Consider the following 57,671-nt stretch of genomic DNA (forward strand, 5'->3'; position numbering starts at 1 on the left):
AAGCTGCTGGCCGCGCCCTCGTCGCTCGAGCGCGCGCGCCACACGGTGGTGTTGAGGGACGCGCCGCTCGCCTCGTACGACGGTTCGCTCAACGGCTATCCGACGCTGCCGCGCAACGAATCGGGCGCGAACCAGGGCCGCGTCGACGTGAACTCGTCCGCGGCGCGCGCGTACCTGAACCTGCTCGAGCAGAAGCAGAACGCGTTTCTCGCCGCGGCCGGCACGCAGGTCGGCCGCGCGCTCACCGCCGACGTCACGCTGCGCCACGCGGTCAACGCGGTGATCCTCGACCTCTCCGACGCCGAAGCGCAGGCCCTGCGCGAGCGCGGCGACGTGATGCTGGTCGAACGCGAACGCCAGCTCGAACTGCTGACCGACCGCGGCCCGGCGTTCATCGGCGCGCCGTCGATCTGGGACGGCAGCGCCACCGGCGGTGTCGCGACCAAGGGCGAAGGCATCGTCGCGGCCGTGCTCGACAGCGGCATCAACTGGCAGAGCCCCGCGTTCGCGGGTACCGGCCCGATCGACGGCTACGTGCACGTCAATCCGCTCGGCGCCGGCAACTATCTGGGCCTGTGCGGCCCGACGCCGCCGAACGCCGATCTGGGCCGCTGCAACGGCAAGCTGATCGGCATGTACAACTTCACCTCGACCTCGCCCACGCGCAGCGCGACCGACGACGACGGCCACGGTTCGCACACCGCGAGCACGGTCGGCGGCAACACCTGGGACGCGCCGTTCGGCGGCGGCACGTTCCGCATCTCCGGCGTCGCGCCGCACGCGAACATCATCGCGTACAAGGTCTGCGTCGGCAGCTGCCCGAGCTCGGCGATCACGCAGGCGGCCAACCAGGCCGTCGCCGACGGCATCGTCGACGTCATGAACTTCTCGATCTCCGGCGGCGGCTCGCCGTGGACCGACGCCAACTCCGTGGCGTTCCTCGGCGCGCACAACGCCGGCATCTTCGTCGCCGCCTCGGCCGGCAACAGCGGTCCGGCGGCCGGCACGTCCGACCACCAGGAACCGTGGGTGCAGACGGTCGCGGCCTCCACGCACGACCGCGTGCTCGGCTTCAACCTCGACGCCACCGGCCCCGGCACGCCGCCGGCGAACACGCAGAACATTCCGCTGCGTCCCGGCGCGCCGCCGATCCAGACCGGCGATTTCATCGCCGCGCCGATCGTCAGGAGCCCCGGCTTCGCCGACGGCACCACCGACGGCTGCACCGCGTTCCCGGCCGGCACGTTCACGCGGCCGTACGCGCCGCCGGCCGACCGCGTCTTCGCCGACGGCTTCGACCCGCCGGTGGCCAATCCGCCGCCGGTCGGCGCCATCGCGGTGCTGAACCTCAACCAGAACAACTCCGGCTGCGGCAGCGGCGTGCGCCAGACCAACGCGGTCGCGGCGGGCGCCATCGGCGTGATCTTCGTCGACGCGTTCTACATCAACCTCGGCGCGGCCGGTAACGCCTGGTCGATGCTGCGCTCGAACTGGGACAACCTCGCGCTGCTCGACCCGGCCACCGTCACCGTGTCGATCACGCTGCCGGCGCGCGCCTATCCGGGCACCGGCGACGTCGTGGCCGACTTCAGCTCGCGCGGTCCGCGCGCCCTGGCCGGCAACCAGTTCCTGGTCAAGCCCGACATCGCCGCGCCCGGCGTGGACATCCTCGCCGCGTACCAGGCCAACGTGGGCGCCACGCCGAACGCGAACGAGACGGCGCTGGAGAACGGCACGTCGATGGCCAGTCCGCACATGGCCGGCGGCGCGGTGCTGCTGCGCGCGCTGCATCCCACGTGGACGCCGATGCAGATCAAGTCGGCGCTGATGCTCACGTCCAAGACCGCCGGGCTCGTCAAGCAGAGCGGCCAGCCGAGCGATGCGTGGGATCGCGGCGCGGGCCGCGTCGATCTCGCCGCCGCCGCCAAGGCCGGCCTCGTGCTCGACGAAACCGGCGCGAACTTCCTCGCCGCGAACCCGGCGACCGGCGGCAACGTGGCGAACCTCAACCTGCCGAGCCTCGCCACCGCCAGCTGCGTGGGCACCTGCACGTTCACGCGCACGGTGCGCCGCGCGCTGACCGGCGCGCAGACCTACACCGTGTCGACGGCCGGCTTCCCCGGCTCGGCCGTCGCGGTCACGCCGGCGAGCTTCACGATCGGCAGTTCCGGCACGCGCGCGCTGACCATCACGGTGCAGAGCCAGCTGCTGCCCGAAGCGGCCTGGGCGCTCGGCGAAATCGTGCTGACGCCGGCCAGCCCGGCCGAGCCGCCGATGCACATGCCGGTGGCGATCCGTCCGGGCGGCCCGGTCATCGCGACGACGCCGACGGCGCTCAATGCCACCAGCGACCTGACCAGCGTCCAGACCCTGACGATCAAGAACCTCGGCAATCCGACGCTGAACTGGACCATCGGCACGAGCGGCACCGCGCAGGTGACCCCACTCAACACCGTCACCACCGGCAACGGCCAGCAGGGCGGCTTCTACAACGGCAGTTCGCGCGGCTACTACTGGGCGCAGAACTTCGACGTCACCGCCCAGACGCACGTGACCACGCTGCGCGCCAACGGCTTCACCCTGCCCAACACGACGCTGACCACGAGCAACACGCCGTCGGTGACCTTCAGCATCTACGCCGACGCCTCGGGCGTGCCCGCCGGCGCGCCGCAGGGCTTCGGCGCCGCCCCGCTGTGGACGTACTCGAACACGATCGGCACGCCCAACGGCATCACCACCACGAGCGGCAACCTGCAGCTGAACCTCACCGCCGCGAACGTCGCCGGCACGCCGCTGGATCTCGCCCCGGGCCGCTACTGGCTGATGGTGTGGCCCACGATCAACGGCCAGGGCAACGCCACCGCCGGCAATCCGCTGTGGGCGTGGCGCGTGAGCTCCGACCCGCAGATCGGCGCGCAGCCGCAGCTGTACGCGCCGTGGGACGACCCGCTCAACTGGCAGTTCGACGTCGACACCAAGACGATGTCCGCGTTCGTGCAGGGCACGGTCGACTGCACGCAGCCGGCGTGGATCGGCTACAGCAACACCGGCGGCGCGCTCGGCTTCGCGGGACAAACCACCACCGACGCCACGTTCAACGCCGCCGGCCTCGCCGCCGGCACCTACCGCGCCACGCTGTGCCTCAACAGCAACGCCACGAACGCGGCGACGCTGCCGGTGCCGTTGGAATTCACGGTAATCCGTCAACCGCCGACGCTCGCCAACGCGTTCGCGCCGGCGGCGGTCACGACCGGCACGACGAGCGTGTCGACGGTGACGCTGACGAATCCGAACGCCGTCGACGCGGTGCTGACGCACGACTTCGTCGACCGACTGCCGCCGGGCGTGTTCGCCGCGCCGAACGCGACCGCGGCCACGACCTGCGTCGGCGGCACCGTGACGGCGAACGGCGAGGGCACGGCGGTGACGCTGTCGAGCGGGGCGCAGATTCCGGCGAACGGTAGCTGCACCGTGACGGTCGACGTACGCTCGCGCTACCCGCAGATGTATACGCAGACGATCGCGCCGGGCGCGCTGCGCACGAACGCGGGCGACAACGCGGCATCGTCGAGTGCGACGCTCGCGGTGGCCTCGATCGGCATCGGCGGCTTTCCGCCGGCCGAAAACTTCGACGGCGTCGTGCCGCCGGCCTTGCCGGCCGGCTGGACCACTTCTGCGATCGGCAGCGGCGTGCCGTTCGTGACGCAGGCGAGCCTGTCGCACACGGCCCCCAACGCCTTGTTCGTGCCCGAGCAGGAAACGCAGGGCCAGTCTTTTCTGACGAGCCCAACCGTCGCGGTCGCGGCGGGCGCGCGACTGACATTCCGCCATCGCGTGCGGACCGAGGAATACCTCGACGGCGGCACGCTGGAAATTTCGGTCGACGGCGGCGTGTTCGTCAACGCCGAAGACGTCGGCGCGCTGTTCGTCAGCGGCGGGTTCGGCGGTTCGATCGCGCGCGTGACCGACTGCGACGCCGAGCCGCTTGCGCCTTACGGCTGGGTGCTCAACACCGGCAGCGGCAGCACCGGCACGTCGGCGGTCAATATCGTGCTGCCGAATGCGATGGCCGGGCACGACGTCGCGTTCCGCTGGCGCCACGGATCGGACTGCAGCGTCAAGGAAGAAGGCGGCGGCTGGTGGATCGACTCGATCAACCTCGACACCGGCAACGGCATCACGCTCGCGAACGCGTTCGAACCGACGAACACGATCACCGGCACGGTCGCCTCGGAAGTGATCACGCTAGGCAGCACGCGCGCCGATCCCGTGACGCTGACGGCCGCACTGACGACGAATCTGCCGAACGGTCTCGTGTTCGCCGATCCGCCGAACGCGTCGACGACCTGCGCGAACGGCGCGATCACGGCCATCGCCGGCACGCGCGCGCTGACGTTCGCGGCCGGCGCGGTCATTCCCGCATTTGGTACTTGTACCGTTCGCTACGATGTCGTCACGCAGAACATGGGCATGTACAAGCACACGCTCGCGGCGAGCGCGCTCAAGACGAGCGGCGGCAACAATCTGCAGCCGACGAGCGCGATCTACCAGGCGGTGACGCCGGGCGTGCCGACGATGACGACGAGCTTCGAGCCGCCGCAGTTCGCGATCGGCGGCCTGCCGCAGCTCGCCTGGCTCGGCGTCAACGGCATCTTCAACGCGAATCCCGCGACCGGCGTGCAGCATGCGCGCGTGCTGTCGAACGGCGGCAACTACCCGATCCAGAACGCGTCGGCGCTGATCTCGCCGACCTTTCCGCAAGGCGCGACGCAGTACTCAATCGCGACCGCGAAGCTCTCGATCGGCCAGCTGGGTACCGGTTCGACCTGGTTCTTCAAGCCGGTGAACGAAACGCTGACGCCGCCGATCACCTACGTGGTGTTCGAGCGCGACACGCATGCGATCCGCGTGTTCGACGGCGCGACCGGCACCTTCGTCGACACCGGTGCGCTGTGGTCTGACACCGCGTATTTCGAAGTGAAGATCGTCGTCGAGCGCGCGACGAAGGCGCTGCGCGTGTGCCTGAACGGCGCGACGATCTACACCGGCGTCGCGGCCGACGCGCACATGCGCCTGCTCGAATTCGGCGGCGTGATGGAACCGGGCTCGACCGGCAGCACGCTCGACGTCGACGACGTGACGCTCGACAACGTCAACACCGACGGCGGCTGTACGCCCTAGGGCGTGTTACAGGCCACTAGCGACGATCAGTCGATCGCCGGCCGGCCGGCGTCGCCGGCCAGCTGCCGCAGGATCCGCGCGAGCTTGTGCGGATTGCGCTGCACGTACACGCGATGGATGCGTTCGCCGTCGCTCTCGTACGCCTGCGCCGATTCGAGCACGCCGTCGAAATAGCGCAACAGGCCCCAGCCGCCGTTGAGCGGCACGATCTCGACGCGCAGGCTCTCGCTGTTGCGCAACGTCCGCGCGAAGAACAGCCGGGCGATGCGGTCGGCGCCGACGAGCGGTTCGGGCATGCTCGGCACGATGCCGCCGCCGTCGCCGAGGAGCCGGGACGTGCCGGCGAGCAGGGCTTTCATGCCGTCGAGATCGCCGCCCGTCATCGCGGCGACGAAGCGTTCGAGCAGGCGCCGGTGCGCATCCGCGTCGACGCGATAGCGCGGACGATCGTCCTGCAGCTGCGCGCGGGCGCGAAACACGATCTGCCGGCACGCGGCTTCGTTCTTGCCCAGCGCCGCGGCGATGTCGGGATAGTCGACGTCGAACACGTCGCGCAGCAGGAATGCCGCGCGCGCTTCCGGCGACAGGCGTTCGAGCAGCGCGAGCAGGGCGACCGACAGATCGCCGTACCGCGCGTGCGTCTGCTCCGGCGTCGCCGGCGCGTCGGTCGGCACTGAACCGGTGAGGATCGGTTCCGGCAGCCAGATGCCGACGTAGTGCTCGCGCGCGGCGCGCGCCGAGCGCAGGCGGTCGATCGCGCGGCGCGTGGTGGTGGTCACGAGCCACGCCTCGGGGTTGTCGACCGCGCTCTGCTCGGTGTCGTGCCAGCGCAGCCAGACGTCCTGCACGACGTCCTCGGCGTCGGCCACCGAACCGAGCATGCGATAGGCGATGCCGTGCAGCCGGGGCTGCAGGCGGGTGACGATGTCCGTAGCGTCGTGCATGCCACAGCATAGCGCGGCGCACGCCCGCGGGCGCCGCGCCGCGGCCGGTCACTCGACCGGAATCAGCACCGGCGCGTCGCGGTTCTTGATGAGGAATACGAGAAACTTCGCCGGCTGGGTCGCGCTCGCGTTGCGGCCGACCGTGTGCACGTCGGCCGGGCCTTCGTAGAACGTCTGGCCCGCGGTCAGCGTCACTTCCTTGCCGCCCCTGACGCCCATGACGATGCTGCCTTCGAGCACGTAGATGAAGCCGTGCGCGTCGTGGCGATGCACCGGATCGGCGCCGCCGGGGGGATACTCGACGGTGATCATCAGCACTTCCTTGCCGGGATGGTCGGCGAGCGCCTGCGTCATCAGCGGCGCGACGTTCGGGCCCGGCGCGCCGCCGGTCGAATGCGCGAACGCGGGAGCGGCGGCGAGGGCGGCCGTCAACAGCAGTGCGGTTCTGTACATGGCGCTTTATCCCTTTGTGCGGAGAGATCAGGCGAGATTGGCCTTGTCGAGACCGAACGCCTTGTCCTGCGAGCCCGGCACGCTGCGGAACGCGACGCTGGCGCGGTTCCAGCCGTTGATCGCCATGACGATGAAGGTGAGGTTGGCCAGTTCCTTCTCGGAAAACTCGCTGCGCGCGTGCTCGTACACGTCGTCGGGCACGCCGTGCGGCGGCAGCGTCGTCAGCGCCTCGGCCCACGCGAGCGCGGCGCGTTCGCGCGGGCTGAACAGCGGCGATTCGCGCCAGACCGCGACGTGGTGCAGGCGCAGCGGACGCTCGCCGAGGATCGTCGCCTGCTTGGAATGCATGTCGACGCAGAACGCGCAGCCGTTGATCTGCGATACGCGCAGCTCGACGAGGAACAACAGCGGCAGCTCGATCGCGCCGCTCTTGAGCGCGGTGCTGAACGCGAGGAACAGCTTGAACGCTTCGGGCGAAGCGGCGGCGTAGTTGAGGCGTTGGGTCATGACGGTCTCGTGGACTTCGCGGGAGTGCGTTGCCCACAGCGTAGGGTCGGCCGTCGTGACCCGGTAGGTGCGTCGGCGGACGCACGATGTTGCGCGGCGCGCACCAATCGCGCGTGACGGACCGTCACGCGCGCGTGCGCTCGAACGTCTATGCCTGAGCCGTGCTATCGCGCCGGCGGCATGCGTTCGAGAAAGTCGAGGATGTAGTCCGCGGAGAGATCGGGATACTGATGCTGCGGGCCGTGACCCGTTTCCGAGAAGTACACGAACTGCGCGTTGCGCATGCGGCCGATCAGCGCGAACCAGTTCTGGCCGACGGTGCTCGGATCGTTGTCGCCGCAGACGACGAGGATCGGCAGGCGCGTCTGCACGAGCTTGTCGCGCCTGCCCGGCGCGTCGGCGCGAAACGCTTCGCCGGCCTTGAAGTACGTCTGGAACAGCTGCGGCGTCGACGGAATCTTCTCGTCGACGCCCGGTCGCGCGTAGATGCGCGCGCGCGATGCCGCCGCCGCGGCGCGGCTCGCGTCGGATGTCGGTTCGAAGAACAGCACCTCCTCGTCGGCGAGATCGTTGACCGGTTTGATCGCGCGTTCGATGAACACCTGCTTGATCGGGTATTCGACCGGCCCCGGCGGGTTCGTCGCGACGAGCACCGCGTGCGTGATGCGCTCGGGCTTGTCGAGCAGCAGCGCCTGCGCGACGAGGCCGCCCCACGACCATCCGAGAATCGCGTAGCGGTCGAGTTTGATCGCGGTCGCGAAATCGTCGACGAACGCGGCGGCCTTGCCGACGTCGTCGGGCAGCGCGCCGGCCGAGTGGCCGACGCCCGGATAGTCGACGGTGATCACGCGCCGCCGCTGCGCGAGCGCATCGAGAAACCGCGGATCCCACGTGTCGATCGTGCCGCGCATGCGCGTGGTCAGCACGAGCGGCGGACCCGAGCCGATCGAGCGGTAGGCGATGCGGTCGTCGTTGACCTGCACGTACCGCGTTTTCGCGGTCGCGGCGGTTTCCTTGGCGACGGCGGGCAGCGCGACGACGGCGAACAGCAGCGCGGCAAAGAGGGAAAACTTCATCGGTCTCTCCGGATCGTCAGGCGGGAACGGGTTGCGCGACGAGGCCGAGCGCGCGCGCGACGCCGTCGCCGTAGGCCGGATCGGCGCGGTGGCAGTTTTCGACATGGCGCGCCTTGATCTGCGCCGCCGCGTCGCCGAGCGCGCGCGCGGTGTTCGCGAACAGGCGCTCGCGCTCGGCCGGTGTCATCAGCCGGAACAGATCGCCCGGCTGTTCGTAGTGGTCGTCGTCGACGCGATGGTCGTGATGCCTCGCGTCGCCGTCGAGTGCGAGCGGCGGCGCGGCGACGTCGGGGCTGTCGGGCCATTCGTCGACGCTGTTCGGGTAGTAGCTCGCGGTGCGGCCGAGATTGCCGTCGGTGCGCATCGCGCCGTCGCGGTGATAGCTGTGAAAAGGGCACTGCGGCGCGTTGACCGGAATCTGCGGAAAGTTCACGCCGAGCCGGTAGCGCTGCGCGTCGCCGTACGAGAACAGTCGCGCCTGCAGCATGCGGTCGGGCGAAAAGCCGATCCCGGGCACGACGTTCGCCGGCGAAAACGCGGCCTGTTCGACATCGGCGAAAAAATTCTCCGGATTTCGATTGAGCTCCAGCACGCCGACCTCGATCAGCGGAAACTGCGCCTTCGGCCACACCTTCGTCAGGTCGAACGGATTGTGCCGGTGCGCGCGCGCCTGCGCGTCGGTCATCACCTGGATGCACAGGCGCCAGCGCGGAAATTCGCCGCGTTCGATCGCGTCGAACAGATCGCGCTGGTGGCTTTCGCGGTCGGCGCCGATCAGCGCGGCGGCGTCGGCGTCGACGAGGTTTTCGATGCCCTGTTCGCAGCGCAGGTGGAACTTCGTCCAGACGCGCTCGCCGCGTGCGTCGACGAGGCTGAACGTGTGGCTGCCGAAGCCGTGCATGTGGCGGTAGCTCTTCGGAATGCCGCGGTCGCTCATGACGATCGTGACCTGGTGCAGCGCCTCGGGCAGCAAAGTCCAGAAATCCCAGTTGTTCGTCGCGCTGCGCAGACCGGTGCGCGGATCGCGCTTGACCGCGTGGTTGAGATCCGGAAACCGCAGCGGATCGCGGAAGAAGAACACCGGCGTGTTGTTGCCGACGAGATCCCAGTTGCCCTGCGCGGTGTAGAACTTCACCGCGAAGCCGCGGATGTCGCGTTCGGCGTCGGCGGCGCCGCGTTCGCCCGCGACGGTCGAAAAGCGCACGCAGACCGGCGTCGCGCGGCCGACTTCGCCGAACACGTGCGCGCGCGTGTAGCGCGTGATGTCGTGCGTCACCGTGAACGTGCCGAACGCGCCCGCGCCCTTGGCGTGCATGCGGCGCTCGGGTATCACTTCGCGATCGAAATGCGCGAGCTTCTCGATCAGCCAGATGTCGTCGAGCAGCGCCGGGCCGCGCGGGCCGGCCGTACGGATGTTGAGATTGTCGGCGACCGGACAGCCGTTCGCGTGGGTAAGCCGCTGGGTCATGACGCGCTCCCGGGAAGATTGCGCGCCAGCATGCGGGCGCGGCGATCCGGCGTCGTGCGGCAAAGCGCGGTACGCGCGCTCCCCCATGCGGGTGAGGTCAGTCGGCGAAGTCGCCGAGCATGCCGCGGCGCAGTGCGATGTGCACCGCCTGCGTGCGGTTGTGCGCGCCGAGCTTTTCGAAGATGCGCGTCAGGTGCGACTTGACCGTCTCCGACGAGATGTCGAGCTTCGTGCCGATGCGCTTGTTCTCCAGGCCCTCGGCGATCATCGCGAGAATCAGGAGTTCGCGCTCGGTCAGGGGTTCGCTGCCGAGGTACGTCGCGATGTCGGCCGACACGTCGGCGCACAGATAACGCCCGCCCGCATGCACCTTGCGGATGCAGGCGACGAGTTCGCTGCGCAGCGTCGTTTTTAGCAGATAGCCGGCGGCGCCCGCGCCGATCGCCTCGCGCGCGTTCGCGTCGCCGCGAAACGTGGTCAGCACGACGACCTTCGCGCCCGGAAATTCCTCGCGCAGCGCGCGCACGCCCTTGAGTCCGCCCATGCCGGGCATCTTCAGGTCCATCAGCGTCACGTCGGGACGCAGCTTGCGGAACGCGTCGATGCCCGACTCGGCGTCGGCGGCGCCGCCGACCACGGCGAAGTCGGCTTCGGATTCGAGCATGGCCGCGAGGCCTTCGTGCAGCACCGGATGGTCGTCGACGATGAGGATGCGAATCGGCATGGCGAGGCTCGTCGGACGTACGGTCAGTTGGCGCGCGCGCCGGGATAGGCGCGTGCGGCGGGCAGGAACATTTTCACTTCGGTACCGCCTTCGGCGCGGCGCCTGAGGGTCAGGAGCGCCCCGGCGATCTGCGCGCGTTCGCGCATGCCGCGAATGCCCCAGTGGCCGTCGGTGCGGCCGGCGTCGTCGGGCAGGCCGACGCCGTCGTCGATCACCGTCAGCAGCACGCCCTCGTCGGTGTAGGCGAGCGTCGCGCGCACCTCGGTGCCGTGCGAATGCCGGAACGCGTTGGCGATCGCCTCGCGACCCACCTGCAGCAGTTCCTCGTACGCGACCGGTTCGAGCGGCCTCGGCTTGTGCGGTACGGCCACTTCGCACAGAAGCTTTTTCTCGACCGCGAGGTCGCGCGCGTGGCGCTGCAGGCCGTCGGGCAGGTCGAGCGTGCTCGCGAGCGGATCGCGCAGCGCGCTGACGCGGTCGCGGCCTTCGCGCAGCACTTCTTCGGTGCGATCGAGCGCGCGTTCCATGCGCGCGCGCAGCGGATCGCCCGGGGCGAGCTTGGCGGCGATGCCCTGGAAGCTCAGCAGCAGGCCGTGGATGCCTTGCAGCAAGGTGTCGTGCAGGTCGCGCGCGATGCGTTCGCGCTCGCGCAGCCGCGCGCCCATCTCGGTGCGGATGCGCGCGGCGACGCGCCGCACGCGCTGCACGTAAGCGAATGCCAGCACGAGCGCGACGGCAAGGGCCACGAGCGCGTAGAAAGCCGGCGTCTGGTGGAATGCCGGCAGCACGCGGAACGCAAGACGCGTCGGCTCGGCCGACCAGTCGCCGTCGCGGCCCGAGGCGGCGATCTCGAGCATGTAGCGCCCGTGATCGAGGCGGTTGAACGCGATCTGCTGCTGCGTACCGGCGACGAGCCACGGATCCCAGTCGCCGTCCTTGGAAAAACGGTAGCGATAGCGCGTGCGTTCGGGCCGCTGCGCGGTCGGCGCGGCGTAGTCGACGGCGATGCGATACGTGCCCGGCGCGAACGCGAGATCGCCCGTCGCCTCGCGAACGACGTCGTCGACCGTCAGCGTATCGACCACGACGGCCGGCGGGCTCGATGCCGCGGCCAGCGCGTCGGGACGCAGGCGGTACAGCTCGTTGCGCATCGCGAACCACAGCGTGCCGTCGGCGCTCGCGGCGATCGACGGGAACGGTCCCGACAGCGCGGTCGATCGCAGGCCGTCCCAGTGATCGAGCCGCGTGTAGCGCACTTCGCGCGTGCCCGCCGCGAGCGCGCCGCGCCACTCGCTCGCGGGGATGCGCGTGACGCCGTCGGCGCCATTGAGCCACACGTCGCCGTCGGGCCGCACGATGAGGCCGGTCGCGCCGAGAAACGCATCGCCGCCGATGCCGACGAGCGTGACGAAACGCTCGCCGTTGCGTACCGCGATGCCGCGCGTGCCCATGACCCACAGGCTGTCCGGCGCGACGATGATCTGCGCGGGGCTGCCGACGTCGACGCCTTCGTCGATGCCGTAGCGGCGCGCGCCGTTCGCGTCCACCGCGACGACGACGCGGTTGGCGCCCATCCACAGCGTGTCGTCGGCATCGAACGTGAAGCCGTTGAGCAGGAGGTCCTTGGGCACCGGCAGGTTGCCGTTCGGAATCCAGCGCTCGCCGTCGAGCCGGTACAGCGCCACGCCGTTGCGCCCGATGCCGATCCACAGCCGGCCGGCGCGGTCGCGCCGTGCGCCGCGCGGCGCCGCGCCGCGGTCGAGCTCGGGAATCGCGATTACGCGCTCGCGGCCGTCGACGATGCGCGTCAGGCCCGGCGGCGCGATGCGCGAGACGAAGAATCCGCCCTGCGGATCGGCGTCGAGATGCACGGCCGTGCGCGTCGCCTCGATGTGGCGTTCCTGCACGATCGCCTCGTCGGGCGCGAGTGCGCGGTCGAGTGTCGCAAACGTCGCGGTGGCGTCGCCGGCTTTCGCCGCGGCGGTCCACAGCGTGCCGTCCTCGCCCTTGAAGTACGGACCGGGTGCGGCGCCCGCATCGCCGATGTGCATCAGTCCGCGCGTATAGCTAGCAAGCCACACCGAACCGCCGTCGCCGGGCGCGAGGCCGCCGCTCGGCGTGTCGGTGCGTTCGGCGACCGGGCGGCGCAGCCGCGCGATGCCGCTGGCGCCGTACACCCAGATCGCGCCGTCGTCCGACTCGAATATGCCGCTGCCCTTGATCTCGATCGACTCGACGCGGCGCATCAGGTCTTCCGGATCGTTCGGGTCGAGCGCGCCGACGTCGGCGACGCGCATGAGGCGGTCGGGGCGCGACCACCAGAGCATGCCGTCGCGGTCGAACAGCACGGCGGCCATCTCGTCGGCCCGCCAGCACGGGCCTGCCGGCGAAACGCGGCACAGGTTGCTCGCGCCGTTGTGGTTCGCGTACCAGAGGCTGCCGTCGGGTGCCGCGACGAGGCGCGACGCGATCGCGTCGGGCCCGCCCGGCAGCGGCAGCTGCCGCACCGCGCCGTCGGGCTCGACGACGTGGATCGCGGTCGGTGTCTTGATCCACAGGCGCCCGGCGGTGTCGCGCTGGAGATCGTCGATCGGTTTGTCGACGAGCTCCGGCACCGGCGAGAACGGGACGAACACGTCGCCCTTGCGTTTGAACAGGCCGCCGCGCGTCGCCGCGATCACGCGCTCGCCGTCGACGAGCAGCGTCTGGACCGAGCGCTTGGCCGGCGCGTTCGGCAGGCCGGTGGTCGCGCCGAAGATGCGCACGTTCGCGCCGCGGATCGCCGATATGCCGCCGCCGATCGAGCCGACCCACAGCGTGTTGTCGGGCGCCGCCGCGAAGGTGGACGCGCCGTCGGTCGGTGGCGGCTTGCCGTCCGGGCCGCGCCAGCGCGTGAAGCGCATGCCGTCGAACCGGTGCAGCGACGTCGACGACACGACCCAGATGAAGCCGTCGCCCGTCTGCGTCATGAACGCCTGCGTGGTCGGCGCGCCGTCGGTCGCGTCGTAGCGCGTCACCTGGTAGCGGTCGAGCGCGACCGGTCGCGCGGCTTCGGACGCATCGGGCGCGAACGCGCCGGCGAGCAGCAGCACGCAGAGGAATGAACGCTTGCCGGTCACGACGCCCCCAGAACGATCCACGACGACGAACGCTGCGAACGCATCCGGCGTGCGCTAATTGAAACTCCACCGTATGGATTATCAGTTTAGGCAGGCGCCGCGACATCCGTAAAGGCGCGGCCGGTCACCCGAACGGGGGAGCGCGCCGGCGCGTGGATGTCCGATTCGCGCGGCGCGCCCGGCGCCTAACGTGCTGGCTCGGAACAGACGGCCGCGACGCGGCATCGGCGCCACCGACAGGAGGATTCGCGAATGCTCGTGAACGTGCCGCGCCTGGACGCGCTGCTCGAGCGGCATGCCGACGCGCTCGGCGCCGACTACGCCGCGTATCGCAACCACACGTACAGGGTTGCCAATTTCCACTTTCTGCTCGATGCCGACGGCGACCTCGACAAGCTCGCGATCGCCGCGGCGTACCACGACCTCGGCATCTGGACCGCCGGCACGTTCGACTACCTCGCGCCGTCGATCGCGCTCGCGACGGCGTACCTCGACGAAATCGGCAAGGCGGAATGGGGCGGCGAGGTCGCGGCCATGATCGACAACCATCACAAGCTCACGCGCTGCCGCGCCGGCGTGCCGGCGTCGGCCGAAACGTTCCGCCGCGCCGACTGGATCGACGTCTCGCTCGGGCACCTGCGCTTCGGCCTCGCGCGCTGCGCGGTCGTCGACGTGCTGCGCCTGTTTCCGAACGCCGGCTTCCACCGGCTGCTCGCGCGGCTGTCGCTGCGGCGCCTCGTGCGGCATCCGCTGCGGCCATTGCCGATGTTCCGCCGGTGAACCCGATCCCGCCCTCCAAGGATGTAGACCATGAAAAAATCCCGACCGCCGCCGCGATGACGTTCTGAGCCTGCCCGGCAAGCCGAACCGGTAGCTTTTCGCGTCCGCGCGGCGGGGCGGTTCCCTTCGCCGCGACCGTGCCGCCGCGCGGACGACTTTCTTTCGAGGTGAGCCATGCTCGGCATTACGACTTTCGGTTTGTTCCATACCGCGATCAGCCTCGTCTCGCTGTTCGCGGGCCTCTACGGCCTCGCGCGCTACGGCGAGATCCGCTACGCCAATCCCGGTGGCAGGCTGTACGTACTCGTGACGATCGTGACCTGCGCGACCGGCTTCTTCATCGTGCGGCACGGCGGCTTCAGCGAAGCGCATGCGCTCGGCATCGCGACGCTCGTCGTGCTCGCCGGCGCGTGGTTCGCCGATCGCGATGCGCCCGATCGCGGCGCGCGGCGCTGCATCGCGGCGCTCGGCTACACGCTGACGGTATTTTTCCACTTCATCCCGGGATTCAACGAAACGCTGACGCGCATTCCGGTCGGCGCGCCGTTCGTGTCGGGGCCGCGCGATCCGGTGCTGCTCGCGCTGGTCGGCGCGACGTTCGGCGTGTTCGCCGTGATCGGTGCGCTGCAGGCGCGGCGGTTGCTGGCAAAGGCGGCCGTCGGCATCTCCTGAAGCGGTCGCGATTGCTGACAGTTGCGCCCCCCGAAATCCGAAAACCCTATCGAGGGCTCGTCTTTCGGCGGCCCCGCTCAGGGGTTCGTCATGCATTCGGTTGCGCGCACACGCCGGCTACTCGCCGCTCTCTCCGTTCTTCTCATCCACGTCGGCGCGGCTGGCGCCGCGCCGTTCGCATTCGTGCCGAAGGCGGGCGCCGCGAAGGTCGCCAAGGTCGATCTCGCGACCGGCACGACCGTCGCCGACATCGTCGTTACGGGCGGCCCGCTCGCATCGACCGTCAGCCGCAACGGCCGGCGCGTCTACACGGTGCTGCAGTCGGCCGGCAAGGTGGCCGTGATCGATCCGGTCACCAGCACGGTCGTCACGAACGTGACGGTCGGCACGCAGCCGTGGAGCGCGACGCTGTCGCCGGACGACAGCCGCCTGTACGTGATGAACAACACCTCGAACAACATCAGCATCGTCGATACCGCGACCGACACGGTCGTCGCGACGATGCCGGTCGCCTCGCAGCCGCAGCGGCTCGCGGTATCGCCCGACGGCACGCGCGGCTATCTCACGGCGTCGCCGAACACCGTGCAGGTGCTCGATCTCGTCAATCGCACCGTGATCGCGTCGATCGTCACCGGCAACCTGCCGAATGCGATCGCGCTCAACGCGGTCGGCACGCGCGCGTACGTCGCCTACGCCGGCGACAGCACGGTGCGCGTGCTCGACACGACGACGAACACGATGGTCGGCTCCGTCGCGCTCGGCACGAACAAGGCGCCGAACGGCATCGTGCTGTCGCCGAACCAGCAGACGCTGTACGTGAGTCAGTTTCTCGCGAACCAGACCGTCGAGATCGACGTCGCGACGCTCACGCTCGGCACGGCGTATACCGTCGGCGCGCGGCCCTACGGCATCGACATCACGGCCGACGGCTCGCGCGTCTACGTCGCGAACCGCGACGGCGGTTCGCTCAGCGTCATCGACACGGCCGCGCACGCGGTCGTCGATACGATCTCGCTCGGCGCGACTTCGCAGCCGTGGGCGATCGGGCGCTTTCTGCAGCCCGAAGTGCCCGTCGCGATTACGAGTGCGGCACCGGCGGGCGGAAAGTGGCATACGCCGTATTCGTTCGCGATCGCGACGAGCGGCGTACCGGCGCCGGTCGTCAGCGTCAGTGCCGGCACGCTGCCGCCGGGGCTCTCGCTCGGCGCGAACGGCGTCATCGGCGGCACGCCGACGCAGGTCGGCACGTTCAACGGCGTGCTGCAGGCCGTGAGCGGCGCGACGACGGTGACACAGCCGTTTTCCATTGAGATCGTGCCCGACTGGCCCGTGCCGCCGACGATCGACAACGTCGTGCCGGGCGACGGCACGGTGACCGTGTACTTCACGCCGGCGCCGGCCGACGGCAACGCGCCGGCGACGATGTTCAACGCGTTTTGCGGGTTCGCGGGCAGCAGCGCGACGTCGCCGATCGTCATCCAGGGTCTGCCGAACGGCGAACCGGTCACGTGCACGATGAACGCGATCAACAGCGCCGGCGGCGGCGTCGCGTCCGCGCCGTTCGGACCGGTGACGCCGGGCGTCGCGCCAGGCTTCGCCGCGTTCGCGCCGCCGCGCGCAACGTGGAATAGTGCCTATAGCTACATTGTGTCGGCGACGGGTTCGCCCGCGCCGACGCTGAGCGTCGCGAGCGGCGATCTGCCGCCCGGCCTCACGTTCGACGCCGCGAGCGGCACGATCGCCGGCACGCCGACGGCGGCCGGCAGCGCGACGGTGCGCCTGACCGCGACGAACGCGATCGGCACGGTCACGAGCGGCGACCTGACGATCGTCGTCGACGCCGTGGTGCCGGCGGCGCCGGCATCTGTCGTTGCGACGCCGGGCGACGGGCAGGCGAGTCTCGCATTCACGGCGCCGAGCCACTGGGGTGGAGAAGCGGCGGGCAGCTACCGGGCGGCGTGCACGCCGGGCAGCGGCACAGCGACGGGCACCGAGTCGCCGCTGACGATAACGGGACTGGAGAACGGCGTCGCGGTGACGTGTTCGGTCAGCGCGGTCAACAGCGCGGGCACGGGGCCCGCGACCGCAGCCGCTCCGGTGACGCCGGGCGTCGCGCCGACATTCGACGCGTTCGCGCCGCCGCATGCGACGTGGAACGTGGCGTACAGCTACACCGTCACCGCAACGGGTTCGCCGGCGCCGGTGCTGAGCGTGGCGAGCGGCGACCTGCCGCCGGGCCTCGTGTTCGACGCCGCGACGAAAACGATCAGCGGCACGCCGACGACGGCCGGCAGTGCGACGGTGCGACTGACCGCGACCAACGCGTTCGGCAGCGTCACGAGCGGCGATCTCACGATCGTCGTCGACGCGGTGGTGCCGGCCGCGCCGGCGTCGGTGATCGCGACGCCGGGCAACGCGCAGGTGAGTCTCGCGATCGACGCGCCGAGCCATTGGGGCGGCGAAGCGGCCGGCAGCTACCAGGCGACGTGTACGCCGGGCAGCGGCACCGCGACGGGCACGACGTCGCCGCTCGTCGTGACGGGGCTCGCGAACGGCGTCGCGGTTACGTGCTCGGTCAGCGCCGTCAACGGCGCCGGTGCGGGGCCCGCGTCGACGGCCGCGCCGGTGACGCCGCGCGCGCCGGCCGATCTCGGTGTCGACGTCGACAACGCGACCGACTTCGTGGCCGGCGGCGCGACGGTGACGTACCTGATCATCGTGGGCAACGACGGACCGAACGCGGTGACCGGCGCACAACTCGTCGACGTGCCGCCCGACACGCTGACGGCGGTGACGTGGACGTGCACGAGCGCCGTGGGCGCGACGTGTCCCGCCGCGAGCGGCACGGGCGCGATCGACGCGACGGTGAACCTGCCGGCCGGCGGCAGCCTGCACTACACCTTGAGCGGCAATGTGCCGGTGCTGCCGGAGGCGCCGCTTGTGCACAGCGTGAGCGTGCTGGCGCCGAACACGGTGCTCGACGGCAATGCGGCGAATGATTCGGCCGTTGATGGGCCGGATGCGGTGGGGATCTTCAGTGACGGGTTTGATTGAATGTGGCGCAGACATGACGGACGGGCACGGCAAGCGTTCGCATCTGACGAGCCCTATGGTGCGATGAGATCGTGAACGAAGAGAAACCGCTGTCCGAGCCGGCGATTGAATCGGGATTTGGCCGCCGGGATGATCGACGCACCCGCGACACCCGATAAAGGCCATTGCGTATGCGAACGCTCGTCCGATTCGTCGTTGCATACGCCATGATCGCCGCGACGCCTGCGCTGGCGTGTACGTGCAATCCGCTGACAGTGGCCGAAGCCCTCGACGGCTCGGATGTCGTTTTCGCCGGCGTCGTGGAGGCTGTGCACCCCGTGGATTCACTGACGGACCGGGAGCCGCGTGTCGTCGTCGACTTCGCCGTCAAGCGCGTGTGGAAAGGTGAAGTCGGGGAAAAATTCTCACTGCACACCAACATCGAGGCGTCGAGTTGCAGCGGCATGTGGCGCGAGCATGCCAGGACGGGGAAGTCCTGCTGGTCTACGGCTTCAAGCAGAACGGCGAGCGCTGGAAAACCGGCGGCACCTTCACGGTGCGGCCGGAGGATCGAACGACGATCGACGAAAAGCGGCTCAATTCCGTCGACGATGCAGCGCCCGCCTACACGACGAACACTTGCTCACGGACGAAGACAGTGAAAACGGCGGTGGAGGACTTCGCCGAACTCGGCGAGTTTCGTGAGCTGGCGCCGCTTTCCGTCATGCCCGACCCCTAACTGGGTGGCGGCAGCTGGAAAGTAAGCGAAGGCGAGGTGCTCGCCTACTGCAGGTAAGGGCACTGCGGTTCATGGTTGCGGCTTGTCCGACTTCTTGGCGGCGGCGAGATGTCTTGCCTCGGACTGCAACTCCTTCAGATCGTCGTCGGCTTCCCGATCGGCAGCCAGCGTCTCGGCCGAGCGGCGACGGTCATCGAAGGCGGCATAGCGCTCACCGACGATCGCTTCCATCCGCTCGTGCGATACGCGGCCGGAGCCGGCCAGTACCGAGCGCTCGTTGAAGTCGAGGAAGCGGTCGGTCTGGACGATCCAGTCGGCCATACGCGTTTCGAGGCGACGCACGGCACGGTCCTCGGCGAAATCCAGAAACATGGTGACCAACCGATTGAGCTGGTCGAGTTCCTGAGCGTCGAGGTAGTTCTTTGACACGAGTGCGTCGGACTTGCGGACGCGGTCGCCGGTCCAGTTCGTCAGCGCCATGTTGTCGGCGTCGGGATCGGCGCGCTCAACGATCAGCTCGGCGGCGGTGCGACCGGTGATCGCGTACACCAGCTTGTTCTGAATGGTGGCGAAGAAGGTCTTGGCGGTTTGCGCGGTGCCGTCGTAGTCGCTGCTGCTCGTTTTGAACAGGTCGCGCAGCTTCTGGTAGAAGCGCTTCTCCGAACTGCGGATGTCGCGGATACGGTGCAGCAGCTCGTCGAAGTAGTCGGCGCGCTCGGCGTCCTTCAGACGCTGGTCGTTGAGCAGAAAGCCCTTGACCAGATACTCGGACAGGGTAGTGCCGGCCCAGCGGCGGAACTCGGCGCCGCGGGGGGAGCGGACGCGGAAGCCGACGGCGAGGATCAACTCCAGTCGATAGATTTTCACGCTCCGGCGAACCTCGCGCGCGCCTTCGAAACGAACTTGTAAGTAATCCTTACAAGTTGCCTCTTCCGTCAGTTCGCCGTCGTCATAGACCGCGCGGACGTGCTGCGTGATGTTCTGTGACGTGGTCTCGAACAGGTTCGCCATCTCGGCTTGAGTCAGCCAGACGGTACCGTCGGCGGCACGCAGATGAATATCGGTGCGGCCGTCGTCGGTGCGATAGAGAATCAGTTCGCCGTTGCTGTCGCTCATGCGGTTTCCTTGGCCTTGCGGCCTCGCTGGGTTGCGGTGGCGCCGCACGCCTGCGCGGGGCGGGCCGTCGCGCTCTGGCGTGGCGTCGAGGCCAACCGTACTACAAGTCGAAATCGAGGTAGCGCGCGATGATGGAGCCTTCCATCTGCTCGCTGCGGCGGTGCGCGGCGAGCACGGCGTCGAGGTGGTACAGCGTGATCGAACGCCGAGCCTCGCTACCGCCCTCGGTTTGAACTACCGAGGAATCCTCGGTAGTTGCTTCGCGGACGAGTTCGCCGTCCTCTTTATCGACTCGCGAACTGGGGGCGCTCGGTGGCGATGCGTTCCAGGGTGCGAGCGATACGATCGCGCGCGACGCCGAGTACCGCGACGAAGTCGAGTTGCGCGGAGATGTAGCACTCGATCGCGGAAGCCTGCTCGGGCAGAAGACTGGCGGTTTCCTCGGACTTGCCGAAGCGTTCGACGAGTTGCTCGGAATCGTTGGCAAGAACGGCGAGCGCTAAGCGCCGCGGGATATGCGACTCGACATCCTGCAACGACGCTTCGAGATCGTGCATTTGTGCCATCGTGAACATGGCGGGGAAGGTGGCGGGCGCTCGCTTGCGCGAGCTGCGAGACTTGGCGGTGGTCGCGCGAGAACGGGAGTTTCCTTTCGTCGACATGGGCACTTCCTCGTGGCGGGCGGATGGACGGCGATGCACCTGTTTCAGGTGCATTCGAGCATGCCACTATTTTAGTGTCAAGTGCCGAGACCTGCCGCAGTGGCATACTGGCCGCATGGCAGACCAAGAACCCATCAAGACGCAGCTGCGGCTCTCGCCGGAACTCCACCAACGAATGACGGCTGCCGCGAAGGAATCGGGGCGATCGATGAATGCCGAGATCGTTCATCGTCTGGAGGGCAGCCTTGGCGTGGCGCTGGCGAATGAGCCGGGAGCGCCGCGAGCCGTGGCTTTGCTGTCGGCTATCGCAGAACACGCCGAAACGCTTCGGGCACTGGGGCGCGAACTTGGGAAGCTCGACGAGAAAGAGATTGCTGCGGGCTTCGTCGAGAGAGGAGGGGCACCGCCCAGGCGGCGGGCACGCTAGGCTCGATGTCGGCACCGACAATGTCGGCCTGCATCCCAAGAAGACCTACGAGGACGGTGAACCCATCCGGGAAGGGTCTATCGAGAAGTCCTCGGTAGATCCCTCCATAAAGGAAGCAATCTTCAGGACGACAAGGGTATGAGCAAGAAGATCATCGTGATCGCAGGCCCGAACGGCGCGGGCAAGACAACGTTCGCGCGTTCGTTCTTGCCGCAAGAAGCGCATTGCCCGCGCGTCATCAATGCCGACTTGATCTCTACCCGACGCCGAGGTCGCTATCGCTCGCGTCGCCGGGCGCGTGCGGCAAGGTGGGCACGACATTCCTGAAGACGTGATCCGCCGCCGCTTTGCTGCGGGCCTGTACAACTTCGAAAACGCGTACAAACTGCTGGTAAACGCTTGGACCACATACAACAACCAAGGCGAGAGCCCGATCCTGCTGGAGTGGGTAGAAAACCCGTGACTACGAAAGACATCTCCGAAGCAGAAGACCCCGATTTGCGCGCCTCCATCGCGGCGATGCGTCGCGCGGCTGAGCTCGCCCGTGAAACCGCCATTCGCACTGATACGGATCTTGTCGTCGTGAAGGACGGTCGGCTTGTCCGCATCCCGGCGCACGTTTTGCGTGAAACGCGTGCTGCTGTGATGAAGAAGACTACATAACCACCAGCCCGCAACAGCAGGTGGCGATTTCCTGGATAAGCTTGGCGATGGTGTCCTTGAGACCTTGTGCCATCCGGTCACTCCCGAACGTGGAGTCTTTCTGGGTAGCACGCGCGACGGCCATGTTGCCTAGGGCACAGACATTGCTGTTTTGCCCAATTCGAAGCGGCACACGAGCTGCGGCCCTGATGGGTGTCGTTGCACTATGATGGTGCGGACTCCCCCGTTCGCACCATCGTGGAAATCACCGCCCTCTGGAACCAGCTCAGCACGGCCGTCGCGCACATCGACGACGGCCTGCGTCTGCGCGCCCCGAACGCCGCGCTGTGCGAACTGCTCGGCCTCAGCGCCCGTCGCCTCGAGGGCGAATCCTTGGCGCTGCTCGCCCCCGAGCGCGCCGAGCTGCCGGACGCCGCGCGCCGCGCCGCCGCCGAGCAGCGCATCGTGCAGTTGCGCGCGTTTTCGCTCGCGCCGCCGCTCGGCGATCCGGTCACCGTCGACATCGCCTTCAGCCCGCTGCCCGACGGCGGCGTGCTCCTCGAGATTCACGCGCTGCCGCCGGCGTTGCCGGAGTCGACCGTGCGCCTGTCCGAATCGCTGCGCGGTTTCGCGCACGAGGTGAAGAATCCGCTCGCCGGTTTGCGCGGTGCCGCTCAGCTGCTCGGTCGTCGCGTCGCCGAGCCGGAGTTGAAGGAACTTGCCGATCTCATCATCGCCGAGGCCGATCGCCTCGGTGCGCTCGCCAATCGCCTTTTGCAAGGTTCCGGTAAGCCACATCTGGCCGTTGTGAACATTCACGAGGTGCTCGAGCGCGTCGCCGCCTTGCTCGCCGCGCAGGAGCGCGCGCCGATGCTCACGCGCGACTTCGATCCGAGTCTGCCGCCGTTGCGCGGCGACGCCGATCGCCTGACGCAGCTGTTGCTCAACCTTGGCCGCAACGCGATCGAGGCCGGCGCCGATCGCGTCGTGCTGCGCAGCCGTGCCGAGCACGGCGCGCGCATCGGCGAGCGCGTCGTGCGGCTCGCATTGCGCGTCGACGTGCTCGACAACGGCCGAGGCGTGCCGCCCGCGCTTGCCGACACCTTGTTCTTGCCCATGGTCAGCGGTCGCGCCGACGGCAGCGGTCTCGGCCTCGCGGTGTGCCGCGAGATCGCGCGCGAGCACGGCGGCGCGGTGAGCTGCCGCAGCCGGCCCGGCGAAACCGTGTTCACGCTGTTGCTGCCGTTCGGAGATTCGCATGGCTGATCGCGCGCCGCCCGACGCGGCAACCCTCTGGCTCGCCGACGACGATCGCGGCGTGCGCTTCGTGCTGGCCGCCGCGCTGCGCGAAGCCGGCCTCGCGGTGCGCGAATTCGAAAACGGCGATGCGCTGCTCGCCGCGCTCGGCGGCGACGCGCCCGATCTCGTGTTCACCGATGTGCGCATGCCCGGCGTCGGCGGCCTCGCGCTGCTCGAACGCCTGCACGCCGAGCGTCCCGCGCTGCCGGTCATCGTGATGAGCGCGTACACCGATATCGCGACGACGGCCGCGGCGTATCGCCACGGCGCGTTCGACTATCTGCCGAAGCCTTTCGATCTCGACCAGGCGGTGGAAGCCGCGCAGCGCGCGCTGGCGCAGCGGCGCACGTCGGCGCCGCCGCCGGCCGCGCCGGCGCGCGATCCCGATCTCGAGCTGATCGGCCACTCGCCGCGCATGCGCGAAGTGTTTCGCGCGATCGGCCGCGTCGCCGCGAGCGGCCTCAACGTGCTGATCACCGGCGAAACCGGCACCGGCAAGGAGCTCGTCGCGCGCGCGCTGCATCGCCACAGTGCGCGCGCCGATCGCGCGTTCGTGGCGTTGAATACCGCGGCGATTCCGTCGGAACTGCTCGAGTCGGAACTGTTCGGCCACGAGGCCGGCGCGTTCACCGGCGCCACGCGCCGTCATCCCGGCCGCTTCGAGCAGGCCGATCGCGGCATGCTGTTTCTCGACGAAATCGGCGATATGCCGCTTTTGCTGCAAACGCGACTTTTGCGCGTTCTGGCGGAAGGCGAGTTCTACCGCGTCGGCGGTCGCGAGCTGATTCGCGCCGACGTGCGCGTGATTGCGGCGACGCATCAGGATCTGGAGGCGAAGGTCGCGCGCGGCGAGTTTCGCGCCGATCTCCTGCACCGCCTCGACGTCGTGCGCATCCAGCTGCCGGCGCTGCGCGAGCGGCGCGAGGACATCGCGCTGCTCGCCGAACATTTTCTCGCGCGCGCCGCGCACGAGATGCGTCTGGAACCGAAACGCTGGTCGGCCGCGGCGCTCTCGGCGCTCGCGGGTTTCGACTGGCCGGGCAACGTTCGGCAGCTCGAAAACCTGTGCCGGCGGCTCGCCGTGATGGCGCCGGGTCGCGAAATCCGACCCGGCGATCTGCCGTTCGACTCGGTTGTCCCAGCACCGTCCGGCGAAGCGGACTGGACCGTCGCGTTGCGCCTGTGGGCGGAGCGCGAGCTCGCACTCGGGCGGGAGAAGCTGCATACCCGGGCGTCGGGAGAGCTCGAGCGCGTGCTGTTCGACGCCGCGCTCAAGGCGCATGACGGGCATCGCCAGAACGCAGCCAATGCTTTAGGTTTGGGTCGTAACACCTTGACCCGCAAGCTCGGAAGCTCCCGCCCCCGACGCCGCTGAGGCGACCGGCCGCAACGTGGCCGTATTTGCCGAAAACGCTCCGATTGCGCTTCGAATTCGCAGTACTTGTTTCACTAGCCTATACCGTGGAGGATGGTACGGGCCGGGAGTCGTCGCGTGCGTTCGGGGGGTCTGCGGGTGGGCGGACCAAAAGGTACGACGACGGCCAGGTCAATGCAGTTCCTGCTCTGAACCTTGGCTTGGGGGTTTACATGTTTACGTTGAGAACTTTGTTTGCGTCAGCGCTGTTGCTGGCGACCGGCGGCGCCTTTGCCCAGGGGACGATCACCTCGGGCGGCGCGAGCTACGTACACACCGCGTCGCACTGGGACGTCTCGCCCGAAGCGAACTTCACCGGCGTCGGTACCGGCGATCAGCTGTTCGAATCGGGCTGGTGGTTCCGCATCGAAGGCGACACGCAGGAAACCGTGTTCACTGCGCCGACGTCGAGCAACTACACCGGCAACACCGCGACGCTCAACTGGACCGACCTCGCCGGCCGGGGCCTCGGCGTTGCCAAGACGATCGTGCTGACGAGCCCGGGCGCGGGTCAAGGCGAAGCCGGCACGACGATCGCCGTGACGAACAACGGTGCGTCGGCGATCACGCTGCATCTGTTCAACATGGCCGACCTCGACGTGAACGGTAGCGCCGGCACCGACAATGCCGTCGTCGTGGACGCCAACAACCGTTACATTCGCATCAACGATGCGACGGCCGGGCAGTGCGAGTATCGCGGACCGGGTTCCGTCGGTTACCTCGTGCTGCCGTTCGCGGCGGCGACCGACGTTGCCGCGCAGCTGTCGAACACGACGGTGACGAACTTCGCGAACACCGGCCTGCCGTTCGGCCCCGGCGATTTCACCGGCGGCTTCCAGTGGACGCTGCAGCTCGCCCCCGGCGCCACCGGCACGGTGCAGCTGTACATCGCCTGCAACACGACCGCGACGCCGGTCTCGCTGCAGCGCTTCAGCGTCGACTGATCGTTCGCGATCCGGGTATGCGAAAGGGCGGCCGACGGCCGCCCTTTCTTTTGGCGATTGACCCGGCCGCGCGCCGCGGGAAAAGTACGGCCCGTGGCTGCCGCGACGGCGCCGCGAACCGACACGAACGAGACCCGCATGACCGACATCACGATACGCGCCGCGACGCGCGACGACATCGCCTTTCTCGTCGACGCCAACGCGTCGATGGCATGGGAAACCGAACGCAAGACGCTCGATCGCGACGTGCTCGCGCGCGGCGTCGCCGCGGTGTTCGACGAACCGCGGCGCGGCTTCTACCGTATCGCCGAACGCGACGGCGCCGCGGTCGGCTGCCTCCTGATCACGTTCGAATGGAGCGACTGGCGCAACGGCGACTGGTGGTGGATCCAGAGCGTCTACGTGTCGCCGACCGCGCGGCGGGGCGGCGTGTTCGGCGCGCTGTACCGCGACGTCGAGGGTCAGGCGCGCGCGAACGGCGCGGTCGGGCTGCGGCTGTACGTGGAATGGGAGAACGAGCGGGCGCAGCGCACGTACGCCGTGCTCGGCATGCAGCAGGAGCATTACCACATGTATCGAACAGGATTTGTCGCGTTCGATTGATCGGCCGGCGGAGCGCTCAGCGGTAGCGCCCCGGCATCGCGATGAATTGCAGGAACTCGGCGCGCGTGCGCGCGTCTTCGCGGAACGTGCCGAGCATCTGGCTCGTGGTCATCGACACGCCGGTCTTGTGCACGCCGCGCGTCGTCATGCACTGGTGTGCGGCCTCGACGACGACGGCGACGCCGCGGGGATGCAGCACGTCTTCGATGCAGTGCGCGATCTGCGCGGTCATTTTCTCCTGCACCTGGAACCGCCGCGCGAAGCCTTCGACGACGCGCGCGAGCTTGGAGATGCCCACGACCTTGTCGGTCGGCAGGTAGCCCACGTGCGCGCGGCCGATGATCGGCGCCATGTGGTGCTCGCAGTGCGATTCGAATTCGATGTCGCGCAGGACGATCATTTCGTCGTAGCCGGCCACTTCCTCGAACGTGCGGCGCAGGTATTCGGCCGGATCGGATTCGTAGCCGGAGAACCAGTCTCCGTACGCGTCGACAACGCGGCGCGGCGTGTCGATGAGGCCCTCGCGGGTGGGATCGTCGCCGGACCAGCGCAGCAGCGTGCGGATCGCGGCTTCGGCGTCGGCGCGCGCAACGCCGTGCCGGGTGTCGTCGGAACTCATGCGTGCTTCCAGGCAGCAAAAGGATGCCTAGTCTACGCCTCGCGCGTGAGGATCTCGTCGGTCAGGCGGCGCAGGGTTGCGATCACCTCGCTGCCGCTGCGCGGCCTGCCGGACATCGCCACGCGCGCGCGCAGCGCCATCGTCAGCGCCTTGAGCGGCGCGGCGTTCGATTGTTTCGCGGCGGAAAACGCGTGCCGGCCGACGTCGGAGTTGAAGCGGTGCAGGTCGAAGAAGAAGCGTTCCTGGCCGTCGGTCAGAAAGCCGAGCACGGGCAGCGCGGACGCGGCGTCGTCCGGCGACCGGTGGCAGCGCATTTCGCGTTCGAGGCACAGCCGCGTGCCGGTTTCGACGAAGCGCGCGAACGGTTCGGCGACGTTCGCGGTGTCGAGGTCGGCCGCGATCAGCGCCAGGTCGAGCGCATGCGCGATCGCCGGATCGTCCCGCCAGCCCGGCACGTGCTTGTCGAGCTTCGCGTCGAGCTTGGAGGCGAGCGCGCCGCCGGACTGCACGAGGTCGACCGAGTTGTATTCCCAGTCTTTCGCCGGCGGTCGCGCATCGAACGTCGAACCCGCGATGGTGAGTTCGAGCCCGACGTAGAAGCGCGCGTCGCGTTCGCGCGAAAAGCCGACGCGGTCGAGGATGCGGAACGCCTCTTCGATGCTCGCGCGCTCGTTGCTGCCGACGCCGGCGCTGTACTCGGCCGGCTCGCGCTGGCGCAGGTCGTGGCACGCGGCGAACAGGCCCAGCAGCAGCCAGTCGGCGAGGCCGAGCGCGTCGCGCCCGATCTCGTCCATCAGCCGCGCGATGCGGCTGTCGAAGATTTCCAGAATGTGCTGTTCGTTGTGATACGCGTGGAAGTCGTCGCCCCAGCTGCCGTGACGCAGGGCCAGGCGCGCGTAGGCGAGTTCGACCGCGGCGTCGCAGCGATCGAGCAGCGGCGCGTCGGCGCCGGACGCGAGCGGCGCCAGCGCGACGCGTCGGCGCGCGAGCGCATCGGCGAGCCCGGACGGCCGCGCCGCGAGGCGCGCCCGCGCGCGCGCGACGTCCGGCACGGCGTGCTCGGTCGCATCTTCGGCGAATGAATGCGGAAACGGCAGGATCACGTGCGACCGGGCCCTCTCCAAGCCGACCGCAGTATAGGGCCTCGACGGCTTTTCGGTAGCGGTTCTGAGCGGGACGGCGAGCGTCGCGGCGAGGTCGGGTCGCAGATTCATGCCCGCCCCATTGTTCATGGATTCCACAATGCCGCCGTGCGGCGGTTGGCAGATCGATGCCGTGGCGTTCAGAGCCAGCCGCGCTGCGCCATCGACACCGGGGCGCCGGCGCCGATGACGAAATGATCGAGCAGGCGCACGCCGATCAGCCCCACGGCCTGGCGCAGCTCGAGCGTCAGCATGCGGTCGGCTTCGCTCGGCTCGCATTCGCCCGACGGGTGGTTGTGCGCGACGATGATCGCGGCGGCGTTGTGGCGCATGCAGGCGCGCACGACTTCGCGCGCGTGCACCATCGTGCCGTCGACGGTGCCGCGAAACAGCTCTTCGAACGCGATCACGCGGTTGCGCGTGTCGAGAAAGAGGCTCGCGAACACCTCGTACGGGTAGCCGTGCAGCCGCGCGCGCAGATAGGCGGCGGAGTCGAGCGGGTTGGTCAGGCAGTTGTCGCGGCGCAGGTCTTCGGCGAGGCAGCGCCGGGCGAGTTCCAGTCCGGCCATGAGGCGGCTCGCCTTGGCTTTGCCGACGCCGCGCGGCCTCGGCATTCCCGTGCGCAGATCGAGCAGCGAGCGCAGGCTGCCGGCGTTGCGGATCAGGTCGCGGCCGAGATCCACCGCGTTGCGGCCGCGCGTGCCGCTGCCGATCAGGATCGCGACGAGCTCCGCGTCGGACAGCGCGTGCGCGCCCAGCGCGAGCAGTTTTTCGCGCGGCCGTTCGTGCTCCGGCCAGCTGAGTATGTTCATGAGGGGGTTTCCGCGCTGCGATTCCGTGCGCCTAGATTAGTCAGGAGCGTGCAGTGGAGCCGAGCGCCGGACGCCGGCTTTCCCTTAAGCTATCGACGCGTGGTTTCCTAGGAATCTTCCGAATGGGTGTTACAGGGCTGGCGCAGGTGCGCATCCTGCTCGGCGTGTCCGGCGGCATCGCGGCATACAAGGGCGCCGACCTCGTGCGTCGCCTGCGCGACGCGGGCTGCGAGGTGCGCGTGGTGATGACCGAATCGGCCGCGCGCTTCGTCACGCCGCTGACGTTCCAGGCCTTGTCCGGCAATCCGGTGCGGTCGAGCCTGTGGGACGAATCGGCCGAAGCGGCGATGGGGCATATCGAGCTTGCGCGCTGGGCCGACCAGATTCTCGTCGCGCCCGCGTCGGCCGACGTCATCGCGCGGCTGGCGCACGGCATGGCGAACGATCTTCTGACGACGCTGTGCCTGGCGAGCGCCTCGCCGCTCGCCGTCGCGCCGGCGATGAACCAGCAGATGTGGGCCAATCCCGCGACGCAGGAGAACGTGCAGACGCTGCGCAGGCGCGGCGTCGCGATCTTCGGGCCGGCATCCGGTTCGCAGGCCTGCGGCGAGTTCGGTTCGGGCCGGCTGCTCGAGGCGATGGAGATCGTCGCGGAGCTGGCGCGCTCGCGCGGCCCGCACGAACTGGCCGGCGTCAACGTCGTCGTCAGCGCGGGCCCCACCTACGAAGACATCGATCCGGTGCGCTTTCTCGGCAACCGCAGCTCCGGCCGCATGGGCTTCGCGGTCGCCGAAGCCGCGGCCGAGCAGGGCGCGAACGTGACGCTCGTGGCGGGGCCGGTGCACCTTTCGACGCCCCGCGGCGTACGCCGCATCGACGTGCGCAGCGCGCGCGAGATGCATGCCGCGGTGCTGTCGGCCGCGGCCCAGGCCGACATCTATATCGCGGCGGCGGCCGTGGGCGACTTCCGGCCCTCGGAGATCGCCGCGCACAAGATCAAGAAGCAGGGCGACGGCGGCCTGAGCCTCGTCCTGACCCAGAATCCCGACATCCTCGCCGACATCGCGGGTCTCGCGCGCCGGCCGTTCCTGGTCGGCTTCGCCGCCGAGACCGAAAATCTCGAGGCGTACGCGCGCGCCAAGCTCGAGCGCAAGCGGCTCGATCTCGTCGCGGCGAACCGCGTCGGCAACGGCCTGGGTTTCGAAACCGACGAGAACGCGATCACGCTGATTTCGGCCGACGGCGCCGAACAGCTGCCGACTGCGCCAAAGTGCGAGCTGGCGCGCGATCTGGTCGGCCGCATCGCCGCACGCTATCGCGCAAAGCGGGATGCCGCATGATCGACGTCGACGTGAAGATTCTCGATCCGCGCGTCGGATCGGAGATTCCGCTGCCCGCCTACGCGACCGACGGTTCGGCCGGACTCGACCTGCGTGCGGCGCTGACCGCGCCGCTGACGCTGGCGGCGGGCCAGGCCGAGCTGATTCCGACCGGCATCGCGATCCATATCGGCGATCCGGGCTACTGCGCGGTGATCCTGCCGCGTTCGGGACTCGGCCATAAGCAGGGAGTCGTGCTCGGCAATCTCGTCGGCCTGATCGACGCCGACTACCAGGGGCCGCTGATGATTTCGTGCTGGAACCGCTCGGACCGCGCATTTACGATCGCGCCCGGCGACCGCATCGCGCAGATCGTTTTTCTGCCGGTGGCTCACGCGCGTTTTCGGCTGGTCGACGAATTCGTACCGACGGTGCGCGGCACGGGCGGCTTCGGCTCGTCCGGTACTGCCTGACAGGGAGTGGAGCGGATGAAGAAGACGAACGGCGCCGGCAACGGCGGCAAGGCGATCGCCGCGCCGGCTCAGGCGGATTCCGCGCCGAAAGCCGCGCGCAGGCTGCCGTCCGTGAACGTGGACTGGCACCGCTTCCTGCCGGTCGCGGCAGCGACGCTGCTGCTGGTCACGGCGCTGTTCTGCGCCTGGCAGATGGTGCAGGTGTGGCTCGACGCCGATGCGCGCAGCTCGCTCAACGAGCAGCGCGTTCGCGTCGCGCAGGCGCTGTCGGAACGGGTCGCCGAAAGCCACGCGAAAGTGCAGGCGGCGCTCGCGGCGCCGGCGGTTCTCGAGGCGCTGGCCGCGGGCGAGTCCGGCCGCGCGCCGGCGCTCGCCGCGCTGCGCCTGGCATTGCCGGAAATGGCCGACGGCGCGTTCTTTTCGCCGACGCTCACCGAAGTGATGTCGAACGATTTTCGCGAGTTCGGTTACGCGAAGGCCGCGCAGCTGATCAAGGCGCAGGGCGGTTCGGCGCCGGTGCAGTCGATCAAATACGGCAAGGATGCGCGCCTTCTGAGCTTCGCCGAGCCGATCAAGGGCGCCGACGGCCAGCCGCTCGCGGTCGCGTGGGTCGCGCTGCCGAGCGGACCGCTGCTGACGGCGTTCGCGAGCGCCGCGGACGTGGGCCTGGGCCGCCTGGAGCTGCGCCAGGGCGACGGCAGCCGCGGCGATCTCGTGCTGACCGGCGTGGGCTCGGGCACCGAGCGCCGCGCGTACGATTTCGACAACGGCTACCCGGTCGAGGGCAGCGCGTTCCGCGTCGCGTCGCAGCCGCCCGACCTGTATATCGCTGCGCCCGACAATCCGTGGCTGATGCTCGTGCTGACGATCCTGTTCGGCGGCGCGGGCATGATCGCGCTGTGGCTGCGCAAGGTCGGCCTGCAGGCCGGCATGGCCAAGCTGACCGGCAAGCTCGGCGGCGCGAAGGAAGACGCCGGCTCGCAGCTGACGATGGCCGAGACGCTCAAGCAGGAGGCGAAGCCCGCACCGCGCGTCGCCGACCGGCCCGCGGCGGCGAAACCGAGTCCGCCGCCCGCGCCGGCGCAGCCGGCGCTCGCGGTCGACCGCAGCATTTTTCGCGCGTACGACATCCGCGGCGTGGTCGGCAAGACGCTCGACCGCAGCGTCGCGCGCCAGATCGGCCGCGCGATCGGCAGCGAAGGCGTCGAGCGCGGCCTGCGCGAAATCGTGGTCGGCCGCGACGGCCGCCTGTCGGGGCCGGACATGGCCGCGGGTCTGATCGAAGGTCTGCGCCAGGCCGGCATGGACGTGATCGACGTCGGCATGGTGCCGACGCCGCTCGTCTACTACGCGACGTTTCATCTCAATACCGGCTCGGGCGTTTCCGTCACCGGCAGCCACAACCCGCCCGACTACAACGGCTTCAAGATCGTGCTGGGCGGCGAAACGCTGGCCGAGAGCGCGATCCAGTCGCTGTACGCGCGCATCGCCGAAAACCGCTTCACGTCGGGCAGCGGCGGCTTGCAGTCGATGGACGTCAAGGCCGACTACATCGATCGCATCGCCGGCGACGTGCAGGTCGATCAGAAGCTCAAGGTCGTCGTCGACTGCGGCAACGGTGTGCCGGGCCTGATCGTGCCGGCCGTGATCGACGCGATCGGCTGCGAGGCGATGCCGCTGTACTGCGACGTCGACGGCGAGTTCCCGAACCATCACCCCGATCCGTCCGACCTGCACAACCTGCGCGACCTGATACTGACGGTCAAGCAGATGAATGCCGACCTGGGTCTCGCCTTCGACGGCGACGGCGACCGCCTCGGCGTCGTGACGAAGAGCGGCGAGGTGATCTTCCCCGACCGCTTGCTGATGCTGTTCGCCAAGGACGTGCTGACGCGCAATCCGGGCGCGTCGATCATCTACGACGTCAAGTGCACCGGCAAACTGCAGCCGGAAATCCTGAAGCACGGCGGCAGCCCGATCCTGTGGAAAACGGGGCATTCGCTGATCAAGGCGAAAATGCGCGAGACCGACGCCGAACTCGCCGGCGAGATGAGCGGCCACTTCTTCTTCAAGGAACGCTGGTACGGCTTCGACGACGGCATCTACGCCGCCGCGCGCCTGCTGGAAATCCTCGCCGGCGACCTCGAAGGCCGCGATCCGCAGGCCGTGTTCGACAGCCTGCCGAAGGGCGTCTCCACGCCCGAGCTCAAGGTCGAGATGCACGAGGGCGAGCACTATCGCTTCATGGACCGCTTCCGCGAACGCGCAAGCTTCGAGGGCGCGCGCGTGACGACGATCGACGGCGTGCGTGCGGACTGGCCGGACGGATGGGGACTCGTGCGCGCGTCGAACACGACGCCGGTGCTCGTGCTGCGCTTCGACGCCGACAGCGACGCGGCGCTCCTGCGCATCAAGGAGACGTATCGCAAGCAGCTGCTGGCGGTCGACGCGAACCTGCACCTGCCGTTCTGACGTATCGCCCGATCGCGTCGCGGCGGCGCTCTGCCGCCGCGGCGCCGGTTACCGGCCTTTGCGCAGGTCGTCCTGCTTCTGCTTGATCTGCCGGTAGTGCGCGATGCTCGTTTCCATCTGCTTCTGCATCGCCTCGCGATCGTTCGTGCGGCGCGCGAGGAACGCGCGCTGCTCGGCGAGGCCGTCCTTCAACGTCGTGATCTGCTTCTGCACCGGCACCGGCACGGGTTTGCCGATGCGTTCCTGCTCGGCCGCGTGATTGAGGCGTTCGGCGAGGTTTTTTTCCTGGCTCGCGATACCGATCTCGGTGGCCTGGATGTTCTGCGTGATGAGATCGATCTGCGCCTGGATCGAGCGGCGCAGATCGTCTTCGGTCGGATACGCCGCGAGCATCTGCGCGTCGGTGCGCGCCGCGTCGTCGGCTTTCTTCTGCTCGGCCGCGGCTTTTTCCGCAGCGGCCTTGGCCGCCGCGAGTTCGTCCGCCGTCTTGGCGCGTTCGACCCGGCGGACCGTGATGCCCTGTTTGTTGACGACTTCGTAGCCGAACTTCACCGCTTCGGGAGGTATCGCGTCCTCGTAGTGCAGCGCGCCGGTCTCGTCGCGCCACTTGTAGCGAACGCGCTCGGTCTGCGCCTGCGCGGAACCCGCGACCACCGACAGTGCGATGCAGCCGAGCATCAACGAACGTAATGCGACACGCATGCTTTCCTCCTCGCCTGCGCGGCAGTATAGGGACCGATCGATCGGACTCCCGGCCACGCGTCCCAAATTGACAAGCCGTTACACGGTCGCCTGGCAGGCTGTCGAGAAACAGCCTGCCAGTGCGATCCATGGATGGATCGCCCGCTAGACGCCGTACTCGCTGCGATACCTCGCCAGGCGCTCCTGTTGCTGCGCCAGTTCCGGCCTTTCCGCGGTCAGGGTCAGAAGATCGGCGAGCCGCGCGATCGCGACGACCGGAATGCCGAACTCCGCCGTCACTTCCTGCGCCGCCGACAGCGCCCCCTGCCCACGCTCCTGCCTATCCAGTGCAATTAGCACGCCAACCGCGGTCGCGCCGTGCGCTGCGATCAGCTGCAACGATTCCCGGATTGCGGTGCCGGCCGTGATCACGTCGTCGACGATCAGCACGCGTCCGGCGAGCGGCGCGCCGATCAGCTGGCCGCCTTCGCCGTGCGTTTTCGCTTCCTTGCGGTTGAAGGCGAACGGTATGTCGCGGTCGTGATCGGCCGCGAGCGCGATCGCCGTTGCTGCCGCGAGCGCGATGCCCTTGTACGCCGGGCCGAACAGCATGTCGTATTCGATGCCGGCGCCGTTCGCCGCGGCGGCGTAGGCGCTGCCGAGACGGCGCAGCGACGCGCCGCTGTCGATCATGCCCGCATTGAAGAAGTACGGGCTGACGCGGCCGGACTTGAGCGTGAACTCGCCGAAGCGCAACACCCGGCGTGCGAGCGCGAGGTCGAGAAAGTCGCGTTGGTAGTCGAGCATGGCGGTGCCTCGTCGAAAATCGCGAGTGTATCGCGCGCCGCGGACGCGGTCGGCGCACCGCTTCGCGGCATACTGCGACAATCGGTGGGCGAAATACGCCGAATCGAACCCGCAGTTTTTTCGAACGCCCTAGCATGGGCGCCCATGGTGGCTCACGTCGACATGTTCAAACGCTTTCTCACCGCGCCGGCCCGATTGTTCTGGATGCTGCAGCTCGTCGGCTGGTTCGGCTACTTCGCGCTGAACTTCCTCGCGGCCGTCGGCTACGGCAAGCCGCTGCACTACGTCTGGGTGTCGGCGGGCTCCGCGCTGGCCGGCCTCGTCGTTACGAGCGTGCTGCGCTACGGGTTCCGCGCGGTGTGGGAATGGCCGACCGGACGCATGGCGCCGGCCGCGGTCGTGCTGTTGCTGTTGGCGACGGCCGTGTACGCGCGCTTCCACGCCGAGGTCGTGTTTCGCTGGTGCATGGACTGCCGGCCGGCGAGCCTCATGGGCTACATCGGGTACTTCGGCACGACGCTGTACGTGATGATGTCGTGGGCCGGCCTGTATTTCGGCATCAAGTTCGGCCGCGCGATCGCGCACGAACGCGAAACGGCGCTCAAGGCCAACGCGGCCGCGCACGAGGCGCAGCTGCGCATGCTGCGCTACCAGCTGAATCCGCATTTCCTGTTCAACACATTGAACGCGATCTCGACGCTGATCCTCGACCAGCAGAACGCGACCGCGAACCGCATGGTCGGCGGCCTGTCGGCGTTCCTGCGGCATTCGCTCGATTCCGATCCGATGCAGCGCGTGACGCTCAACGACGAACTCGAGGCGCTGCAGCGCTACCTCGGCATCGAGCAACTGCGGTTCGGCGAACGGCTGCGCGTGGACGTCGAGGCCGATACCGAAGCGCGCCGCGCGCTCGTGCCGAGCCTGATCCTGCAGCCGCTGATCGAAAACTGCATCAAGTACGCGATTTCCCGGCGCATCGAAGGCGGCACGATCGCGATCCGCGCGAGCGTCGCGCGCGAATGCCTGACCGTGCGCGTGCAGGACGACGGCCCCGGCATGCCCGAATGCCCCGGCAACGGCGGCGGCAACGGCGTGGGGCTCGCCAACACGCGCGAGCGGCTCAAGGTGCTGTACGGCGACCGGCAGCGCGTCGACGTTCTTAACCGGGCCGCCGGCGGCGTCGAAGTCGTCCTCAATCTTCCCTACGAGCCTGTCGCGTCATGACCGCACCGATCCGCACCCTCATCGTCGACGACGAGCCGCTGGCGCGCCGCGGCCTCGAACTGCGTCTCGCCCAGCATGCCGACGTCGATATCGTCGGCCAGGCCGGCAACGGCCGCGAGGCCGGCTTCGCCATCGCGGCGCTGCGTCCCGACCTCATGTTTCTCGACGTGCAGATGCCCGAGGTCGACGGCTTCGCGTTGCTGCGAGGCCTGCCGGCCGAACAGATGCCGCTCACCGTCTTCGTCACCGCCTACGATCAGTACGCGCTCGACGCCTTCTCCGCGTGCGCGGTCGACTATCTGTTGAAGCCGGTCGAAGACGCGCGCCTGGACCAGGCGCTGGCCACGGTGCGCGCGCGGCTCGCGTCGCGCGAGGCCGAAAACAGCCGCGACCGCCTGCTCAAGCTGCTGGCGCAGGTATCCGGGCGGCCCGAACTGACGCTCGCCGACGCGCTGGAGCCGGCCGCGGTCGCAACGCCCGAACGCCTGACGATCAAGGACGGCAACCGCACGGTGCGGCTCGATCCGGAGACGATCCGCTGGATCGACGCGGCCGGCGACTATCTGTGCATCCACACCGACGTCGAAAATTTCGTCATCCGCGCCACGATGCGCGACATGGAACAGCGCCTCGATCCGCGCCGCTTCCAGCGCATCCATCGCTCGACGATCGTCAATCTCGCCTGCGTGCGCGAGCTGCGCTCGCATCTGAACGGCGAATACTTCGTGACGCTCGAAACGGGCCAGACGCTCAAGCTTTCGCGCAGCTACAAGGACAAGGTGCACCTGCTGCACTGACGCGTCCGGACGTACGACTCCGCCGGTCCGGACGACCGCACCCCGTCGCGACGCCGATTCTCGCGCCATCAACGGCGAGGGAGGCGGTTCATGCACCAAGGTTTTCGGCGGCTGGCGCGCGGCGCGGCGTATCTGATCTTCGCGCTGTTATGCGGCGCGATCGCGCTGTACGCGTTCCGGTTCCTGTACGGCCCGTACCAGCTCGGCAATCCGCTGCATGCACGGTTTGCGCTGGCGGGCTGGAGCATACCGGCGCATTTCTTCTTCGGCGGCGCCGCGCTGCTGGTCGCGCCGCTGCAGATGAACGCGTGGCTGCGCGGACGCTGGCCGCGCGCGCATCGCGTCGGCGGCTGGCTGTATGCCGGCTGCGTACTGGTCGGCGGCGCCGGCGCGCTGGCGATGGCGCCGCAGGCGCAGGGCGGGTTCGTCACCGCCAGTGCGTTCACGCTGCTCGGCATCGCGTGGATCGGCACGACCGCGCTCGGCGTCGGCTACGCGGTAGCCGGCGACACGGCGCGGCACCGGCGCTGGATGTGGCGCAGCGTCGCGCTGACCGCGTCGGCGGTGACGCTGCGGCTGATCCTCGGGTTCGGGCTCGGCGTGCTGCACGCGCCGTTCATGCCGGTCTATATCGTGGCCGCTTGGGGCTGCTGGACGATCAATCTGGCACTGTGCGAATGGCTGCTGTGGCGGCATGCCGCCCGCGGTACGCACTCGGGGTCAGTCCCAGCTGCCGCTTGAACGCGGCGTTGAACGTCGACTTCGACGTGAAGCCGCAGTCGTAGGCGATGTCGAGAATCGTGCGCGCGTCGTTCGCGTCGGCGAGGCGTTCGCGCACGGCCTCGATGCGCAGCCGGTTGATGTATTCCCAGAAATTGCCGTCGCAGCGCCGGTTGATCACGGCCGAGACGAGATATTCGGGATAGCCGCTGCGCCGGGCGAGCTGGCCGATCGTGAGCGCCGGCTCGCGGTACAGCGCCTCCTGCGACATCAGTTGCGCCAGGCGCGACTCGACCGCGGCGCCGCGCGCGTCGTCGAGCGGCGCCTCGTCGAGCGATGCGGCGGGAGGCTGCGGATCGGGCGCCGGCGCGGCCGGTATCACGTTCTGGCGCAGGCTCAGGTAGCCGACGACGAACACCCAGGCGACTACCGCGCCGTAGATCAGCGGATAGTCGATCCATCGCACGCGCACGAGCCAGTGCGCGGTGGCGATGCACCAGATCACGATCTGCGAGGCGGCCATCGCGTCGATCCACCGCAGCGACATGGCGTCCGCATCGGAGCGCCGTGCGAGCAGGCCGCGCCGGTAGCGGCGTACCCGTACCAGGGCCGCGACGATGTACGACAGGCTGTAGGCGTACAGCGCGATGTCGAACCACCAGCGGTCGCCCATCGGTTCGCCGGCGGCGAGCCGCGCGAAATAGGCCTCCGTCTCCGCCTGGCTTTGCAGGAGCATGCCGGCCTTGACGACCAGCGCGAACGCGAAGCCGGCCAGATGCCTGACGTCGTGCCAGCCGACCGGGCGTGCCTGCGTCAGCACGCGCACGTAGACGTAGAAGAACGCGCCGTACAGAAAAGGGAACAGCCCGACGAAGCGATACGGCTTGAACAGCGCCGGTCCCGGCGCGTGGAAATAGGCGGCCTTGACGACGAGGTCGATGCCGATCAGCGCGATCCACACGGCCAATACGCGGTTGGCCTCGGCATTGAGCGGGCGGCGCCACAGCGCGAGCGCCAGCAGCGCGGCCTGCGACGCGCCCACGACGTAGAGGAGGCTCCAGGTATTCATGCGCCGGAGAATAGCCGCAGCGAGGCGGCCCGAGTCGTGCCGGCGCGCGGCCCGACGGCGCCATTTCGGCAACACGGCCGTTCGATTCGTCGCAGGCCGCGACCTGTTTGTCGCTAGCACGGCAACTCTTATGACCTTCGCCGCATCCCAATTCGCATAGGGCGCGCGACTCTGCGTGCCGGGCAACCCGACGCGCAGCTCGCGCGGCATTCGGGGGAGGGTGACATGAAACTGATCGAAACTTCGCTGCGCAATCCGGTGGCCGTCGGCGTAACGGTGCTGCTAGTCTGCGTGTTCGGCCTGATGAGTCTGATGGAACTGCCGCTGCAGCTGTTCCCCGACATTGAGCGGCCGCAGATTTCGATCCAGACGAACTGGCGCGCGGCATCGCCCGAAGAGGTCGAATCCGAACTCCTCGAACCGCAGGAACGCGTGCTGCAGGGCCTCGCGGGCGTCGAGCAGATCGACGGCAACGCCGGCCCCGGCGGCAGCAACATCAACCTCACGTTCGCGATCGGCACCGACATGAAAGCCGCGCTCGTCGACGTGCTGGGGCGCCTGAACCGCATTCCGCCGCTGCCGCGCGACTCCGACCGGCCGATCGTGCAGCTCGGCGCGAACGACGCGAACCAGTCGCTGACGTGGTTCTTCGTGCAGCTCCTGCCCGGCACGCCGGGACCGATCGCCGACTATCGCGACTACATCGACGCGACGGTGCGTCCGCGCATCGAATCGGTCAACGGCGTCGCCGGCGTGATCGTCAATGCCGGGCCGCCGCCTGAAGTGCGCATCACGATCGACCTCGCCAAGGCCGCGGCGATGGGGATTCCCATCACCGACATCGCCGCGCGCGCCGCGAGCGCGACCGACGTCTCGGGCGGCCAGGTCGAAGTCGGCCGGCGCCAGTACACGCTGCGCTTCACCGGCCGCTACACGCCCGAGCAGCTCGGCGAACTCGTGCTGACGTGGCGCGAAGGCCGTCCGATCAAGCTCGGCGACGTCGCGACGGTCGAAGTGCGACCGCCCGATCCGCAGTTCTTCTCGTACCAGAACGGCAACCCGGCGATCGGCCTGCAGATCCTGCGGCAGAGCGGCGCAAACGTGCTCGGCACGTTGAACGACGTGAAGAAGGTGGTCGCCGAACTGCGCGAAGGACCGCTGAAAGCGAAGGGACTCGGCATCGAGCAGTCGTTCGACGCGGGCCTCTTCATCACGCGCGCCGTGAACCTCCTGACCGAAAACCTGATCGTCGGCGCGCTGCTCGCGCTCGTGTGCGTGTGGTGGTTCATGCGCGACGGCCGCGCGACGCTGCTCATCGCCACGTCGATTCCGATCTGCCTGCTCGCCACGTTCATCGTGCTGCAGATGACCGGCCGCAGCCTCAACGTGATCTCGCTCGCCGGCCTCGCGTTCGCCGTCGGCATGGTCGTCGAAGGCGCCATTGTGGTATCCGGTAATATTATCCGTTTGAAAGAATCCGGCATGACGCCGATCGAGGCCGCGCTGGCGGGCGCCAAACAGGTGGTGCCGGCGCTGTTCGCCTCGACCGTCACGACGATCGCCGTGTTCCTGCCGGTGCTGTTCCTGAAAGACGTCGAAGGCCAGATCTTCGCCGACCTCGCGCTGACGATTTCGATCGCCGTGGCGATCTCGATCGTCGTCGCGCTGACCGTGCTGCCGGCTGCCGCGGGCGGCTGGCTGAAGGCGAAGAAGCTGTCGTCCGGCTTCGGCGACGGCTGGCCGTGGCTGACCGAGAAGATCCTGCGCATCACCGATACGCGGCCCAAGCAGCTCGGCTGGATCGCCGCATTGCTCGTGGCGCCCTTGATCCTGTGCTGGATCTTCCTGCCGCGGCTGGACTATCTGCCGCCGGTCAAGCGCGCCGCCATCGACGCGTACTTCAGCTTCCCGCCGGGCATGAGTCCCGAAGCGGTCGATCGCGAGTTCTCGGCCAAGATTCTCGAACGCATGCAGCCGTACATGAAGGGCGAGAAGCAGCCGCAGCTCAAGAACTACTACCTCCTGCTGTGGCCCGGCGGCGGCACGCTCGGCGCGCGCGTCGTCGACGAGTCGCGCATCGGCGAACTCGAAAAAATCGTGCGCGACGAAGTCGTCGTCGGTCTGCCCGACACGCGCGTCTTCACGAACGAGGGCGAGCTGTTCGGCGGCTTCGGCGGTTCGGCGCGCTCGGTGCAGATCCATCTGCAGACCGACGATACGAAGACGCTCGAACGCGTGGCCGAAGAAGGCCGCCAGCTGCTCGAAAAGACGTTCCCGGGCGCGAACGTGCAGGCGTTCCCGAACACCGACGCGACGCAGGCCGAACTGCGTGCCGTGCCGGTCGATCGTCGCATCGCCGAAGCGGGCTGGGACCGCGCGTCGCTTGGCACCGTCGTGCGCGCGGTCGGCGACGGCGCGTGGCTCGGCGAATACTTCAACGGCGAAACCCGCGTGCCGATCATCCTGCGCGCGAACGCGGGGCAGACGCCCGAACAGCTCGCCGAGGCGCCGCTCGTGACGCCGTCGGGACAGGTCGTGCCGCTCGGCGATCTGGTGCGGTTCGAAACGGTGCTCGGACCGACGCAGATCCGCCGCGTCGACCATCGCCGCACGGTGACGCTGACGGTCGATCCGCCGCCGACGCTGTCGCTCGAGGAAGCGCTCTCGACGATCGAGAAGAGCGTCGTGCCGGTGCTGCGCGACAAGCTGCCGGCGAACGGCAGCGTGCGCCTGGCCGGCAGCGCCGACCGCCTCGACCAGATCGTCGCGACGATGACGAAGAACTTCGGTCTCGCCCTGCTCGTGCTGCTGATGATCATGGCCGCGCTGTTCAAGTCGATCCGCGATGCGATGGTCGTGATGCTGACGGTGCCGCTCGCGCTGATCGGCGGCATGGTGGGTCTGCGCGTGCTCGGCCTGTTCGCGTTCCAGCCGCTCGACCTGCTCTCGATGATCGGCTTCGTCATGATGATCGGCGTGATCGTGAATCACGCGATCCTGCTGGTGGACCTCACGCGCGAAGCGCAGAACGACGGCCACACGATCGAGGACGCGATCCGCATCGGCCTGAACCAGCGCCTGCGCGCGATTCTCGCCTCGACCCTGACCGGCGCGCTCGGCGCGCTGCCGATGGCGGTCAATCCCGGCCCGGGCAGCGTGATCTATCGCGGCCTCGCGGCCGTCAACGTCGGCGGCGTCGTGATCAGCCTCGTGTTCTCGCTGGTGCTGCTGCCGAGCCTGATGCGACTGACCGTGCGCCAGAAGAAAACCCCGTCCGTGCCGCAACGCCGGCCCGACGACGCCGACGCGACGTATCCGCGCGCGGCCTGAAGCATTCGAGGACAAAACCATGAAAACGAAACTGCTCGCCCTCGCCGTCGCCGGTCTCGCGGCAACCCCGTTCGCGCTGACGCGCGCGCAGGAACAACCCAAACCGCCGCCGGCACCGCCGGCGACCGTGTCGGTCGCGCAGGCGAACGAAGTGAAGCTTTCGCCGTCGCGCTGGGTGCCCGGCAGCGTCGTCAGCCGCGACGACGCGCGCATCGCGAGCGTGGCGTCCGGCCGCGTCGTCGAGATTGCCGAAGTCGGCACCGTCGTTGCGAAGGGCGAACGCATCGCCAAGCTCGACGACACGAGCCTGCGCCTGCGCCTGGAACAGGTGCGCGCGAGCGCCGGCCGGGCCAAGGCGCAGCGCGATCTGGCGCAGACGCAGTCGACGCGCCTGGCCAAGCTCGCGCCGGGCAACGCGATCGCGCAGACGCAGCTCGACGAGGCGCGCGCGACGCTCGAGGGCGCGCAGCAGGAACTCGCGCGCGCCGACGCCGAGCGGCGCAGCATTGAACACGACGTGTCGGAAACCGAAATCCGCGCGCCGTTCGGCGGCGTCGTCACCGAGCGTTTCGCGCAGCGCGGCGAATACCTCAACACCGGCGCGCCGGTGGCGCATCTCGTCGACACGACGCACCTGGAAGCGCGCGTGCAGGCGCCGCTCGCGCTCGCGACGAAACTCGCGGCCGGCCAGGAAGTGACGCTGCGCCTGCACGGCGCGACGCAGCCGGTCAGCGTGCGCACGGTGGTGCCGGTCGGCGACGAGCGCTCGCGGCAGTTCGAATTGCGCGTGAAGCTGCCCGAAGGCGCCGCGCTCGTCGGCACGGCGATCGAAGTGGCGCTGCCGGAAACCGACGGCGCGTCGGCGCTGACGGTGCCGCGCGACGCGCTCGTGCTGCGCGAATCGCAGACCTACGTCATGCGCGTGAAGGCCGACAACACGGCCGAGCGCGTCGACGTGAAGCCGGGCGCCGCACGCGACACGCTTGTCGAAGTGACCGGTGCGCTGGCGGCCGGCGACCGCGTGGTCGTGCGCGGCGCCGAGCGGCTGAACCCGGGGCAGTCGGTGCGCGTGGTCGAACAGGGATAACGCATACACGAAGGCGCTTGGCGCGGAAGCGGCGCGCGGCTACGCTGCGCGCTTCGCCCGGGGAGTAAGCGGCATGCGCATCGTCAGTTTCAACGCCAACGGCATCCGGTCGGCGGCGAGCAAGGGCTTCTTCGACTGGCTCGCCGGCCACAAGGCCGACGTCGTGTGCCTGCAGGAGACCAAGGCGCAGGAACATCAGCTCACCGAATCGCACTTCCGGCCCGAGGGCTACCACGCGTACTTCCGCGACGCGACGACGAAGAAGGGCTACAGCGGCGTCGCGATCTATTCGCGCAGGAAACCCGACGAAGTGCGCACCGCGCTCGGCTGGGCGCCGTTCGACGAGGAAGGTCGCTACATCGAAGCGCGCTTCGGCAATCTCTCGGTCGTGTCGCTGTACGTGCCGTCGGGCTCGTCGGGCGACGAGCGCCAGGCGTTCAAGTTCGACGTGATGAAATGGATCACGCCGATCTTCGACGAATGGCTCGCGAGCGGTCGCGATTATGTACTTTGCGGCGATTGGAACATCGTACACACGAAGAACGACATCAAGAACTGGACGTCGAACCAGAAGAATTCGGGCTGCCTGCCGCAAGAGCGCGCATGGCTCGACGAGCTGTTTCTGAAGCGCGGCTGGGTCGACAGCTTCCGCTGCATCAAGCCCGAGGCGGTCGAATACACGTGGTGGTCGAACCGCGGCCAGGCGCGCGCGAACGACGTGGGTTGGCGCATCGACTATCAGGTGGTCACGCCGTCGCTCAAGGACAAGCTCAAGAGCTGCGAGATCCTGCGCGATCCGCGCTTCTCCGACCACGCGCCGTACACGGTCGACTACGCGTTGCCGACGAAGTGAACGATCCCGCCGCCGTCAAGGCGCCGAATGCGCTGCGCCGCATCGCCGAGGCGTTCGCGCAGCCGTCGGCGCTCGTCATGTTCGTGTTCGGCTTCGGCTCCGGACTGCCGTTCCTGCTCGTCGGCTACAGCCTGTCGATCTGGCTGCGCGAGGTGGGCCTCGACCTCGGCTCGATCGGCCTCGTCAGCTACATCAGCCTGCTGTACACGCTCAAATTCCTGTGGGCGCCCGCACTCGACCGCTGGGCGCCGCCGCTGCCGCTCGGCCAGCGCCGCGGCTGGCTCGTCGTGTCGCAGGTCGGCGTCGCGGCCGGCCTCTTCGCGATGGGCGCCTACGGGCCGCAGGTCGCCGCGCTCGCGCCGTTCCTGTGCCTGATGGCGCTCGTCGCTTTCGCCGGCGCGACGCAGGACGCGGTCGTCGACGCCTACCGCATCGAAATCACGACGCCCGAAGCGCAAGGCGCGCTCGCCGCGACGTACATGTTCGGCTATCGCATGGGTCTCATCGTCGGCGGCGCCGGCGTGCTGTACGTCGCCGACGGCCTGGGCTGGTCGAACGCGTACTATGCGATGGGCGCGCTGATGCTCGTGCCGGTCGCGACGACCCTGTTTGCGCGCGAACCGACGCGCGAGCGTCCACGCGACGCGGCGACGCCGGAACACACGCCCGCGATGGAAGCGTTCATCGCGCCGCTGACGTCGCGGCTGCCGGCGAGTCGCGGCGTGCTGCTGTCGCGCTTCGTCGCGCCGCTGGTCGAGTTCCTGCAGCGCAACGGGCCGCTGCTCGCGATCGCGCTGCTCGTGTTCGTCGGCCTGTTCAAGCTGCCGGACCAGATGCTCGGCGTGATCACCGGGCCGTTCTATCGCGACTCAGGATTCAGCAAAAGCGAAATAGCCACAGTTGCCAAACTGTACGGCGTCTGGATCGGCCTTGCCGGAACGTTCGCCGGGGGCGTCGCGATCGCCGCGTTCGGCGTGCGGCGGACGATACTGCCGGCCGCGCTCGCTGTCGCGCTGTCGAACCTGTTGTTCATCCTGATGGCCGTGTATCCGGGCCAGGAATGGAGTTTCATCGCCGCGATCTCCGGCGACAACTTCGCGCAGGGCTTCGCCGGCACGGTGCTCGTCGCGTTCATGTCGGTGCTCGTGAGCCGCCACTACACCGCGACCCAGTACGCGCTGCTCTCGTCGCTCGCGAACATGCCGGGCAAGCTGATCGGCGGCATGTCGGGCTTCATGGTGCAGGCGTGGTCGTACACCGGCTTCTTCGCGTTCAGCGCGATCTCGATCGTGCCGACGCTGCTGTTGCTGTGGTGGCTGTCGCGCCGGCCCGAATGGCGCGACGAACCCGGCTGAAATCGTCGCCGCTTGCTGCGAGAATGTCCCGTACAGGGGCATGCCAACCGTAAGCGTAAAGGCGGAGAACGTGCCGGATATTCTTGTACGCCACATCGACGACGTCCTGGCCGAAAGGATCAAGGACATCGCGCGCGAACACCAATGGTCGATCAACGAGGCCATTCTGCACGCGTTGCGGCGCGGGGTCGGCCTTGCCGGCGACGATCTCATGCGGCGCGAGCTGCACGACATCGCGATGCTCGGCGGCACGTGGGAGACGACCGAAACCGCCGCGTTCCGTGCCGCGCTCGAAGCGTTCGAGCGCGTGTCCGGCCGCCCGCTGTTCGAGCACGACGAGGCGAATCAGGATCCGAAGTAGATCGCGCCGAGCACGCGGTCGCCGCGCGAACCGGTAACGCTCGGCAGATTGCCGGGCAGATGGGCCAGGCGCCGCTGCGCGAGCCACGCGAACGCGGTGGCTTCGACGAAGTCGGGATCGACGCCGTACTGCGCGGTGCTGGCGACCGGCACCGGCGCGAGGGCGCTTGCGAGCGCTTCGAGCAGCGCACCGTTGTGGACGCCGCCGCCGCAGGCGAGCACCTCGGCGACGTCGGCCGCATCGCGGCGTATCGCCATAGCGATGCTGCGCGCGGTGAGTTCGAGCAAGGTGGCCTGCACGTCGGCCGGCGCGAGCGACGTGCCCGCGAGATGGCGATCGAGCCAGTCGACGTTGAACACTTCGCGACCGCTGCTCTTGGGGCCTTCCTGCGCGAAATACGGCTCGCGCAGCAGGTGCGCGAGCAGCGCGGCGTCGGCCGTGCCGGTGCGCGCCCAAGCGCCGCCTTCGTCGCGCGCCGTGCCGCGATGACGCTGCGCCCACGCATCGAGCAGGCAGTTCGCCGGGCCCGTGTCGTAGCCGAGCACCGCGCCGTTCGCTGCGCCCGGCAGAATCGTGATGTTGGCGATGCCGCCGAGATTGAGCACGACGCGCGTGCGCGCCGGCTGCGCGAAGATCACCGCGTGAAAGCCGGGCAGCAGCGGGGCGGCCTGACCGCCCGCGGCGATGTCGCGGCGGCGGAAATCTCCGACGGTGGTGATGCCCGTGCGCTCGGCGATGACGTTCGGATCGCCGATCTGCATCGTGTACGGCGCGGCGTCGAAAGGGCGATGACGCACCGTCTGGCCGTGCGATCCGAGCGCGCGGATGCGCGTCGGCGCGATGCCCGCCTGATCGAGCAGCGCGAGCGCCGCGTCGGCGAACGCGTGGCCCAGCGCGGTGTCGAGGCTGCCGATCTCGTCGAGGCTGACGTCGGCGCGGTCGCGAGCGAGCGCCAGCACGCGGCGGCGCAGGTCGGCCGGATACGGGGCGGCGAGGCTCGCGACGACGCGCGGCGCGGATTCGAAGCTCGCCAGCGCGACGTCGATGGCGTCGGCGCTGGTGCCGGAAATGAGGCCGAGATACAGCGCGGCGTCGCCGCGCGTATCGCTCATTGCGCCTTGGCCAGACGCGTGCCTTCGTACAGCTTCAGGCGCGCGAGCAGCGGCGTCGTCAGCGAACGGAACGTCGCAAGCTCGGTGCCCGGCAGCGGTTCGGGCTTGGGCAGCGTCACGGTCAGCGGATCGCGATGCTGGCCGTCGAGGCGGAATTCGTAGTGCAGATGCGGGCCGCTCGCGAGGCCGGTCATGCCGACGTAGCCGATCAGCTGGCCCTGGTTGACGTGCTGGCCCTGCTTGACGTTGCCGAAGCGCGACATGTGGCCGTACAGCGTGCTGTAGCGACCGCCGTGCTGCAGGATCACGACGTTGCCGTAGCCGTTCTGCACGCCGCGGAACAGCACCTTGCCGTCGCCTGCCGCGTAGATCGGCGTGCCCGACGGCGCGGCGTAGTCGACGCCGCGATGCGCGCGCATCTTGCCGAGGATCGGATGCATGCGGCCCGACGTGAAGCGCGAAGAGATGCGCGTGAACTCGACCGGCGTGCGCAGGAACGACGTGCGCAGCGGGCGGCCGTCCTCGCTGTAGAACGACACGGTGCCGTCGGCGCTTTCGTAGCGGAATGCGGTAAAGCGCTTGCCGGCGTTGATGAACGTCGCGGCGATGATGTCGCCGTCGCGCAGGCGCTCGCCTTCGCGGTAGACGTCGTTGTAGATCACGGTGAAGCTGTCGCCTTCACGCAGGTCCTGCGCGAAGTCGATGTCGTAGCCGAACGCCTGCGCGAGTTTCAGCGTCATCGCGTCGGTCATGCCGGCCGAATCGCCCGCTTCGAACAGCGAGCTCGTGATCGTGCCGTGCGCGACGTGCACGCGCCGCTCGAGTTCGCGCTCGACGATTTCGCTGCGCACCTCTTTGTTGTCGACCGCGAGTACGACGCGCGTCTTGTCGTCGCGATCGAAGCGCAGGGCGGTCAGGCGGCCTTCGGCGCTCTTGAACGCGAACTCGTCGCCCGGATGGATGCGGCGGAAGGCGCCGTTGTCGACCTTCGCGTCGACGACGCGCTGCAGATCGGTCGGCGACAGGCCCAGCTCATGGAAGATGTCGGCGAGCGACTGGCCGGCGCGCACGCGCACGATCTTCCAGTCGTCGGCCGCACCGCCCGGGAGCATGCCGGCACCGGCAAGACCTGCGGTCGCCTGATCGGCCGCGCTGGTCTGGTCGGCCGACAGGCTCGGCAGCGGCAGTTCCAGCGTGGTCAGCGGCGTGGCGACGGGGTCGTGGCGCATCGCGTTCGCGAACGTCGGCATGACGAGGCCGGCGATCACGGTCAGCGCGACGACGACGCTTGCGAGCACCCAATGCTCGCGGCGCCAGGAAATCGGAGAGATCGAAACGTTCTGCGCGAACGCCCAGCTTCGATACTTTGAATAAAACTGAAAATGTTTGCGCAAGGCGCGACGCCGGATGGCCAGACGGCGGCTGGCGCGACGGACGGATGAGTGCGGGGCTGGGGTCTCGGTCACGGGTCGCTATCCGGTCAAACGGCCCGTACCATAACTGCGTGTTTCAAACCTCGTCAACGCCAATAACCACAAGGGTTTGCGCTACGTTACGGGGTTAACGAATAATTAACCGCGTTCACCCTTTTCGCCCGACCAACCGCGCGGTCAGTCCGATCGCCGGCTAAGCTGTCGGGTCAATGTTTCGTCGAGGATCATCATGAGCCAGTTGCAGGAGTCGCTCGACCTCATCGGTCGCGGCGCAGAGGAAATCATCAAGCACGAAGACCTGGAATCGCGGTTGAAGCTCGGCCGGCCGATGCGCATCAAGGCCGGCTTCGACCCGACGGCGCCGGACCTGCACCTCGGCCATACCGTGCTGCTCAACAAGATGCGGCAGTTCCAGGATCTCGGCCACCAGGTCATTTTCCTGATCGGCGATTTCACCGGCATGATCGGCGACCCGACCGGCAAGAACGTCACGCGCAAGCCGCTCAGCCGCGCGGACATCGAAGCGAATGCGGCGACGTACGCCGACCAGGTGTTCAAGGTGCTCGATCGCGCCAGGACCGAAGTGCGCTTCAATTCCGAGTGGTTCGGACCGATGAGCGCCGCCGACATGATCAAGCTCGCGGCCAAGCACACGGTCGCGCGCATGCTCGAGCGCGACGACTTCCAGAAGCGCTACACGAACCAGCAGCCGATCGCGATCCACGAATTTCTGTATCCGCTGGTGCAGGGCTACGACTCCGTCGCGCTCAAGGCCGACGTGGAGCTCGGCGGCACCGACCAGAAGTTCAACCTGCTCGTCGGCCGCCAGCTGCAGGAAGAGGCCGGACAACTGCCGCAGATCGTTCTGACGATGCCGCTGCTGGAAGGCACCGACGGCGTCAACAAGATGTCGAAGTCGCTCGGCAACTACATCGGCATCAACGAGCCGCCGAACGAGATCTTCGGCAAGGTGATGCGCCTGTCGGACGATCTCATGTGGCGCTACTTCGAGCTGCTGTCGTTCGACAAGTCGCTCGCGCAGCTCAAGACCATGCGTGAAGCGGTCGCGGCCGGGCAGGTCAATCCGCGCGACTACAAGATGCAGCTCGCGGTGGAGCTGACCGCGCGCTTCCACGGCGCGGGTGCCGGCGAGGCGGCGGTCAAGCACTGGAACGACGTCGTACAGGGCGGTGGCGTGCCGCAGGATCTCGTCACGACCGATATCGCGGTGCCGGCCGACGGCTTGCGCATCGGTGCGCTGCTGAAGGCGGCGGGTCTTGCGCCGAGCACGTCGGAGGCGATGCGCAAGCTCAACGAGCGCGCGGTGCGCGTGGACGGCAACGTGGTCGAAGACCGCGAACTGACGTTCCATGCGGGCGCCGAGCACCTGCTGCAGCTGGGCAAGCGCGGCTACGCGAAGGTGCGTCTGATCGCGCCGTAGAAAAAAGTTTTGCGGAGGGGGTTGCCAACTCGGAATTCGATGTTAGAGTTCGCGCCCCTTCGCTGAGACGGCAACGTTGAGGCGGCGGGGAGGGGCAGGAAGCCCTGGGTTGGCGTCTGGGTTCGGTGGAAAAAAGATCGAATTTGGGTGTTGACGGAAACGAAAAGGGATGTAAGATAGCGGGCTCGGTTGAACGAAATGTTCGCCGCCGCGGGGCCGGAAGGTTCCGCACCGCAACGAGATCTTTGACAGTGTGCGCAGGTGACTTGCGTGGGCGCCTTGGGTGGACGTAGTCCATCGATACACAAGGCGTCCGAAAAGCAAGCATGCATATGCAAGCTAGATGGACCCTGAGATAAGTTTGACGTAAGTCAGAAGATCTAACTGAAGAGTTTGATCCTGGCTCAGAGTGAACGCTGGCGGCAGGCCTAACACATGCAAGTCGAGCGGCAGCGCGGGGGCAACCCTGGCGGCGAGCGGCGGACGGGTGAGGAATGCATCGGAATCTACCCTGTCGTGGGGGATAACGTAGGGAAACTTACGCTAATACCGCATACGACCGAGAGGTGAAAGTGGGGGACCGCAAGGCCTCACGCGATTGGATGAGCCGATGCCGGATTAGCTAGTTGGTGGGGTAAAGGCCCACCAAGGCGACGATCCGTAGCTGGTCTGAGAGGATGATCAGCCACACTGGGACTGAGACACGGCCCAGACTCCTACGGGAGGCAGCAGTGGGGAATATTGGACAATGGGCGCAAGCCTGATCCAGCCATGCCGCGTGTGTGAAGAAGGCCTTCGGGTTGTAAAGCACTTTTGTTCGGGAAGAAATCAGTTCGGCTAATACCTGGGCTGGATGACGGTACCGAAAGAATAAGCACCGGCTAACTTCGTGCCAGCAGCCGCGGTAATACGAAGGGTGCAAGCGTTACTCGGAATCACTGGGCGTAAAGCGTGCGTAGGCGGTTAGTTAAGTCTGCTGTGAAAGCCCTGGGCTCAACCTGGGAACTGCAGTGGATACTGGCTGGCTAGAGTGTGATAGAGGATGGTGGAATTCCCGGTGTAGCGGTGAAATGCGTAGAGATCGGGAGGAACACCAGTGGCGAAGGCGGCCATCTGGATCAACACTGACGCTGAGGCACGAAAGCGTGGGGAGCAAACAGGATTAGATACCCTGGTAGTCCACGCCCTAAACGATGCGAACTGGACGTTGGTTGCAACTTGGCAATCAGTGTCGAAGCTAACGCGTTAAGTTCGCCGCCTGGGGAGTACGGTCGCAAGACTGAAACTCAAAGGAATTGACGGGGGCCCGCACAAGCGGTGGAGTATGTGGTTTAATTCGATGCAACGCGAAGAACCTTACCTGGCCTTGACATCCACGGAACTTTCCAGAGATGGATTGGTGCCTTCGGGAACCGTGAGACAGGTGCTGCATGGCTGTCGTCAGCTCGTGTCGTGAGATGTTGGGTTAAGTCCCGCAACGAGCGCAACCCTTGTCCTTAGTTGCCAGCACGTAAAGGTGGGAACTCTAAGGAGACTGCCGGTGACAAACCGGAGGAAGGTGGGGATGACGTCAAGTCATCATGGCCCTTACGGCCAGGGCTACACACGTACTACAATGGTCGGTACAGAGGGTTGCGAAGCCGCGAGGTGAAGCCAATCCCAGAAAACCGATCCCAGTCCGGATCGGAGTCTGCAACTCGACTCCGTGAAGTCGGAATCGCTAGTAATCGCGAATCAGCAATGTCGCGGTGAATACGTTCCCGGGCCTTGTACACACCGCCCGTCACACCATGGGAGTTGGTTGCTCCAGAAGTAGGTAGTCTAACCGCAAGGGGGACGCTTACCACGGAGTGGTCAATGACTGGGGTGAAGTCGTAACAAGGTAGCCGTATCGGAAGGTGCGGCTGGATCACCTCCTTTCGAGAACGACGAAGCCCATACCAAGGCGTCCACACAAGGCACCTGCATCCAGAATAAGAGCCCGACGAGAGTCGGGGCTCCGTTAGACGGGGCTGTAGCTCAGCTGGGAGAGCACCTGCTTTGCAAGCAGGGGGTCACCGGTTCGATCCCGGTCAGCTCCACCAACCAGCGAACGGCGCGCGAGCGTCGACTAAGACATTTGGGTCTGTAGCTCAGGTGGTTAGAGCGCACCCCTGATAAGGGTGAGGTCGGTGGTTCGAGTCCTCCCAGACCCACCATTCTGGATGTAACTGCGCACACGAATTTAAAGCAACGCGACGTTGAGGTCGCGGTGCGTTCTTTGACAACTTGGGATGTGAACAAGCGTTTGGGACTCAGTCGAGTCACCAAGACGTGTCGTTGAGGCAAGTAGGCGAAATATCCAGGAGTTTGATCGATTCCGAGGCAACTTGGAGTTATATGGTCAAGCGACTAAGCGCATACGGTGGATGCCTTGGCAGTCAGAGGCGATGAAGGACGTGGCAGCCTGCGAAAAGCATCGGGGAGTTGGCAGCAGACATTGATCCGATGATGTCCGAATGGGGAAACCCACTCAGCAATGAGTATCCTCACCTGAATATATAGGGTGAGGAGGCGAACCCAGGGAACTGAAATATCTCAGTACCTGGAGGAAAAGAAATCAACCGAGATTCCCCAAGTAGTGACGAGCGAACGGGGAACAGCCCATAAGCACACGATGTTCTAGCGGAACAGTCTGGAAAGGCTGGCCATAGAAGGTGATAGCCCGGTACGCGAAAGGGCATCGTGGGTGAAATTGAGTAAGGCGGGGCACGTGAAACCCTGTCTGAACATGGGGGGACCATCCTCCAAGGCTAAATACTCCTGACTGACCGATAGCGAACTAGTACCGTGAGGGAAAGGCGAAAAGAACCCTGGTGAAGGGAGTGAAATAGAACCTGAAACCGTATGCGTACAAGCAGTGGAAGCCCGCAAGGGTGACTGCGTACCTTTTGTATAATGGGTCAGCGACTTACATTTTGTGGCGAGCTTAACCGTCTAGGGTAGGCGAAGGGAAACCGAGTCTGAATAGGGCGCATAGTCGCAAGGTGTAGACCCGAAACCGGGTGATCTAGCCATGACCAGGGTGAAGGTCCGGTAACACGGACTGGAGGCCCGAACCCACTCCCGTTGCAAAGGTAGGGGATGAGTTGTGGCTAGGAGTGAAAAGCTAATCGAACCCGGAGATAGCTGGTTCTCCTCGAAAGCTATTTAGGTAGCGCCTCACGTATCACTGCTGGGGGTAGAGCACTGTTATGGCTAGGGGGTCATTGAGACTTACCAAACCATTGCAAACTCCGAATACCAGCAAGTGTCAGCGTGGGAGACACACGGCGGGTGCTAACGTCCGTCGTGAAAAGGGAAACAACCCAGACCCGCAGCTAAGGTCCCAAAATCATCGCTCAGTGGAAAACGATGTGGGAAGGCATAGACAGCCAGGAGGTTGGCTTAGAAGCAGCCACCCTTTAAAGAAAGCGTAATAGCTCACTGGTCGAGTCGGCCTGCGCGGAAGATTTAACGGGGCTAAGCGATGTACCGAAGCTCGGGGTTTACTCGCAAGAGTAAGCGGTAGAGGAGCGTTCCGTAAGCCTGCGAAGGTGGATCGTAAGGTCTGCTGGAGGTATCGGAAGTGCGAATGCTGACATGAGTAACGATAAGGGGGGTGAAAAGCCTCCCCGCCGAAAGCCCAAGGTTTCCTCGCGCAACGTTCATCGGCGCAGGGTGAGTCGGTCCCTAAGGCGAGGCTGAAAAGCGTAGTCGATGGGAAGCCGGTTAATATTCCGGCACCTGACTGTAGTGCGATGGGGGGACGGAGAAGGCTAGGTGTACCGGGCGTTGGTTGTCCCGGGGAAAGGCGGTAGGCGTTGAGAGTAGGCAAATCCGCTCTCATTTACGCCGAGCACCGAGACGAGCTCTTTGAGCGAAGTCACTGACGCCACGCTTCCAGGAAAATCCTCTAAGCTTCAGCTACGGTCAGACCGTACCGTAATCCGACACAGGTAGGCAGGGTGAGAATCCCAAGGCGCTTGAGAGAACTCGGGTGAAGGAACTAGGCAACATAGCACCGTAACTTCGGGAGAAGGTGCGCCCAGAACTGTGGCAACACGCGTTGCTGAGCAGTTTTGGGCCGCAGTGACCAGGCCGCTGCGACTGTTTATCAAAAACACAGCACTCTGCAAACACGTAAGTGGACGTATAGGGTGTGACGCCTGCCCGGTGCTGGAAGGTTAATTGATGGGGTCAGCCGCAAGGCGAAGCTCTTGATCGAAGCCCCAGTAAACGGCGGCCGTAACTATAACGGTCCTAAGGTAGCGAAATTCCTTGTCGGGTAAGTTCCGACCTGCACGAATGGCGTAACGACAGCGGCGCTGTCTCCACCCGAGACTCAGTGAAATTGAAATCGCTGTGAAGATGCAGCGTTCCCGCGGCAAGACGGAAAGACCCCGTGAACCTTTACTATAGCTTTACACTGAACGTTGAGTTCGTCTGTGTAGGATAGGTGGGAGGCTTTGAAGTGCCGGCGCTAGCTGGCATGGAGCCAACGTTGAAATACCACCCTGATGTGCTTGACGTTCTAACCTGGATCCGTAATCCGGATCGGGGACCGTGTATGGTGGGTAGTTTGACTGGGGCGGTCTCCTCCCAAAGAGTAACGGAGGAGCTCGAAGGTACGCTCAGCGCGGTCGGACATCGCGCACTGTGTGCAAAGGCATAAGCGTGCTTGACTGCAAGATCGACGGATCAAGCAGGTACGAAAGTAGGACTTAGTGATCCGGTGGTTCTGTATGGAAGGGCCATCGCTCAACGGATAAAAGGTACTCCGGGGATAACAGGCTGATACCGCCCAAGAGTTCATATCGACGGCGGTGTTTGGCACCTCGATGTCGGCTCATCACATCCTGGGGCTGTAGTCGGTCCCAAGGGTATGGCTGTTCGCCATTTAAAGTGGTACGCGAGCTGGGTTCAGAACGTCGTGAGACAGTTCGGTCCCTATCTGTCGTGGGCGTTGGAGATTTGAGAGGGGCTGCTCCTAGTACGAGAGGACCGGAGTGGACGTATCTCTGGTGTTCCGGTTGTCACGCCAGTGGCACTGCCGGGTAGCTATATACGGAAGCGATAACCGCTGAAAGCATCTAAGCGGGAAGCGCGCCTCAAGATGAGATCTCCCGGAGCTCAAGCTCCCTGAAGGACCCAGGTAGACTACCTGGTTGATAGGTCGGGTGTGTATCGCAGTAATGCCGAGCTAACCGATACTAATGATCCGTGCGGCTTGATCATATAACTCCAAGCTGCTTCGCTTCGTCTCAACTACACGTCGAGACTGCGATCCCAACTCTGTTCACATCCCAAGTCCCAATGCCGGGCAGTGCGCTTCTTTTACGGCGCAAGCCCCAACGTCTCCCTGGCGGCCATAGCGGTTTGGTACCACCCGATCCCTTCTCGAACTCGGAAGTGAAACGAACCCGCGCCGATGGTAGTGTGCATCCGCATGCAAGAGTAGGTCACTGCCAGGGCCTTACAACTACAAGGCGCTCTCCATCGGAGAGCGCCTTGTGCTTTTATGGCTTCTCGAATATCCAGAGCGCGGCGAGCAGCGGCTCGGCGCTCCGGCCCTTGCACATCGACGCCGCAGCTTGCAGGCTACGCAATCCATGTCGACCTCCTCCCTGCGCCAATACCTCGAGCTGACCAAGCCGCGCGTCGTCGCGCTGATCGTGTTCACCGCGATCATCGGCATGTTTCTCGCGGTGCCCGGTTGGCCGCCCCTCGTTCCGGCGATCGCCGGCAGTGTCGGCATCTGGCTCGCCGCGGGGTCGGCAGCGGCGATCAACCATCTGATCGACCAGCGCATCGACCGTGTCATGGCGCGCACGGCGCATCGTCCGCTGGCAACCGGTGCGCTGACGCCCCGCCAGGTGCTCGTGTTCGCGATCGTGCTCGGCGTCGTGTCGATGGCGATGCTCGTCGTCTGGGTCAACTGGCTGACCGCCGTGCTGACGTTCGCGTCGCTGATCGGCTACGCGATCGTGTACACCGCGTATCTCAAGCGCGCGACGCCGCAGAACATCGTGATCGGCGGTGCCGCCGGCGCGGCGCCGCCGGTACTCGGCTGGGCCGCGGTGACCGGCGAAGTGCACCCGTACGCGTTGCTGCTGTTCCTGATCATCTTCGTGTGGACGCCGCCGCATTTCTGGGCGCTCGCGATCTTCCGCCGCGACGACTACTCGCGCGCCCAGGTTCCGATGCTGCCGGTGACCCACGGCGTCGAGTACACGCGCTGGCACGTGCTGTATTACACCGTGCTGCTGCTCGTGGTCACCGTGCTGCCGTGGCTCACCGGCATGACGGGCCTGTTCTATCTCGGCGGCGCGCTCGTGCTCGGCGCGGTGTTTCTGTACTACGCGATCGTCCTGCTCAACCCGCCGGACGAGTTCTTCGCGATGAAGGTGTTCAACTATTCCATCGTATACCTGATGGCGTTGTTCGCGTTCCTGCTCGCCGATCACTATCTCGCGACGCCGACGCTGCGCGCGTTCGTCGTCGCCTGAGCCGGCCGCGCGGAGCGGCCGGCCCGGCTCGCCGTCAGCGCCTCTCGTCGCCGATCAGGTACTGCTTCCAGAACTGCATCGTCGCGGCTCCGAAGTAGTCCTTGTTGGACTTCTTCTGGAAACCGTGTCCTTCGTCCTTCTGCAGCAGATACCAGACATTGCCGCCGTTGCCGCGGACGGTCCTGACGATCTGTTCCGCCTCGGACGCCGGCACGCGCGGATCGTTCGCGCCCTGGGCGACGAACAGCGGGATGGTGATGTTCTTCGCGTTCGTCATCGGAGAGATCTTCTGCAGATGCGCGTGCATCTTCGGATCGCGCTCGTCGCCGTACTCGGCGCGGCGCAGGTCGCGGCGATAGCTCTCGGTGTTGTTGAGGAACGTCACGAAGTTCGAGATGCCGACGATGTCGACGCCGGCACGCAGCCGCGCGTTGTAGTGCGTCATCGCGGCCAGCACCATGTAGCCGCCGTACGAACCGCCGTAGACGCCGACGCGTCCCGCGTCGAGCTCCTTGCGCGTGCCGATCCAGTCGAGCAGCGCCCCGATGTCCTTGACCGAATCTTCGCGCTTGAAGCCGTTGTCGAGTTCGAGATAGGTCTTGCCGTAGCCGCTCGACCCGCGCACGTTCGGCACCAGCACGGCAACGCCGAGCTTGCCGGCGAGGAACTGTGCGTCGGCACTGAACACGGGGCGCGACTGCGCTTCCGGACCGCCATGGATCACGACGACCGACGGAAACGGGCCGTCGCCTTTCGGTCGGTAGTACAGCGCCGGAATCGTGCGCGGTTTGCCGCCTGCCTTGTCGAATGTCGGGAAGCGCACGAGCTCCGGCGCGATGAAGCTCGCCGTGTCGAGGCCGCCGACTTCGCTCTCGGTCCAGCGCGCGAGCGTGCCGGCTGCGAGGTCGATCGAATACACGTCGCTCGGCGACGTCGCCGAATTGATCGACAGCGCGACCTGCGCGCCGTCCGGTCGGAACTCGACCGCGTCGATGACGCCGGTCGGCAGCTTCGGCAGCGCAAGGTCTTTGCCGCTGTCGAGATCGCGCACGTGCAGTACGCCGATCGCATCCTCGTTCGTCACGAAAGCGATGCGGCGGCCGTCGTGGGACATCACGAAGCCCTCGACGTCCCACGGAATGTTCGCGGTCAGGCTCGTGCTGCGCGTCGACGCGAGATCGCGCTTGCGCAACTCGCTGAACTCGCCGCTTTCGTCCGACGTGTAGTAGACGCTCGCGCCATCCGACGAGAAACGCAGATTGCCGTACGCGACGCGCTTTTTCTCGTCGTAGAGCTTCGTCAGCGCGCCGCTCGCGAGATCCACGACGGTCGGGCGCGACTCGTTCGCCGACACGTACTGCATGACGATCAGCCGCTTGCCGTCGCCCGAGAAGTCGACCGGCTGCCAGCTGCCGCCGGCCGTAACGACCACGCGCGATTTGCCGCCGTCGAGATCGCGCACCCACACGTCGGTATCCTTGCCGTTGCGCAGCGTGCTGCTGTAGGCGAGCTGCCGGCCGTCGTGCGAGAACAGCGGATCGCCGTTGCGCGACTTGCCGTCGGTCAGCATCGTGATTTCGCGCGTTGCGCCGTCGAACGCATAGAGCTGCCAAAACTCCGAGCCCCCGACGTCCTTGCCGAACACGAACATGTCGCGTGCCGGACTCGCCGCGATCGCGCGCACAGGCTCTTCGTAGAAAGTCAGCTGTTCGCGCGCGCCGCCGGGCATCTTCACGCGATGCACCTGCGCGGTGTTGCCGAAGCGCGTGGAGATCAGGACGGACGCGCCGTCGGCATTCCAGCCGACGAACTGCGCGCCGCGCGTGTTCTGGTAGCGCTGCAGGCGTTCCGCGAGGTCCGCTGGAATATCCGGGACATTTTCAACGATGCGCGTGCCGGACTCGACGCGCGCGACCGACGCGTCGGCCGCGGTCGCGAGCGGCGCGCAGAGCGACAGCGTCGCCACGACGATCAGATGCTTCATGGTTTCGCTCCAGGGGGCGTAGAGTACCCAGCCTAGCGTGCGCGTGACTTGCGGCATAAGCCGGAAGTCATGCGCCGGCGCATCCGTCAACGCACGTTGCGTGCCGCGAGCAAGCTCCGCAGTTCGGCCTTCTCCGCGTCGGCCAGTCCCTGCTCGGACTGCCGCTGCACGAGGTCGTCGATCCGTTGCTGGGCCGTCTGGCGATCGAGCGTGCCCAGCGCGTCGACGAACTCGTGCTGCAGGCTTTCAG

At 67.3% G+C, this 57,671-nt stretch carries 44 protein-coding genes, 2 tRNA genes and 3 rRNA genes (1 of these 49 running past the window's edge); 30 read left to right on the plus strand and 19 right to left on the minus strand.

The features are described 5' to 3' along the window. The coding region (locus tag OD750_RS11270; RefSeq protein WP_272841932.1) for a S8 family serine peptidase at window positions 1–5,181 on the plus strand (5,181 nt) is incomplete at its 5' end. A gap of 26 nt (window positions 5,182–5,207) precedes the next feature. On the opposite strand, the gene OD750_RS11275 is transcribed toward OD750_RS11270, so the two are convergent. The 7 genes from OD750_RS11275 to OD750_RS11305 all read right to left on the minus strand — a co-directional run bounded on the left by OD750_RS11275 (window position 5,208) and on the right by OD750_RS11305 (window position 13,493). Beyond that, window positions 5,208–6,125, minus strand: a complete 918-nt coding sequence (locus OD750_RS11275) for an RNA polymerase sigma-70 factor (protein WP_263545338.1) — start codon at window positions 6,123–6,125, stop codon at window positions 5,208–5,210. Between the two features lie 48 nt (window positions 6,126–6,173). After that, window positions 6,174–6,578 (minus strand): cupin domain-containing protein, encoded by a 405-nt coding sequence (locus OD750_RS11280; protein ID WP_263545339.1) that lies wholly within the window; start codon window positions 6,576–6,578, stop codon window positions 6,174–6,176. A 27-nt stretch (window positions 6,579–6,605) separates the two neighbouring features. Then, on the minus strand, window positions 6,606–7,085 hold the full coding sequence (locus OD750_RS11285; protein WP_263545340.1) for a carboxymuconolactone decarboxylase family protein: 480 nt from the start codon (window positions 7,083–7,085) through the stop codon (window positions 6,606–6,608). Between the two features lie 164 nt (window positions 7,086–7,249). Further along, entirely contained in the window at window positions 7,250–8,161 is a 912-nt protein-coding gene (locus OD750_RS11290; protein WP_263545341.1) for an alpha/beta fold hydrolase, read from the minus strand. Window positions 8,162–8,177: 16 nt separating this feature from the next. Beyond that, on the minus strand, window positions 8,178–9,629 hold the full coding sequence (locus OD750_RS11295) for a catalase (protein WP_263545342.1): 1,452 nt from the start codon (window positions 9,627–9,629) through the stop codon (window positions 8,178–8,180). A gap of 97 nt (window positions 9,630–9,726) precedes the next feature. Continuing rightward, window positions 9,727–10,353, minus strand: a complete 627-nt coding sequence (locus OD750_RS11300; protein WP_263545343.1) for a response regulator transcription factor — start codon at window positions 10,351–10,353, stop codon at window positions 9,727–9,729. A gap of 23 nt (window positions 10,354–10,376) precedes the next feature. After that, the gene (locus OD750_RS11305) at window positions 10,377–13,493 is read right to left on the minus strand and encodes a sensor histidine kinase (RefSeq protein WP_263545344.1); all 3,117 of its coding nucleotides are present in this window, start codon (window positions 13,491–13,493) and stop codon (window positions 10,377–10,379) included. 231 nt (window positions 13,494–13,724) lie between these two features. Between OD750_RS11305 and OD750_RS11310 the strand changes: the two genes are divergently transcribed. The 4 genes from OD750_RS11310 to OD750_RS11325 all read left to right on the plus strand — a co-directional run bounded on the left by OD750_RS11310 (window position 13,725) and on the right by OD750_RS11325 (window position 18,696). Further along, window positions 13,725–14,252 carry a hypothetical protein gene (locus OD750_RS11310; protein ID WP_263545345.1) on the plus strand — a complete coding sequence of 176 codons (528 nt, stop codon included), beginning with the start codon at window positions 13,725–13,727 and terminating at the stop codon, window positions 14,250–14,252. Between the two features lie 174 nt (window positions 14,253–14,426). Beyond that, complete coding sequence (locus OD750_RS11315) at window positions 14,427–14,924, plus strand: DUF2306 domain-containing protein (protein ID WP_263545346.1); 498 nt, start codon at window positions 14,427–14,429, stop codon at window positions 14,922–14,924. Between the two features lie 90 nt (window positions 14,925–15,014). After that, window positions 15,015–17,978 carry a putative Ig domain-containing protein gene (locus tag OD750_RS11320; RefSeq protein ID WP_263545347.1) on the plus strand — a complete coding sequence of 988 codons (2,964 nt, stop codon included), beginning with the start codon at window positions 15,015–15,017 and terminating at the stop codon, window positions 17,976–17,978. Between the two features lie 433 nt (window positions 17,979–18,411). Further along, window positions 18,412–18,696, plus strand: a complete 285-nt coding sequence (locus OD750_RS11325; protein WP_263545348.1) for a hypothetical protein — start codon at window positions 18,412–18,414, stop codon at window positions 18,694–18,696. Window positions 18,697–18,765: 69 nt separating this feature from the next. Here OD750_RS11325 and OD750_RS11330 read toward each other — a convergent pair whose 3' ends face one another. Then, window positions 18,766–19,812, minus strand: a complete 1,047-nt coding sequence (locus OD750_RS11330) for a virulence RhuM family protein (RefSeq protein ID WP_263545349.1) — start codon at window positions 19,810–19,812, stop codon at window positions 18,766–18,768. 284 nt (window positions 19,813–20,096) lie between these two features. Further along, window positions 20,097–20,474, minus strand: coding sequence for a hypothetical protein (locus OD750_RS11335; RefSeq protein WP_272841933.1), 378 nt, complete (start codon window positions 20,472–20,474; stop codon window positions 20,097–20,099). A gap of 115 nt (window positions 20,475–20,589) precedes the next feature. Between OD750_RS11335 and OD750_RS11340 the strand changes: the two genes are divergently transcribed. From OD750_RS11340 to OD750_RS11370, 7 genes are all read left to right on the plus strand, one after another. Then, a complete protein-coding gene (locus OD750_RS11340) occupies window positions 20,590–20,901 on the plus strand; it encodes a type II toxin-antitoxin system HicB family antitoxin (protein ID WP_263545351.1) in 312 nt (103 codons plus the stop codon). A 138-nt stretch (window positions 20,902–21,039) separates the two neighbouring features. Next, complete coding sequence (locus OD750_RS11345; RefSeq protein WP_263545352.1) at window positions 21,040–21,228, plus strand: hypothetical protein; 189 nt, start codon at window positions 21,040–21,042, stop codon at window positions 21,226–21,228. Between the two features lie 132 nt (window positions 21,229–21,360). Continuing rightward, window positions 21,361–21,564, plus strand: coding sequence for a hypothetical protein (locus tag OD750_RS11350; protein WP_263545353.1), 204 nt, complete (start codon window positions 21,361–21,363; stop codon window positions 21,562–21,564). A 237-nt stretch (window positions 21,565–21,801) separates the two neighbouring features. After that, window positions 21,802–22,809 (plus strand): two-component system sensor histidine kinase NtrB, encoded by a 1,008-nt coding sequence (locus OD750_RS11355; protein WP_263545354.1) that lies wholly within the window; start codon window positions 21,802–21,804, stop codon window positions 22,807–22,809. Then, window positions 22,802–24,217, plus strand: a complete 1,416-nt coding sequence (gene ntrC / locus OD750_RS11360; protein ID WP_263545355.1) for a nitrogen regulation protein NR(I) — start codon at window positions 22,802–22,804, stop codon at window positions 24,215–24,217. The genes OD750_RS11355 and ntrC overlap by 8 nt, the downstream gene beginning before the upstream one ends. A 212-nt stretch (window positions 24,218–24,429) precedes the next feature. Continuing rightward, window positions 24,430–25,200, plus strand: a complete 771-nt coding sequence (locus OD750_RS11365) for a hypothetical protein (protein ID WP_263545356.1) — start codon at window positions 24,430–24,432, stop codon at window positions 25,198–25,200. A gap of 138 nt (window positions 25,201–25,338) precedes the next feature. After that, window positions 25,339–25,803, plus strand: a complete 465-nt coding sequence (locus OD750_RS11370; protein ID WP_263545357.1) for a GNAT family N-acetyltransferase — start codon at window positions 25,339–25,341, stop codon at window positions 25,801–25,803. A gap of 16 nt (window positions 25,804–25,819) precedes the next feature. Here the strand turns inward: OD750_RS11370 and folE are convergent, their stop codons facing one another. The 3 genes from folE to radC all read right to left on the minus strand — a co-directional run bounded on the left by folE (window position 25,820) and on the right by radC (window position 28,376). Further along, complete coding sequence (gene folE / locus OD750_RS11375; RefSeq protein WP_263545358.1) at window positions 25,820–26,422, minus strand: GTP cyclohydrolase I FolE; 603 nt, start codon at window positions 26,420–26,422, stop codon at window positions 25,820–25,822. 32 nt (window positions 26,423–26,454) lie between these two features. Next, window positions 26,455–27,636 carry a hypothetical protein gene (locus OD750_RS11380; protein WP_263545359.1) on the minus strand — a complete coding sequence of 394 codons (1,182 nt, stop codon included), beginning with the start codon at window positions 27,634–27,636 and terminating at the stop codon, window positions 26,455–26,457. A 68-nt stretch (window positions 27,637–27,704) separates the two neighbouring features. Further along, window positions 27,705–28,376 (minus strand): RadC family protein, encoded by a 672-nt coding sequence (gene radC / locus OD750_RS11385; protein WP_263545360.1) that lies wholly within the window; start codon window positions 28,374–28,376, stop codon window positions 27,705–27,707. Window positions 28,377–28,498: 122 nt separating this feature from the next. Between radC and coaBC the strand changes: the two genes are divergently transcribed. Genes coaBC through OD750_RS11400 form a run of 3 tightly spaced genes read left to right on the plus strand, consistent with a single transcriptional unit; the run spans window position 28,499 to window position 32,640 of the window. After that, window positions 28,499–29,716: a bifunctional phosphopantothenoylcysteine decarboxylase/phosphopantothenate--cysteine ligase CoaBC gene (gene coaBC, locus OD750_RS11390; RefSeq protein ID WP_263545361.1), complete on the plus strand. Its 1,218-nt coding sequence runs from the start codon at window positions 28,499–28,501 to the stop codon at window positions 29,714–29,716. Beyond that, the gene (gene dut, locus OD750_RS11395; RefSeq protein ID WP_263545362.1) at window positions 29,713–30,168 is read left to right on the plus strand and encodes a dUTP diphosphatase; all 456 of its coding nucleotides are present in this window, start codon (window positions 29,713–29,715) and stop codon (window positions 30,166–30,168) included. Before coaBC ends, dut begins: the two co-directional genes overlap by 4 nt. 15 nt (window positions 30,169–30,183) lie before the next feature. Beyond that, window positions 30,184–32,640 carry a phosphomannomutase/phosphoglucomutase gene (locus OD750_RS11400; protein WP_272841934.1) on the plus strand — a complete coding sequence of 819 codons (2,457 nt, stop codon included), beginning with the start codon at window positions 30,184–30,186 and terminating at the stop codon, window positions 32,638–32,640. Window positions 32,641–32,688: 48 nt separating this feature from the next. On the opposite strand, the gene OD750_RS11405 is transcribed toward OD750_RS11400, so the two are convergent. After that, a complete protein-coding gene (locus OD750_RS11405) occupies window positions 32,689–33,342 on the minus strand; it encodes a DUF4124 domain-containing protein (protein ID WP_263545363.1) in 654 nt (217 codons plus the stop codon). A 144-nt stretch (window positions 33,343–33,486) separates the two neighbouring features. Continuing rightward, on the minus strand, window positions 33,487–34,128 hold the full coding sequence (gene pyrE, locus OD750_RS11410; protein ID WP_263545364.1) for an orotate phosphoribosyltransferase: 642 nt from the start codon (window positions 34,126–34,128) through the stop codon (window positions 33,487–33,489). A gap of 162 nt (window positions 34,129–34,290) precedes the next feature. On the opposite strand from pyrE, the gene OD750_RS11415 reads away from it, so the two are divergent. The 3 genes from OD750_RS11415 (at window position 34,291) to OD750_RS11425 (ending at window position 36,890) form a co-directional block, all read left to right on the plus strand. After that, window positions 34,291–35,352, plus strand: coding sequence for a sensor histidine kinase (locus OD750_RS11415; RefSeq protein WP_263545365.1), 1,062 nt, complete (start codon window positions 34,291–34,293; stop codon window positions 35,350–35,352). Beyond that, window positions 35,349–36,149 carry a LytR/AlgR family response regulator transcription factor gene (locus tag OD750_RS11420; protein WP_263545366.1) on the plus strand — a complete coding sequence of 267 codons (801 nt, stop codon included), beginning with the start codon at window positions 35,349–35,351 and terminating at the stop codon, window positions 36,147–36,149. Before OD750_RS11415 ends, OD750_RS11420 begins: the two co-directional genes overlap by 4 nt. A gap of 90 nt (window positions 36,150–36,239) precedes the next feature. Further along, window positions 36,240–36,890 carry a DUF2306 domain-containing protein gene (locus tag OD750_RS11425; protein ID WP_263545367.1) on the plus strand — a complete coding sequence of 217 codons (651 nt, stop codon included), beginning with the start codon at window positions 36,240–36,242 and terminating at the stop codon, window positions 36,888–36,890. Here the strand turns inward: OD750_RS11425 and OD750_RS11430 are convergent. Next, window positions 36,808–37,938, minus strand: coding sequence for a helix-turn-helix domain-containing protein (locus OD750_RS11430; protein WP_263545368.1), 1,131 nt, complete (start codon window positions 37,936–37,938; stop codon window positions 36,808–36,810). The genes OD750_RS11425 and OD750_RS11430 overlap by 83 nt on opposite strands. A gap of 225 nt (window positions 37,939–38,163) precedes the next feature. On the opposite strand from OD750_RS11430, the gene OD750_RS11435 reads away from it, so the two are divergent. From OD750_RS11435 to OD750_RS11455, 5 genes are all read left to right on the plus strand, one after another. Beyond that, a complete protein-coding gene (locus OD750_RS11435; RefSeq protein ID WP_263545369.1) occupies window positions 38,164–41,268 on the plus strand; it encodes an efflux RND transporter permease subunit in 3,105 nt (1,034 codons plus the stop codon). 19 nt (window positions 41,269–41,287) lie between these two features. After that, entirely contained in the window at window positions 41,288–42,355 is a 1,068-nt protein-coding gene (locus OD750_RS11440; RefSeq protein ID WP_263545370.1) for an efflux RND transporter periplasmic adaptor subunit, read from the plus strand. A 73-nt stretch (window positions 42,356–42,428) separates the two neighbouring features. Continuing rightward, entirely contained in the window at window positions 42,429–43,208 is a 780-nt protein-coding gene (locus OD750_RS11445; protein ID WP_263545371.1) for an exodeoxyribonuclease III, read from the plus strand. Continuing rightward, complete coding sequence (locus OD750_RS11450; RefSeq protein ID WP_425508226.1) at window positions 43,205–44,563, plus strand: AmpG family muropeptide MFS transporter; 1,359 nt, start codon at window positions 43,205–43,207, stop codon at window positions 44,561–44,563. Before OD750_RS11445 ends, OD750_RS11450 begins: the two co-directional genes overlap by 4 nt. Before the next feature lie 70 nt (window positions 44,564–44,633). Further along, the gene (locus tag OD750_RS11455; protein ID WP_263545372.1) at window positions 44,634–44,924 is read left to right on the plus strand and encodes a hypothetical protein; all 291 of its coding nucleotides are present in this window, start codon (window positions 44,634–44,636) and stop codon (window positions 44,922–44,924) included. Here OD750_RS11455 and OD750_RS11460 read toward each other — a convergent pair. Together OD750_RS11460 and OD750_RS11465 are read right to left on the minus strand one after the other, a co-directional pair. Continuing rightward, the gene (locus OD750_RS11460) at window positions 44,909–46,036 is read right to left on the minus strand and encodes an anhydro-N-acetylmuramic acid kinase (RefSeq protein ID WP_263545373.1); all 1,128 of its coding nucleotides are present in this window, start codon (window positions 46,034–46,036) and stop codon (window positions 44,909–44,911) included. The two genes, OD750_RS11455 and OD750_RS11460, sit on opposite strands and share 16 nt — an antisense overlap. Next, on the minus strand, window positions 46,033–47,334 hold the full coding sequence (locus tag OD750_RS11465) for an OapA family protein (protein WP_263545374.1): 1,302 nt from the start codon (window positions 47,332–47,334) through the stop codon (window positions 46,033–46,035). Before OD750_RS11465 ends, OD750_RS11460 begins: the two co-directional genes overlap by 4 nt. A 364-nt stretch (window positions 47,335–47,698) precedes the next feature. Here OD750_RS11465 and tyrS point away from each other — a divergent pair, with 364 nt between their 5' ends. The 7 genes from tyrS to OD750_RS11500 all read left to right on the plus strand — a co-directional run bounded on the left by tyrS (window position 47,699) and on the right by OD750_RS11500 (window position 55,437). Then, window positions 47,699–48,910: a tyrosine--tRNA ligase gene (gene tyrS / locus OD750_RS11470; protein ID WP_263545375.1), complete on the plus strand. Its 1,212-nt coding sequence runs from the start codon at window positions 47,699–47,701 to the stop codon at window positions 48,908–48,910. 381 nt (window positions 48,911–49,291) lie between these two features. After that, window positions 49,292–50,830, plus strand: a 16S ribosomal RNA gene (locus OD750_RS11475). 88 nt (window positions 50,831–50,918) lie between these two features. After that, a tRNA-Ala gene (locus tag OD750_RS11480) sits at window positions 50,919–50,994 on the plus strand. 37 nt (window positions 50,995–51,031) lie between these two features. Further along, window positions 51,032–51,108: transfer RNA gene (locus tag OD750_RS11485), tRNA-Ile, on the plus strand. Between the two features lie 183 nt (window positions 51,109–51,291). After that, window positions 51,292–54,166 (plus strand): 23S ribosomal RNA (locus tag OD750_RS11490). Window positions 54,167–54,289: 123 nt separating this feature from the next. Next, window positions 54,290–54,402: ribosomal RNA gene (gene rrf, locus OD750_RS11495) — 5S ribosomal RNA — on the plus strand. Together the 16S, 23S and 5S rRNA genes with 2 tRNA genes alongside form the textbook arrangement of a ribosomal RNA operon. Before the next feature lie 120 nt (window positions 54,403–54,522). After that, on the plus strand, window positions 54,523–55,437 hold the full coding sequence (locus OD750_RS11500; RefSeq protein ID WP_263545376.1) for a heme o synthase: 915 nt from the start codon (window positions 54,523–54,525) through the stop codon (window positions 55,435–55,437). Window positions 55,438–55,471: 34 nt separating this feature from the next. On the opposite strand, the gene OD750_RS11505 is transcribed toward OD750_RS11500, so the two are convergent. Further along, on the minus strand, window positions 55,472–57,421 hold the full coding sequence (locus OD750_RS11505; protein ID WP_263545377.1) for a S9 family peptidase: 1,950 nt from the start codon (window positions 57,419–57,421) through the stop codon (window positions 55,472–55,474). A gap of 86 nt (window positions 57,422–57,507) precedes the next feature. Next, a protein-coding gene (gene dnaG, locus OD750_RS11510) for a DNA primase (protein ID WP_263545378.1) crosses the window boundary here: on the minus strand, window positions 57,508–57,671 show its final stretch. The gene runs 1,654 nt beyond the window's last position; only the last 164 of its 1,818 coding nucleotides appear in the window; its start codon lies off the right edge, out of view; its stop codon occupies window positions 57,508–57,510.

The sequence above is a fragment of the Tahibacter soli genome, from assembly GCF_025717065.2.
Classification (GTDB): Bacteria; Pseudomonadota; Gammaproteobacteria; order Xanthomonadales; family Rhodanobacteraceae; genus Tahibacter; species Tahibacter soli.

Excerpts from the sequence above, each read along its gene's own strand:
- OD750_RS11275 (WP_263545338.1), bottom strand. The coding sequence starts at position 6,125 with ATGCACGACGCTACGGACATCGTCACCCGCCTGCAGCCCCGGCTGCAC.
- OD750_RS11280 (WP_263545339.1), bottom strand. The coding sequence starts at position 6,578 with ATGTACAGAACCGCACTGCTGTTGACGGCCGCCCTCGCCGCCGCTCCC.
- OD750_RS11285 (WP_263545340.1), bottom strand. The coding sequence starts at position 7,085 with ATGACCCAACGCCTCAACTACGCCGCCGCTTCGCCCGAAGCGTTCAAG.
- OD750_RS11290 (WP_263545341.1), bottom strand. The coding sequence starts at position 8,161 with ATGAAGTTTTCCCTCTTTGCCGCGCTGCTGTTCGCCGTCGTCGCGCTG.
- OD750_RS11295 (WP_263545342.1), bottom strand. The coding sequence starts at position 9,629 with ATGACCCAGCGGCTTACCCACGCGAACGGCTGTCCGGTCGCCGACAAT.
- OD750_RS11300 (WP_263545343.1), bottom strand. The coding sequence starts at position 10,353 with ATGCCGATTCGCATCCTCATCGTCGACGACCATCCGGTGCTGCACGAA.
- OD750_RS11310 (WP_263545345.1), top strand. The coding sequence starts at position 13,725 with ATGCTCGTGAACGTGCCGCGCCTGGACGCGCTGCTCGAGCGGCATGCC.
- OD750_RS11315 (WP_263545346.1), top strand. The coding sequence starts at position 14,427 with ATGCTCGGCATTACGACTTTCGGTTTGTTCCATACCGCGATCAGCCTC.
- OD750_RS11320 (WP_263545347.1), top strand. The coding sequence starts at position 15,015 with ATGCATTCGGTTGCGCGCACACGCCGGCTACTCGCCGCTCTCTCCGTT.
- OD750_RS11330 (WP_263545349.1), bottom strand. The coding sequence starts at position 19,812 with ATGAGCGACAGCAACGGCGAACTGATTCTCTATCGCACCGACGACGGC.
- OD750_RS11335 (WP_272841933.1), bottom strand. The coding sequence starts at position 20,474 with ATGTCGACGAAAGGAAACTCCCGTTCTCGCGCGACCACCGCCAAGTCT.
- OD750_RS11340 (WP_263545351.1), top strand. The coding sequence starts at position 20,590 with ATGGCAGACCAAGAACCCATCAAGACGCAGCTGCGGCTCTCGCCGGAA.
- OD750_RS11345 (WP_263545352.1), top strand. The coding sequence starts at position 21,040 with ATGAGCAAGAAGATCATCGTGATCGCAGGCCCGAACGGCGCGGGCAAG.
- ntrC (WP_263545355.1), top strand. The coding sequence starts at position 22,802 with ATGGCTGATCGCGCGCCGCCCGACGCGGCAACCCTCTGGCTCGCCGAC.
- OD750_RS11365 (WP_263545356.1), top strand. The coding sequence starts at position 24,430 with ATGTTTACGTTGAGAACTTTGTTTGCGTCAGCGCTGTTGCTGGCGACC.
- OD750_RS11370 (WP_263545357.1), top strand. The coding sequence starts at position 25,339 with ATGACCGACATCACGATACGCGCCGCGACGCGCGACGACATCGCCTTT.
- folE (WP_263545358.1), bottom strand. The coding sequence starts at position 26,422 with ATGAGTTCCGACGACACCCGGCACGGCGTTGCGCGCGCCGACGCCGAA.
- OD750_RS11380 (WP_263545359.1), bottom strand. The coding sequence starts at position 27,636 with ATGAATCTGCGACCCGACCTCGCCGCGACGCTCGCCGTCCCGCTCAGA.
- radC (WP_263545360.1), bottom strand. The coding sequence starts at position 28,376 with ATGAACATACTCAGCTGGCCGGAGCACGAACGGCCGCGCGAAAAACTG.
- coaBC (WP_263545361.1), top strand. The coding sequence starts at position 28,499 with ATGGGTGTTACAGGGCTGGCGCAGGTGCGCATCCTGCTCGGCGTGTCC.
- dut (WP_263545362.1), top strand. The coding sequence starts at position 29,713 with ATGATCGACGTCGACGTGAAGATTCTCGATCCGCGCGTCGGATCGGAG.
- OD750_RS11400 (WP_272841934.1), top strand. The coding sequence starts at position 30,184 with ATGAAGAAGACGAACGGCGCCGGCAACGGCGGCAAGGCGATCGCCGCG.
- OD750_RS11405 (WP_263545363.1), bottom strand. The coding sequence starts at position 33,342 with ATGCGTGTCGCATTACGTTCGTTGATGCTCGGCTGCATCGCACTGTCG.
- pyrE (WP_263545364.1), bottom strand. The coding sequence starts at position 34,128 with ATGCTCGACTACCAACGCGACTTTCTCGACCTCGCGCTCGCACGCCGG.
- OD750_RS11415 (WP_263545365.1), top strand. The coding sequence starts at position 34,291 with ATGTTCAAACGCTTTCTCACCGCGCCGGCCCGATTGTTCTGGATGCTG.
- OD750_RS11420 (WP_263545366.1), top strand. The coding sequence starts at position 35,349 with ATGACCGCACCGATCCGCACCCTCATCGTCGACGACGAGCCGCTGGCG.
- OD750_RS11425 (WP_263545367.1), top strand. The coding sequence starts at position 36,240 with ATGCACCAAGGTTTTCGGCGGCTGGCGCGCGGCGCGGCGTATCTGATC.
- OD750_RS11430 (WP_263545368.1), bottom strand. The coding sequence starts at position 37,938 with ATGAATACCTGGAGCCTCCTCTACGTCGTGGGCGCGTCGCAGGCCGCG.
- OD750_RS11435 (WP_263545369.1), top strand. The coding sequence starts at position 38,164 with ATGAAACTGATCGAAACTTCGCTGCGCAATCCGGTGGCCGTCGGCGTA.
- OD750_RS11440 (WP_263545370.1), top strand. The coding sequence starts at position 41,288 with ATGAAAACGAAACTGCTCGCCCTCGCCGTCGCCGGTCTCGCGGCAACC.
- OD750_RS11445 (WP_263545371.1), top strand. The coding sequence starts at position 42,429 with ATGCGCATCGTCAGTTTCAACGCCAACGGCATCCGGTCGGCGGCGAGC.
- OD750_RS11460 (WP_263545373.1), bottom strand. The coding sequence starts at position 46,036 with ATGAGCGATACGCGCGGCGACGCCGCGCTGTATCTCGGCCTCATTTCC.
- tyrS (WP_263545375.1), top strand. The coding sequence starts at position 47,699 with ATGAGCCAGTTGCAGGAGTCGCTCGACCTCATCGGTCGCGGCGCAGAG.
- OD750_RS11505 (WP_263545377.1), bottom strand. The coding sequence starts at position 57,421 with ATGAAGCATCTGATCGTCGTGGCGACGCTGTCGCTCTGCGCGCCGCTC.